The organism is Sphingomonas sp. J344, from assembly GCF_024700005.1.
GTDB lineage: Bacteria > Pseudomonadota > Alphaproteobacteria > Sphingomonadales > Sphingomonadaceae > Sphingomonas.
Map to the genome: position 1 here is coordinate 1302951 of NZ_JAJONB010000001.1, position 56112 is coordinate 1359062.

Sequence of the window (56112 nt, forward strand, 5' to 3'; positions counted from 1 at the left end):
GATCTGCCGCCCCGTCTCGGTACGGATCGGGATATTCTGCAGGTTCGGGTCGGTCGACGACAGCCGCCCGGTCTGCGCCCCGGTCAGCGAATAGCTGGTATGCACCCGCCCCGTCGCCGGGTTGATCTGTGCCTGCAGCGCATCGGTATAGGTGGATTTGAGCTTCGACAGCTGGCGCCAGTCGAGCACTTTCAGCACCATCTCCCGCCCGGGCAGATCCTTGTCCGCCGCGATCCGCTCCAGCTCGTTGACGTCGGTCGAGTACACGCCCGACTTGCCCTTGCGCCCGCCCTTGATCCCCATCTTGTCGAACAATACGTCGCCCAATTGCTTGGGGCTGCCGATGGTGAATTTGAACCCGGCGATCGCGTGGATTTCCGCCTCCAGCGCCGCAATCTGCGTCGTAAACTCGCTGGAGAGTCGCGCCAGCACCCCGGCATCGACCTTGATCCCCGCCAGCTCCATGTCGGCGATCACCCGCACCAGCGGCCGATCGACCATCTCATAGACGCGCGTCGCGCCCTCATAGGCCAATCGCGGCTTCAACCGCCGCCACAGCCGCAGTGTGACATCGGCATCCTCGGCGGCGTAGCGCGTCGCGGCCTTCAGATCGACCTCGGCAAAGCCGATCTGCTTCTTTCCGCTCCCGGTCACATCCTTGTACGCGATGCAGCTGTGCGACAGATGCGTCGCCGCCAGCTCGTCCATGCCATGGCCGTGCAGCCCGGCATCGAGATCGAAGCTCATCACAATCGTGTCGTCATAGGGCGCGATATCGATCCCCAGTTGGCCCAGGATGATCAGGTCATATTTGAGGTTGTGCCCGATCTTGAGCACCGCCGGATCCTCCAGCAGCGGCTTGAGCTGCGCCAGCACCGTCGCGCGGTCGAGCTGCACCGGCTTCTCGGCGAACATGTCGGTCCCGCCATGGCCGATCGGAATATAGCAGGCGAGATTGGGGTGCAGCGCCAGGCTGACCCCGACCAGTTCGGCCCGGGTCGCGTCGGTGCCCGTCGTCTCAGTATCGATCGCGACCCAGCCCTGATGCCGGGCAACGGTAATCCAGCGGTCGAGCGCCGCCTCATCGACCACCGTTTCATAGGCATCGTGATCGCAGGGTGGATCGGGCTCCAGCCCCGGCACCTCATGGGTCTCGACCGGCGCATCCGCGACCGACTCACCACCGCTGCCCAGCCGCGCGAGCAAGGTCTTGAACCCGTGATGCTCGAGGAACGCGCGCAGCGGCGCATCCGGGATTCCGTCAAGGACGAAGCTGTCGAGCGGTTCGGGCAGCGGCACATCCTCGGCCAGCGCGACCAGCTTGCGCGACAGCCGCGCCATATCGGCATGTTCGATCAGGTTGTCGCGCAGCTTGCCCGGCTTCATCGTCGGCGCGGCGGCCAGCACCGCCTCGACATCGCCATGCTCGAGGATCAGCTTGGCCGCGGTCTTCGGCCCCACCCCCGGCACGCCCGGCACATTGTCGACGCTGTCGCCCATCAGCGCCAGAACTTCGCCGAGCTTGTCCGGCCCGACCCCGAACTTCTCGACCACCGCCTCCGGCCCCATGCGCCGGTCCTTCATCGTGTCGAGCATGTCGATGCCCGGTTCGGTCAGCAGCTGCATCAGATCCTTGTCGGAACTGACGATCGTCACCTGCCACCCCTGCGCCAGCGCTGCCTTGGAGTAACTCGCGATCAGATCGTCCGCCTCCCAGCCCAGTTCCTCGATACAGGGCAGGCTGAACGCGCGCGTCGCGTCGCGGATCATCGGGAATTGCGGGCGCAGATCTTCGGGAGCCGGCGGACGGTTCGCCTTGTACTGGTCGTAAAGCTGGTTGCGAAACGTCTCCTCCGCCTTGTCGAGGATCACAGCCAGGTGCGTCGGGCCCTCGGCCTTGTGCAGTTCGCTCGCCAGCTTCCACAGCATCGACACATAGCCATAGACCGCACCCGCAGGTTCGCCATGCTTGTTGGTCAGCTTGGGCAGCACATGATAGGCGCGAAAGATGAAGCTCGAGCCGTCGACAAGATAGAGATGGGGCATTGGCGAGGCTTAGCAGCGCGAAACCGCATGGGCGAGAGCTTAAGCCTCAGCGATGGTTCGCCACTACGCTCGCGACGACCGCTTGCATCAGCTGCTGGCGTTCGCGCACCGGGCGCGGGGTATCGCCGATCATCACCGCGATCGAATAGGCTTTGCCATCCGGCGCGGTCAGGATGCCGATATCGTTGAACCCGGCGGTACGCGCGCCCAGATCCTGCCCGGTCCCGGTCTTGTGCGCCAGAGTCCAGCCCACCGGCACCGCCGCGCGCAGCCGCGCCTTGCCAGTCCGCGTGCCAGACATCACCGTGGTCAGAAAACTCGTCGATGAGGCCGAGAGCAGCTCCCCGGCCTTCAGCCGCGCCAGCGCCAGCGCGATCGCCGAGGGTGCCGCGCCATCGACCGGGTCGGCAACATAGGAATCGAATGCCGCGCGCCGCACGGTCGGCGGCAATGCGGCACGCGCGCGCTGGAACTCACCCGCCATCGAATAGCGTTGGTCCCAGCTCAGCCCGGCAGTGCCCGCCTGCAACAGCCGCTCGCCCGGCCCAAAGCGAATTTCGCCCAATCCGCGATCGGCGATGAAGGCGCGTACCGCCTGCGGTCCGCCGACCAGGGTCAGCAACCGGTCATTGGCGGTATTGTCGCTCGACTGCATCGCGCGCAACAGCAACTCGCGCACAGTGGTGCGATAGACGCCGTCGCGCACCACCAGCGAAGCGATCGGCTGATGGAACAGGGTCAGATGCTCGCGGCGCAGTTCGACCGGATCGTCCAGCGTCAGACGGCCCTTGTCGCGGGCATCGAGCACGGTCATCGCGACCCACAGCTTGCTCACGCTCTGCTGCGGCATGCGGCGGTCGCCATTGGCGTCGACTTGCCACCCCCATTCGAGGCTGCGGACCGAAATGCCGACCACGCCGCCGAAATCGCGCGCAAGCGCATCGACCGTCACGGTCAGAGCGGCGGGGGCGGGAAAGACCGGGAGTGGCTTCGGCGCAGCCGGAATCGGCATCGACACGCGATAGCTGGCCGGGGTCAGATCCTTGGGGAGGTCATCGCGGTGCACGCCGGCACCGATCAACAGGACAGGCGCGAGGCCCGCCAGAGTCATTGCACGCTGAAGAATCGTAAACTCCTGCATCCCCAACACGATACCACGCCCCTTGCCCTAAGCGATCATGCTGCGTCGCGGCGTTCCGGCCAAGAGTCGACGGCAACTTCTGCGACGAACGCGCGGAATATGACGGCAAAGCGTGAAGATTCGGCCAAAATTTCAGGGAACCAATACAGTATCGCGGGCGATTTCGTCGGTCTGCGGGTGATCCAGCGTGTAGTGCAGCCCGCGGCTTTCATGCCGGTGGAGCGCCGATCGTACGATCAGTTCGGCTGACTGGAGCAGGTTGCGCAGTTCGATCAGGTCGGGGGTCACGCGGAAATGGCCGTAATAGTCGGCGACCTCCTCGTTGAGCATCTTGATGCGGTGCGCGGCGCGTTCGAGCCGCTTGGTGGTCCGCACGATCCCGACATAGTTCCACATGAAGCGGCGGATTTCGGTCCAGTTCTGCTTGATCACCACTTCTTCATCCAGATCGGTGACGCGGCTCTCGTCCCATGGGCGGATCGGCGGTGGCGGGGGCAGATCATTCCAGTTCGCCGCGATATGCCGCGCGGCCGCCTCGCCGAACACGAAACATTCGAGCAGCGAGTTGCTCGCCAGCCGGTTCGCGCCGTGGAGCCCGCTCTCGCTACACTCGCCAGCGGCATAGAGCCCGGGCAGATCGGTGCGCCCGTCCAGGTCGATGACGACCCCCCACAGGTGTAGTGCTGCGCCGGCACCACCGGGATCGGCTGGGAAGTCATGTCGATGCCCAGGCCAATCAGCTTGTCATGGATGTTGGGGAAATGCCCCTTTACGAACTCGGCGGGCATATGGCTGATGTCGAGATGGACGAAATCGAGGCCGTCGCGCTTGATTTCGGCGTCGATTGCGCGGGCGACCACATCGCGCGGGGCCAGCTCCATCCGCTCCGGGTCGTAATCCGCCATGAAGCGCTTGCCGGTCTGCGGGTTGAAGAGTCGCCCGCCCTCGCCCCGCACCGCTTCCGTGATCAGGAAATTCTTGACGTCGAGATTGTAGAGGCAGGTCGGGTGGAACTGCATCATCTCCATGTTCGAGATGCGGCACCCCGCGCGCCACGCCATCGCAATGCCGTCACCGGTCGCCCCCTTGGGCGCGGTCGAGAAGAGATAGGTGCGCCCCGCCCCGCCGGTCGCCAGCACCGTGGCGTTCGCTGTGAACAGCTCGACGCCCCCGGTCGCGCGGTTGACGGCATAGACGCCCCACACCTTGCCCGCCCCCGAATAGCGCAGCTCATGGCGGCTGGTGGCAAGATCGATCGCGACCATGTCTGGGACCAGGGTGATGTTGGGATTGGCGCGCGCGGCGCGGATCAGCGCCTCCTGCACCGCCCAACCGGTGGCGTCGTCGACATGGACGATGCGGCGCGCGCTGTGCCCGCCCTCACGCGTCAGGTGCAGTGCGTTGCCGTCCATATTGAATGGCACGCCCAACTCGACCAGCCGTTCGATCGCGGCGGGGGCGTTTTCGACCACCATCTCTACCGTCGCACGGTCGTTGAGGCCCGCGCCGGCGATCATCGTATCCTCGATATGCGCCTCGAACGTGTCGCCCGGCTCGAGCACCGCGGCGATCCCACCCTGCGCCCAGGCGGTCGACCCCTCATCCAGCCCGCCCTTGGCCAGCACCGTCACCCGGAACCGTTGGGCAAGATTGAGCGCGGCGGTCAGCCCGGCGGCGCCCGATCCGATGACAAGCACGTCGCACTGATGGGGGTCGTGGGCCACTCTTATTCCTTCGCGCACTCATGGCGGTGGGCCGCTATGCGACAAAGCGCGGCGATTTCAAACACGCTGCGGTTGCCGCATAACAGCGCAGGTCATAGCGAGCGGATTACAAGGAGATACCGATGCGCCTGATCCTCGCCGCCGCCGCTGCCCTGTTCGTCGCGACTGTGCCAGCACTCGCCGCACCGGGCTGCCCGGTTGTCTCCGGCACCACGGCGCGGGTGACGGTCGGCAATACCGGACGCAGCATGCTGCTCCACGTTCCCGCGAATGCACCGCCGGGTCGCCTTCCGCTCGTCTTCGCCTTGCACGGCAGCGGTGGCGACGGCGCCGCCATCCTGGCGCAGTCGAAGCTGGAGGCGAGCAGCGACCGCCACGGATTCCTTGTCGCCGCGCCGGACGCTGGCATCCCGGTCGAGCGCGGCTTTGTCTGGAACATTCCGGGCGTCCCGACCGTCACCGGCAAGGTGCCGGGGCCGGGCGATGCCGATGACGTCGCCTTCCTCAAGACCGCGATCGACTGGCTGGCGAACAGCGGCTGTGCCGACCGCAAGCGCGTCTATGCCACCGGCCTGTCGGGTGGCGGGCGGATGACGTCATGGCTGGGCTGCGTCGCGTCAGACCGCTTCGCCGTGATCGCCCCGGTCGTGGGCCTTCGCGCCGGCAACCCGCTGGCGAGCGACACGGCCCGCCCGGACCCCACGACCTGCACGCCCAAGCACCCGATGCCGGTGATCGCCTTTGCCGGAGACGCCGACGGCACCAACCCGGTGCAGGGTGGCGGCGCGGGCTATTGGCAATATACGATGGAGGCTGCGGAGGCGCGCTGGGCCGCGCTCAACGGGTGCAAGGCAGGCCCGCTGCGCCGCGACCTCGCCGCGAACCTCTATGAGCGGCTGCATACGCAATGCCGGGCGCGCGCCGAAGTCGCCGCCCATATCCTGCGCGGCGGCGGGCATGTCTGGACTGCGGACAATGACGCGATGTGGCGCTTCTTCGCGCGCTATCGGCGTTAGGCCGCGTTCGCCGCCCGCGTCAGGCTCAGGAACACGTCCTCCAGATCCGCCTCGCGCGTGCTGACGTCAACGATGCCGAACCCCGCCGCCTGCACCGCGCCCAGCACTTCGCCGGCGTTCGCGCGGTCCTTGCGATAGGTGATGACCAAGGTCCGCTCGCCCTTGGCTTCGATCTTCTGGAAACAGGCATTGGCGGGCAGATCGGCGATGTCACGGTCCACGACGACCTCGACCGCCTTTTCCTGCGTCTTGCCGACCAGCTCACGGGTCGGCTCGTTGGCGATCAGCTTGCCGTGGTTGATGATCGCGATGCGATCGCACAGCTCCTCCGCTTCCTCCAGATAGTGTGTGGTCAGCACCACCGTCACGCCGGCGTCGTTGAGCGTGCGGACATAGGCCCAGAGCTGCTGGCGTAGTTCAATATCGACGCCGGCAGTCGGTTCGTCGAGCACCAGCACCGGCGGCGAATGCACCATTGCCTTGGCGACCATGAGCCGCCGCTTCATCCCGCCCGACAAAGTGCGCGAATAGGCGCGCGCCTTGTCCTCCAGATGCACCGCGCGCAGCAACTCCATCGAGCGCCGTTCGCCCTTCGGCACGCCGTACAGCCCGGCCTGAATCTCCAGCGTCTCGACCGGCGTGAAGAAGGGGTCGAACATGATCTCCTGATTGACGATCCCGATCGCGCGCTTGGCGTTGCGCGGACTGGCGTCGATGTCGAATCCCCAGATGCGCGCGGTGCCGCCGGTCTTGTTGACCAGACCCGCCAAGATGTTGATCAGCGTCGACTTGCCCGCACCATTGGGCCCGAGCAGCCCAAAAATCTGTCCGCGCGGGACGGAGAAGCTCACCCCGTCCAGCGCCTGTTTGCCGCCCTTATAGACCTTCGAAAGGCCGTCGATCTCGATCGCCGCGTCGCTCATCGGGCGGAAGTGGGACGGTGCGTCGCGATTGGCAAGCAGATCGGTTGCCAAAACCGGCCGCAGGGCACAGGCTTGGTGACCATCCGGGGAGGAAAAACGATGCTGATCGTCCATGCAATCGCGCTCGCAATTGCCCAGGCCACCCCGACCCCCGCCGATCAGGCCGACGCGAAATGCGTGTTTGCGATGACGATGCTGGGCGAAAGCGCCTCCGCGACCGACAAGCCCGGACTCGAGATGACGATGAGCTTTTTTCCTGGGCAAGATCGTCGGGCGAAGCGGAGCGGCGATGCTCGGCCCCGCTATCGATGCGGTGGCGGAATCGATGCAGGCAGGCGGCATCGACGGCGCGGCGAAGTTGGCCGAGCAATGCGCGAGCGAGTTCGAACGCTCGACCGGATCAATGTAGGCAACCGTGCACGCCGCGATTGCCCGCGCGCGCGCGCTTTGCTAACCGCGTCCCCATGATCGCGCCGCCCGAAGTCACCCGCGTCACCACCGCCTGCGTCGTCTGTGACGGCGCGCACGCCGGTATTCCCGCCGTGTTGGGCCATCCGCGCGTGTTTTTGCAGATCGATGAGCATGGCTATGTCGATTGCGGCTATTGCGACCGCCGCTTCGTGCTGATCGGCGGCCCCGTCGATGGTAGCAATCAGGGCGACCTGCCCGATATCGCGTCTGGCGCGAGCATCTAACTTACCTATATTCGGGGAATGTACCGCGATCCCCGAGGCTTTCTTTACCGCGACGGCTTTGACGCCGATGCCGCCCAGCGCCTGACCGCATCGATCCTCGCCAAGGCCGAGGATGGCGAGCTTTACCTGCAATATCGCAAATCGGAAGCGTTCGGCTTTGACGACGGACGGCTCAAGACCGCGTCGTACAATACCGATTCGGGCTTTGGCCTGCGCGCGGTGAGCGGCGAAACCACCGCCTTCGCGCACGCCAACGAGATCAGCGAAGCCGCGATCCGCCGCGCGGGCGAGACGATGGCGCTGATCGACCCGGCGACCGGGCCCAAGGCCGCTGCCCCGACGCGCACCAATCGCCATCTCTACACCGACGCCGACCCGCTCGACCTGGTTCCCTTCGCCGACAAGGTGAACCTCTGCCAGACGATCGATGCAGCCGCCCGCGCGCGCGACCCGCGCGTGGTGCAGGTGTCGGCGAGCCTGCTGGGGTCATGGAGCGTGGTCGAAATCGTGCGGCCAGACGGCTTTGTCGCGACCGACATCCGCCCGCTGGTCCGCCTCAATGTCAGCATCGTGGTTGAGGCAAATGGGCGGCGCGAGACTGGCAGCTTCGGCACCGGCGGTCGCGCGCTCTATGACCGACTGTTCGAGCCCGTGACGTGGAACCACGCGATCGACGAGGCGCTGGCGCAGGCGTTGGTCAATCTCGACGCGGTCGATGCGCCGGCCGGCGAGATGACCGTGCTACTCGGACCGGGTTGGCCCGGTGTGCTGCTGCACGAGGCGGTCGGCCATGGCCTTGAGGGCGATTTCAACCGCAAAGGGACCAGCGCCTTTTCGGGCCGGATCGGCGAGCGCGTCGCTGCACCCGGCGTCACCGTGGTCGATGATGGGTCAATCATGGGCCGGCGCGGATCGCTGTCGATCGACGATGAGGGCACGCCGACGCGCGAGACGGTGCTGATCGAGGACGGCATCCTCAAGGGCTATATGCAGGATCGCCTCAACGCGCGGCTGATGGGGGGTCGAACCCACCGGAAACGGCCGACGCGAGAGCTTCCAGCACGCGCCGATGCCGCGCATGACCAACACCTTCATGAAGGGGGGGCAAGGACGACCCCGCCGAGCTGTTGAGCCGCGTCAAGAAGGGCATCTTCGCCAAGAGCTTCGGCGGCGGTCAGGTCGACATCGTGTCGGGCAAGTTCGTCTTCTCCTGCACCGAGGCGTACAAGATTGAGAACGGCAAGATCGGCGCCCCGATCAAGGGCGCGACGCTGATCGGTGATGGTCCCACCTGCCTGACCAAGGTAATCGGGATCGGCAATGATTTTGCGCTCGACGAGGGCATCGGCATGTGCGGCAAGGGCGGGCAGTCCGTGCCTGCGGGCGTCGGTCAGCCGAGCCTGCTGGTCGAGCGGCTGACGGTCGGCGGAACGGCGGCGTAAAGCCTGCTCTGTTCAAACAAGCTTTGTTACCCTGCGAAAGCAGGGGGTCCAGAGCAGGCACGGCATCGCTTGCGGCCCTGGACTCCTGCTTTCGCAGGAGGACGGTTCAAGCAACTGACACCCTTTAGGCAAGCAGCCGCGCAACTTCGGTGAAGTCGTGCGCGATGTCGTGAACGCCGATTTCGCGCAGCCGGGTCGCGTGATCCGGCCCGCAATGATTGCCCGCGCAGATGCCGATGACATGTGCGCCCGACGCCACCGCGCCGGTCGCGCCAACGGGTGAATCCTCCAGAATCGCACAGCGTTCGATCGGCACGCCCAGTTGCGCAGCGGCGTGGAGATAGATGTCGGGGGCGGGTTTTCCCCGTGCGACATGCTCGCGCCCGCTGAAGATCCGTCCGTCGAACGCATCGCGGATGCCGAAATGGTCGAGATGCGTCCCGATCCAGCGGCTGTTGCTCGACGAGGCGATGGCACGCGGCAGGTCGGCGGGCAGCGCGCGGACAAAGGCGATTGCGCCCGCAACCTCCGCCACCCCTTCGGTCAGCGCGCGGCGATTTTCGATCTCGCGCGCGGTGTGGAAGTCCTCCGGAAGCGTTCGCCCGATCCAGGTTTCGATCGCGTCGAGAAACTCGCGCCCGGCCAGACCCATGAAGTTCGCCATCGACTCTTCGGGGCTGGTTGGATGGCCGATGCCGGTCAGATATTCGGCGATGTGCCGGTTGCCCTCGAACTCGCTTTCGAGCAGCACTCCGTCGAAATCAAAGATCAGCGCGTCGAAGCGCACCGAGAGGGTCATGCGCGCGCCCCGAACAATGCGGTGCCGACGCGGACATGGGTCGCGTCGATCGTGACCGCGACGTCGAAATCGTCCGACATGCCGATGCTGAGGCCCTCCAGCCCCGCCTCGCGCGCCAGCTTTGCCAGGAGCGCGAAATAGGGGGCCGAATCGACGCCCACCGGCGGAACAGCCATCAGCCCGACGATCGGCAAGTCAGCCGCCATCGCCTCGGCCAGCAGCGCGGGTAGCTCTGCAACCGCGACGCCGCCCTTTTGCGGTTCGTCCCCGATATTGACCTGAATGAAACAATCGGGGCGCTTACCGGACTCGGCCATCGCCTTGGCGAGCGCCGCGATGAGCGAAGAACGATCGACCGAATGAATCGCATCGAACAGCGCGACAGCGTCCGCCGCCTTGTTCGACTGGAGCTGACCAACCAGATGCAGGCGGATATCGGGGTGCGCCGCACGCAGCGCAGGCCATTTCTCGGCCGCTTCCTGCACCCGATTCTCGCCAAACACGCGCTGGCCCGCGTCGAGCAGCGGTCGGATCGCATCGGCATCATGCGTCTTGGAGACCGCGATCAGCGTGACGGCGTCGGGGCGACGGTCGGCCAGTGTGGTGGCGCGTGCGATTCGCGTGCGGATAGCGGCGAGGCGGGAAGAAGCGGTTTCGGCGGACATGCGGCGCGCTATAGGAAAGGCGATGCCGCGCCGCCACCCCTGCCCCGTCACCTTGCCGCGCCGCTGGCTGATGACCGACGAACGGATGGACGAAGCGCTATGGCGTGCGATCGACGCGCTGCCGCGCGGGTCGGGGATCGTGTTTCGCCACTATGCGACGCCGGCGGGCGCACGGCGCGCACTGTTCGATCGGGTGCGCGGCACCGCGCGACGTGGGGGACATTTGCTGCTGGTCGCCGGTCCCCGAGTCGGGCGCGGGCCCCTGCCCCGCCATGGTCGCGAGCGGGGAGCACTCACCGCGCCGGTCCATTCTCGCCGAGAAGCAATCGCCGCGATTCGCGCCAGCGCGGCGCTGTTGTTCGTTTCCCCGTCCACCCGACACGCTCACATGTCGGCGCCCCCACACTCGGGCGTGTGCGACTCGGACTGATGATCCGCGGGCTCAAGCTGCCGGTGATTGCGCTGGGCGGCATGGATGAACGTCGCTGGCGCACACTCCGGCAACTCGGTGTATATGGATGGGCCGGGATCGACGCCTGGGCCTGAACCCAACGTCAGCGATCAGAAGCGGATCGCGGTTCCGACATAGACCGCCTGGCTGTCGCGGCGGTCGTCGTTGAGCTGCGGCAGGCGATCCTTCTCGGTTGTGTAGCGGACGCCCGCCGTCACATCGAGGTTGCGCGTGATCGAATAGGCACCACCGACATCGATCGAGTAATTCGGATCGACCGTCAGCAGGCGCGGCCCGCGCTCAGTGGGCTTCTCGCTGGTTGCCTTGATCCGGCCCGTTGCGCGCTTGCCGGTGTAGGAGACACCCAGATCCATCTTCTCGCTGCTGCCCGGCTGTCCAGCCAGGTCCATCTTGGCAAGGTCGCCCGAGATGGCGAAGCGCTTCCAACCCACCGAGACGCCGAGATTATAGGCGATCGGCTGAAGCGTGACCGAAGCGGGTGCCGCAGCACCACGATCAGCAACCGCCGCCGAAGGACGCGCGGTGCGCGCACGGACGGCAACGGTCACGCTGCGATTGCTGGTCCCGCGGGTATCGGCCGGGGTGAAGCGGAAGCCGGTCCCCGACAGCCCGCTGCGCGCCAGTGCCGCTGCGAGTCGCGGATCGGCGGATGCCGGGGTGAAGGTGCCGATTCCGGCGATCGGAGCGGCGCGCGCAGGCGTAGCGCGCTGTGGTGTCCCGGTCTGCGCGAGGATCGCCGGCGCAGCGACGAGCCCGGCGACGCCCAGCGCCCCCAGTCCCATGCCAGCGATGATCCGACGAAAACGCATGAAGAACCCCTTACTCGCTCATAGCGCTACCATGATTCGGCCCCAATGTTCCACAGGCCGAATCCGATTTCGCCGCAGGTGTTGCACAAGACGCACAGCCCCGCCGCGCCACACCATCGTTCCACGCGGCGGCTTGCGCTTGCGGCGCGCGCGCCAGCATCTATAGATGCACACCGAATAGATGAGACTTCCCATAGGATGATGCCGATGAACCGCCAGTTGCGCACCGCGATCCTGGGCAGCGTTGCCCTCACCCTCGCCGCATGCGGTGGCGGTGGCGATCGCCCGCGCGCCGACCTTGCCGCGTCGAAGGTCACGACGATCGGCGTCAACGCCTATCTGTGGCGCGCCGCGCTCGACACCGTGTCGTTCGCGCCGATCGCCCAGACCGATCGAACGGCGGCGTGATCGTCACCGACTGGCATGTGAACCCCAACCTCACGACCGAGCGGGTAAAGATCACCGTCGCGATCCTGGACCAAGATCTGCGCGCCGATGCGCTGCGCGTCAGCGTCCAGCGTCAGGTCAACCGCGGCGGCCAGTGGGTCGATGCCCCGGTCGAGGCGGCAACGGTCCAGAAGCTGGAGGATATCATCCTCACCAAGGCGCGCGATCTGCGCCGCGCTGCCATCGCCGGGAATTGAGCTGTAGTTTAGTTTAGCGGCACCGGCCTGCTCCTCCACCCGGCGACGGACTCGCGGACCCGGGCAGGGGCGAGCCGACGCCGAGCCTGAGGAAATACCATGTCGCGGTTCAACGCGCTGAACGCCGATTCCGCGTGGCAGAAGGTCTGGGAGGAACGCCGTACCTTCGCCGCGGACGATCACTCGCCCAAGCCCAAATCCTATGTGCTCGAGATGTTTCCCTACCCGTCGGGGCGCATCCATATGGGGCATGTCCGCAACTACACGATGGGCGACGTGCTGACGCGCTATCGGCGGATGAAGGGCATGGAAGTGCTCCACCCGATGGGGTGGGATGCGTTCGGCATGCCCGCCGAAAATGCCGCGATGGAAAAGAAGGTCCATCCCGGCGGCTGGACGCGCGACAATATCGCGACGATGCGCGCGCAGCTGAAGCGGCTGGGCCTGGCGATCGACTGGGGCCGCGAGCTGGCGACGTGTGAGCCGGACTATTACGGCCACGAGCAGGCACTGTTTCTCGATCTGTTCGCTAACGGATTGGTTTATCGCAAGGAATCGACGGTCAACTGGGACCCGGTCGATATGACCGTGCTTGCCAATGAGCAGGTGATCGACGGGCGCGGGTGGCGATCCGGGGCGCTGGTCGAAAAGAAGAAGCTCAGTCAGTGGTTCCTCAAGATCACCGACTTTGCCGACGAGCTGCTCGACGGGCTCGAAAGCCTCGACAAATGGCCCGACAAGGTCCGGCTGATGCAGGAAAACTGGATCGGCAAGTCGCAGGGGGATGCAGTTCCGCTTCAAGCTTTCGTCCAGCGATTTCAATGAAGTAGAGGTGTTCACGACCCGCCCGGACACGATCTTCGGATCGAGCTTCGTCGCGATCGCGGCGGACCATCCGATCGCGCAGGCGCTGGCCACCAGGGACCCGGCAGCGGCAGAGTTCATCGCGCAGTGCAAGCTCGGCGGCACCACCGCGGCGGAGATCGAGACGCAGGAGAAGCTCGGCTTTGACACCGGCATTCGCGCGGTGCATCCTTTTGATTCCGCGTGGGAATTGCCGGTCTATATCGCGAATTTCGTGCTGATGGATTACGGCACCGGCGCGGTGTTCGGCGTGCCGGCGCACGACCAGCGCGATTTCGAATTCGCGACCAAATATGGGCTCCCGATCCGGCGAGTCGTATCTGATGGCGAAAAAACCGAAAGCGAATATGTCGAGGAAGAAAGCTTCACCGGCCCCGGAACGCTCGTCAATTCTCACTTCCTGAATGGCATGGATGTCGCCGATGCGAAGCGCGAGGTGATCCGCCGTGCCGAATCCGAAGGCTGGGGCAAGGGAACGACCGTCTGGCGGCTGCGCGACTGGGGCGTGTCGCGCCAGCGTTACTGGGGCACGCCGATCCCGATCGTGCATTGCGAGATTTGCGGTGCGGTGCCGGTGCCCAAGAAGCAGCTGCCCGTGGTGCTGCCCGAAGATGTCAGTTTCGACATCCCCGGCAACCCGCTCGACCGCCATCCGACGTGGAAGCATGTCGATTGCCCGCAATGCGGCAAACCGGCACGGCGCGAGACCGATACGCTGGATACCTTCGTCGATCCGAGCTGGTATTTCATCCGCTTCGCCAGCCAGCCGGGCGACAAGCCGTTCGACCGCGCGGTGGCCGAACAATGGCTGCCGGTGAACCAATATATCGGCGGGGTCGAGCATGCGATCCTGCACCTGCTCTATGCCCGCTTCTGGACGCGTGCGCTCAAGCGGATCGGGATGATCGACATCGCCGAACCGTTCGAGGGGCTGTTCACCCAGGGGATGGTGACGCACGAGACCTACAAGGCGGCCGATGGCCGCTGGCTGTCCCCGGACGAGATCGAGCGGCGCAACGACGTGCTCGTCGAGCGCGCGAGCGGCGGTCCGGTCACGGTCGGGCGCATCGAGAAGATGTCAAAGTCCAAGAAGAACACGGTCGATCCCGAACCGATCGTCGACCAGTATGGCGCGGACGCGGTGCGGTGGTTCGTGCTGTCGGATTCGCCGCCCGAGCGCGATCTGGAGTGGACCGAAAACGGGATCGAGGGTGCCTGGCGCTTCGTCCAACGGCTGTGGCGGCTGTTCGACCAGTTGGAAGCATGGGAGGGCGAGGACAAGGGCCTCGACCGCGTGCTGCACCAGACGATCGCCGGGGTCGCCGCGGATATAGAAGGGCTGCAGTTCAACAAGGCGGTGGCCAAGCTCTATGCCCTGGTCAATGCGATCGAAAAGGCCGCGCCGAGCGCGTCGCGCGCAACCGCGATCCGCACCGCGATCCTGATCGCCGCACCGATGGTGCCGCATCTGGCCGAGGAAGCCTGGGCCGCGATGGGCAATGACGGCCTGATCGCCGATGCCGAGTGGCCGGCGGTCGATCCCGCCCTGCTGGTCGATGACGAGGTGACAATCGCGATCCAGGTCAACGGCAAGCTGCGCGACACGGTCACGGCGGCCAAGGGGGCGGACAAGGCCGATCTGGAAGCCATGGCCTTGGCAAACGCCAATGTGCAGCGCATTCTGGACGGCGCAACACCCCGAAAGGTGATCGTCGTGCCCGACCGTCTGGTGAATATCGTCGCATGACGCGCCCTGCCCTTCTCCTCGCGCTCGCCGTTGCGGGCATGACCCTGTCGGGCTGCGGGCTGCGACCGCTCTACGGCGGCGGCGTGGGTGGCCCGGTGCAGACGATGCTGTCGGGGGTCGAGGTTGCGCCAATTCAGGGCGAGGCCGGCTGGCTGGTCTCCAATGCGGTGCGCGACCGGATCGAGGCGACGCGCAGCGGCACCCCGGCCTATCGGCTGGAGATCAAGCTGGACGACCGGATCGAGGGTCTGGGCGTGCGCAGCGATGACGTGGTGACGCGCGAGCGGCGGACGCTGCGCGCGCGCTATCAGCTGATCGACCTGACGACCGGACAGACGGTGCTCGATGCGACCGCCGAGTCGGATGCGGGCATCGACGTCGCGGGATCGGAATATGCCACCATCGCGGCGGAGCGGAGCGCGCTGGAGCGGCTGTCGGGCATCGTCGCGGACCAGATCGTCGCGCGGTTGGCCCGGTACGCGCGCAGCTCTAGCCCCAAGTGAAGGCGAGCGAGGCGCAGATTCGGGCGCGGCTGGACAAGCCGGGCCCCGATATTCGCCTGTTCCTGCTCTACGGCCCCGATGAGGCGGGGGGCCAACGACCTCGCCGCGCGGCTGGGTCGGGCGATGGGTCCCGATGCCGAGCGTATCGATATCGAGGGCAATGCGCTGAAGGACGATGCCGGGCTGCTTGCCGGCGAGGCAGCGTCGCTGTCGCTGTTCGGTGGGGCGCGCTACATTCGGGTTTCCGGGATCGACGATGGCGGCACCGATGCGGTGCGGATGCTGATCGAGGCGGAGACGGCCGGGAATCCCGTAGTCGCGGTCGGCGGCGGGCTGAAAGGCACCGGACGACTGCTCAAGCTTGCGCTCGCCGCGCCCAATGTGATGGTCCATGCCTGCTATGTCCCCGATGCGCGCACCGCCGGGCAGCTGGCGACCGGAATCGCGCGCGAACATGGCTTGCGGCTGGTGGGCGGGGCGGCTGATCGGCTGGCGGCCATGTCAGGGGGCGATCGCGCGGTGCTGGCGCGCGAGATCGAGAAATTGTCGCTGTTCCTCGACGCCGCGCCCGATCGGCCGCGTGAGGCGGGGATCGAGGCGCTCGACGCGATTGGCGCCGATCTGGGTGAGGCCGAGATGTCCGGCGCGATCGAGGCGGTTGTGGGCGGTCGCCCGGCCGAGATCGGCGTCGAGCTGGCGCGGCTGGACGCGGCGGGGGTTTCGACGATTCCGCTGCTGCGCGGGCTGGTCCGCCGCCTGATGGCGCTGGCCGAGATGCGCGCCGATATCGATCATGGGCTGAGCCCCGCCGAGGTCGTCAAGAAGCACCGCGTCTTCTTCAAGGAAGAAGCCGCGACGATCCGCGCACTGCAACGGTGGAACAGCCCGATGCTGGCGCGCGCCGTGGAACGTGCGCGCGAAGCGGAACGCGCGATGACGCGCGGCGGGGGGAATGCAGGGCAGGTGCTGGCGGATCATGAGTTGGCGGTGCTGGCGCGGGGGGCGGCGCGGGGGTGAGTGGCGGCCAGTTTAGGGATATTGAATCGGCTCAAGACGACTCAAGACCCGACCGTGGCGTTCGCTGTGCGTTTCCACAAACCCGCGTTCACACAAGAACTTCTGGAGGCGTGGGTTCGGGTTGTCACAGGTGAGTGCGTGGACGTTCCACAAGACGCAATGATAGCCGCGGTCCTTCGCGAACGCAGTGACGAGCTTCCATAGCGATACAAGCACGCCCTCCCCGCCACCGTCGATGTGCGCGAGATTGACGGTGAGGCAATCATCATCCTTGTTGAACTCGGCAAGCACGGTTGCCGATCCGATGCGGAACGTGATGGGTCGCCCGAATGCGAGCAGTGCATTGAGCTCATCGCTCGGTAGAGCCCGCAGGGCTGCCGGAGTAAGGCCTTCTATTTCCACGCTGACTATCTGGCGGCGGATTCCGCAGGCGACAAGTCGACTCTATCTGTTCGTCACCCCGGACTTGTTCCGGGGTCCACTCATCCTCACGTCCGGCGGCTTGAAGTTCAAGCTCCGCGCTTGCCGCCCGGTGGACCCCGGCACAGGGCCGGGGTGACGAGGGGGGCAAGGTTCCACCAGTCCTCCCCCGGAGGGGGAGGTGGCATCGCGTAGCGATGACGGAGGGGTAGTTTCGTCGAGGGACATCGCCCAGCGGAGAGCTACCCCTCCACCGCCTTCGGCGGTCCCCCTCCCCCTCCGGGGGAGGAGTTTTTGAAGAAGAATGAGAAAGAAGAAGACCCTCCCCAACCCCTCCCGCAAGCGGGAGGGGCTTAAGAAGATCGTCATTAGATTCTTGTTTTAACTAGATTTTTTCGCCCGTCAGACGCTGGCAGATCATGTCGAGCTGATCCAGCGTCGAGTAGGCGAGCGTCAGCGCCCCGCCCTTTTCACCAAAGCTGATCTTGACGTTGAGGCCGAGCACGTCGCCCAGCTGGCGCTCCAGCGCGGCGATGTCGGCGTTGCTGCCGCCGCCCGCTTTGTCGCCGCCGCCCTTCCCCGCCGCGCGCGGCTTGGCGTCGCGGGCGAGCTTTTCGGTTTCGCGGACGGAGAGGTCGCGTTCGACGACGATCTTGGCGAGCTTCTCCGGGTCGGGCGCGCCGATCAGCGCGCGAGCGTGGCCCATCGTCAGCCCGCCCTCGACCACGCGCTGGCGCACGCTTTGCGGCAGGTCGAGCAGGCGGATCAGGTTGGCGATATGGCTGCGCGACTTGTGGACGATCCGCGCCAGCGCCTCCTGGCTATGGCCGAAATCGTTGATCAGCTTCGAATAGGCCTCAGCCTCCTCGATCGCGTTCAAATCCTCGCGCTGGATATTCTCGACGATCGCGATTTCGATCGTCTGCGCCTCGTCGAGGTCGCGGACGATGACCGGCACTTCATGCAGCCGCGCGCGCTGGGCGGCGCGCCAGCGGCGCTCACCGGCGACGATCTGATAATCCTTGCCGTGCGGGCGCACGACGATCGGCTGAATCAGCCCGCGCATCGCGATCGACTTGGCGAGCTCTTCCAGCGCATCCTCGTCGAAATGGCGGCGCGGCTGCTCCGGGTGCGGGGCAAGCGAGCTGACCGGCAGCATCCGCACCCCCATCGATGGTTCGGTACCGGGGCGGACGGGCTCTTCGCGCTCGGCATCGCCCAGCAGCGCGCTGAGGCCGCGGCCGAGGCCGGGTCGCGCCTTGCGCGTGCTGAGTGGCGCGGCAGCGGGAGTCGGGGTCTCTTCGGTCATGCGGCCTTCTTCAGCTTGGGCAGGCGATCGATCACTTCGCGCGCAAGGGCGATATAGGCTTCGGATCCGGCGCAGCGATAATCATAGATCAGCGCCGGCAGCCCGTGGCTCGGGGCTTCGGACAGGCGGACGTTGCGTGGGATCACCGTGTCGAACACCACCTTGCCCAGCACGGCGCGGACGTCATCGGCGACCTGATCGGTCAGGCGATTGCGGCGGTCATACATGGTCAGGACGACACCGAGGATCGACAGGCCCGGGTTGAAGCGGCCGCGGATTCGCTCGACCGTGTTGAGCAGCTGACTGAGCCCTTCCAGCGCGAAAAACTCGCACTGCAGCGGAACGAGCAGCGCGTCCGACGCGACCATCGCGTTGATCGTGAGCAGGCCGAGCGAGGGCGGGCAGTCCATCAGCACCACGTCCCAGCGCTTGGCGCTGCGCTCGATCGCTGTGGCGAGGCGGTGGGTGCGTGCCTCGAACTCGATCAGCTCGATCTCTGCGCCCGACAGGTCGACCGTCGCGGGGACGATATCCAGGCCGGGTACACGGGTGGGGACGACCACATCCTCCAGATTGGTCTCACCGATCAGCAGGTCATAGGTCGAGCGCTCGCGATCCGCGCGGCCGATTCCGAGGCCGGTCGAGCAATTTCCTGAGGATCGAGGTCAAGCAATAACACCCGCTGGCCGGTCGCGGCGAGCGCCGTGCCGACATTGATCGCAGTCGTGGTCTTGCCCACCCCACCCTTCTGATTCGCGATGGCGATGCAGATCATCTGGGGCGTACCTCTTTGGCGACAACGATGAGCGAGTCCGGTGCGGTCACGCTCGGTTCCACGTGGAACGAACCTTGCCACCATAGCTTGGCATCTTCCACCTCCGATTGTGCATTTCTCCCCTTTGGGAGCACCCAGATTGTGGATCTGTCGGTGCGATGCCGGGCAATGCGGAAGACGGTGTCGAGAGTGCCGACCGCGCGTGCCGTTACCACCGCCGCGCGCCCCTTGGTCCGCTCGACCTTTGCCGTGTGGATCGTGACATTGGTCAGGCCAAGGGTATCCGCGCAATGCTGAAGAAACGCAGTGCGCAGCTTGCGGGGTTCGACCAATTCGACCGGGCCATCGCGGAGGATCGCGAGGACGATACCGGGCAGGCCGGCGCCGCTGCCGATATCGAGCCAGAGCCCGCCGGCATCGCCATGCTTGAGCAGCTGCGCCGAATCGACGATATGCCGCGCCCAGATCGCATCGAGCGTGGAGGGTGACACGAGATTCTGTCGCGTCGCCTCATCGCGCAACAGATGCACAAATTGCGCGAGCCGTGTTTCACGTGAAACATCATGGCGTGCGCTGATCCAGCGGCGGGCTTCGTCTTCGGTCATGCAGCCCGCTTCACATGGAGCAGGATTGCGGTCAACGCGGCGGGGGTGATGCCACGCACGCGCGCTGCGTCGCCCAGCGTCGCCGGGCGCGCCGCTCCGAGTCGTTCGACCATCTCGTTGGAGAGGCCGGGGACAGCGCAATAGTCGAGCGAATCGGGAATGCGGGTGCCATCTGCACGGATCATGGCCGCAGCCTCCGCCGCCTGGCGTTCGAGATAGGGGGCGTAGCGGGCGTCCTCGATCAGTTCGCCGAGGACCGCCGGGTCACTGTCTGCGGTGTCGATGCCGAGATGGTCGAGCGTCACTGCGGGAAAGCGCAGCCATTCGAACGCGGTGCGCCGCGCGCCGTCCTGCGCAACAAGCGACCCCGCCTGCCCCATCGCATGGGCGGTGATGCTGTGCGAGAAGCGCTGGTCGAGCGCTTGCCGGGCGGCGGCGCGGGCGCTGATGAATGCCTGACGCTCCGGGCCAAGACAGCCGGCTGCGTCACCCAATGCGGCGAGGCGGGTCTGGGCGTTGTCGGCGCGCAAGTACAGCCGATGTTCGGCACGCGCGGTCAGCATGCGGTAGGGCTCGGTCACGCCCTGAAGCGTGAGATCGTCGATCATTACCCCGATATAGCTGATCTGACGCGGGAACAGCGTGGGCGCGCGACCGAGAGCCGCAGCGGCGGCGTTAATGCCCGCTACCAGACCCTGCGCGGCGGCTTCCTCATAGCCGGTCGTGCCGTTGATCTGCCCGGCGCAGTACAGGCCAGGAAGATCCCGGCACTCCAGTTGGTGCGTCAGCGAGCGGGGGTCGACATGGTCATACTCAACGGCATAGCCCGGGGTAACGATGCGCGCGTGTTCAAGCCCCCGCATCGACGCGATCATCGCCGCCTGAATGTCGGTCGGCAGCGAGGTCGACAGGCCGTTGGGATAGACGAGGTGGGTCGCGAGCCCTTCGGGTTCCAGGAAGACCTGATGCCCGTCGCGGTCGCCGAAGCGAAAGATCTTGTCCTCGATCGATGGGCAATAACGCGGACCCCCGGCCTCGATCGCCCCGCTGAACAGGGGTGAACGATCTAATCCAGTACGAATGATCGCATGCGTCTCGAGCGTGGTACGGGTGATTGCGCAGGCAAGTTGGGGCAGACGCGGTCCGCGCGTCATCGGCGACATGCGCCAGTCGTCGGCGTCGCTCGGCTGTTCCTCGAGCGCCGCCCAGTCGATCGTGCGGCCGTCGAGCCGAGGCGGCGTGCCGGTTTTGAGTCGGGTGATCGGCAGGCCGCAGTCGCGCAGCTGGATACCGAGTGCGGTCGCAGCGCGCTCCCCTACCCTGCCACCCGTCTCACGCTCCTCCCCGCGGAAGATGCGGCCACCCAGGAAGGTGCCGCTGGCGAGGATGACGGCGTGGGCGTGCAGCTTGGTGTCATCTGCAAGGCGGATACCGGCGATGCGTCCGCCTTCAAGGAGCAGCGCGACCGCTTCTCCCGCGACGATCCCCAGTCCCTGCTGGGCGGCGAGCATCGTCTGGATCGCGGCGGAATAGCGTATGCGGTCGGCTTGGACGCGGGGGCCCTGCACCGCTGGGCCCTTGGAGCGGTTCAGCAGGCGATAATGGATTGCGGCGGCATCGGCGGCGCGGGCGATCAGGCCGTCGAGCGCGTCGACTTCACGGACGAGATGGCCCTTACCCAGACCACCGATCGCCGGGTTGCACGACATTGCGCCGATCATCGCGGGATCGAAGGTAACAAGCGCTGTCCGTGCACCGCAGCGCGCAGCCGCAGCTGCCGCTTCGGTACCGGCATGGCCGCCGCCGATCACGATCACGTCATATGTGTGCATGGGTGCCGCATAGCGATGTGCGGGGATCACGTCAAAAACGTTCCACGTGGAACACTCACTTGCCGATGCAGAATCGCCCGAACAAGGTGTCGAGCATCGCTTCGACATCGGCGGCACCCGTCACGCGATGAAATGCGCGAAGCGCCGTACGAAGCTCCTCCGCCACCAGCAGCGCGTCCCGCTCCCGCGCTGCGCGACGCAGCGCCGAGGCAGCTTGCCCCGCGAGCCCCCGCTGACGCGCGTTCAGCGCGACGGCGTCTGATGGCGGCAGCAACGTTGCGGCAACTCCGCCAATCATGGTCCACAGGGCTTCGATGCCCTGCCCGGTCGCCGCCGATACGCTATGGCGCGCATCGACCGGACGTCCACGACCGGGTTCGTCAATACGGGGACGAATCAGCAGATGGTTGACCGCCGCCACCTCGACTGACGGCGGTCCGTCGTCGAGCCACAGCACGAGGTCCGCAGTCTCGATTGCCGACCGCGCGCGGGCGATCCCGATTTCCTCGACCATATCCGCGGGGGTTTCGTTCAGACCTGCGGTATCGGTGAGCAGATACGCGACCCCGTCGCGCATCACCGGCACTTCGATCCGGTCACGTGTGGTTCCCGCGAGTGGTGAGACGATGGCTGCTTCGCGACCCGCCAAAGCGTTGAGCAAGGTCGATTTGCCCGCATTGGGCGATCCGGCGAGCACGATACGGATGCCGTCGCGAACCCGTTCGACCGGCGGCTGGGCGATCGCCGCCTCGATCGCAACCGCAAGCAGGTCGGCGTCGCGAGCCACCGCGTCGAGCACATCGCCCTCCGCGGCCACATCTTCTTCGTCGCCATGATCGAGCATTGCCTCGATCAACGCAGAGAGCCGAAGCGCGCTGGTGGCCCAGCCTTCGATCTGAGCGCGCACTCCGCCTTCTGCCGCACGCAGTGCAGTGCGGCGCTGCATCTCGGTCTCGGCGGCGAGCAAGTCACCCAATCCTTCGGCTTCGGTCAGGTCGATCCGACCGTGAGCGAGCGCGCGGCGGGTAAACTCGCCTGGTTCGGCACCGCGCAGCCCCGGAAGCGCGGCAAGCGCAGCCTCGACCGCGCGCACCACCGCGCGGCCGCCGTGGAGGTGAAGTTCGGCAAGATCCTCACCGGTCGCGGTCGCGGGGCCGGGAAAGACCAGCACCAGCGCGCGGTCGAGCGGTTCGCCATCGCGCCGCAAGGTCCGCAGCGATGCGCGACGCGGCGGGGGCAACTCGCCCACCAGCGTGGCGACGGCGGCGAACGCCCGAGGACCGGAAATTCGGATGACCGCGATGCCGGCGGGCAATGCCCCGCTCGACAGCGCGTAGATCGTCTCGCTCACTCGCTGCCGCTGCGCTTGCCCATATCGAACATGCCGCGCCAGAAATTCATCCCGGCCTCACCCATCGGGGTCCAGCTCTTCATCATCGACTCGATCATCTCGGGATTGATCCCGCCCTTCTCGATCGATCGAGCATCATCTGGATGTAGCGGTCGTGCACCGGGGTGAAATCGGGCAGGCCCATCGCGCGACGCGCCTCTTCGGGGGTGCAGTCGACCTCGACATTGATCTTCATGTGTCTTCTCCACTTGAGCCCGAAGCATCCCCTGCCCTACGCTCGCCCCATGTATGCGCGCGACCATGCCCTGATCGCAACGCCCATCGGCCCGATCCGGATCGAAGGCGACGAAGAAACGGTACTGCGCGTGACGCTGGGTGTCGCGGAACCGGTTGCGGACGGGAGATATGCAGCTGTCCGTGCCGCGGCCGAACAGCTGCGCGCCTATTTTGCGGGCGAACTCAAGAGCTTCGACCTCCCCCTTCCCATGATCGCTTCGGCGCGCGGCCAGGTGCTTCGCGACGGCTTGGTCGCCCTTCCCTATGGCGAGACCGCGAGCTACGGCGAGCTGGCCCGGCGACTCGATTCCGGGCCGCGTGCGATCGGGCAACTGTGCGCGCGCAATTCCCTGCCCGTCATCATCCCGTGCCACAGGGTGACCGCCGCGGGCGGCGCGCTGGGGAGCTATTCGGCGGGCGACGGCCCCGCGACCAAGAAATGGCTGCTCGACCACGAGCAGCGCCACGCCTGACCCGAAGGAGAGTTTCATGGCGAGCACCGACATCCAGGCAATCGACGGCAGCGGAAGCTTTGCCGCTTATCGCGCCGACCCCGAAGGCGCACCGCGCGGCGCAATCGTGGTGATTCAGGAAATCTTTGGCGTCAACGAAGGCATCCGGCGCAAGTGCGATCATTTTGCGTCACTCGGCTATATGGCGTTCGCGCCCGACCTGTTCTGGCGGCTGAGGCCCGGCATCCAGCTCGACCCCGATATCGAGTCGGAATTTCAGGAAGCGCTCGGCTGGATGGGCAAGTTCGACCAGGACAAGGGCGTCGCGGATATCGAGGCGACAATCCGCGCAGCGCGCGCCGCAAGCGGCGGCAAGGTCGGGGTTACTGGCTATTGCCTGGGCGGACGCCTCGCCTTCATGGCCGCGGCGCGCACCGATAGCGATGCCAGCGTCGGCTATTATGCGGTGGGCGTGGACGGGCTGCTCGGCGAAAAACATGCCATCGCCAATCCGCTGATGCTGCACATCGCCGGCGAGGACGGATTCGTCCCCGCCCCGGTGCAGAAGGCGATGCATGACGGGCTGGACGGCCACCCCAAGGTGACTCTGCACGACTATCCGGGCGAGGACCACGGCTTTGCCACCGAGATGGGCAACAGGCGGTCGGATACGGCGGCGCGGCTGGCCGACAGCCGGACCGAAGCGTTCTTCGCCGAGCATATCGGCTGACACGAAAAAGGGGCGGCGTCGTAACGGACACCGCCCCTTTTCTGTTGTGGGATCAGACCCTTAGCGGAACAGCTGAAGGATGCCGACATCCTGGTCGGTGATCCCGGTGTAGATCATCGACCCGGCGACATAGACGATCACCAGCAGACCGACCCAAGCGATCCAGCGATAGCGTTCGATGTACTTGGCGATGACGTTCGCCGCGACGCCCATCAGTGCCACCGCGATAACCAGGCCGACCATCAGGATACCGGGATGGTCGCGCGCCGCGCCGGCAACGGCCAGCACGTTGTCGAGGCTCATCGACACGTCGGCGACTGCGACAGCCCAGGCGGCACCCGCAAAGCTCTTCGCCGGCTTCAGGCCCGAATGCTCGTCACCCGCAATTTCGGGCGAGCCGGCGCTTTCACCGGCACCATGGCCGATTTCGCGGTACATCTTCCACGCCACCCACAGCAGCAGCACGCCGCCAGCGAAGATCAGTCCGATGATCGCCATCAGCTGAGTCACGACCAGCGCGAACGCGATGCGCAGCACCAATGCCGCGATGATGCCGATCAGGATCACCTTCTTGCGCTGATCCGCGGGAAGACCCGCCGCAAGCGCGCCGATGACGATCGCATTGTCGCCCGCCAGCACGATGTCGATCAGGATTACCTGCCCGAACGCCAGCCAGGCTGACCCGCTGCCTGAGAACAGGCCGGCAAAGTCGTTGACGATATGACCCCAGATTTCGGTCATGGGTTCCCCTTCTTATTGGTCTGCACAGCGCAACGCATAATCAAACATCGCGGGTCCGTCATGGGCAAAGCCCATGACGTCGAACGAGCCGTTCGGACGCTTCGACGAGTCCTGATCTAGCAGCGCTAAATCAGGCCGCCTTGGTCACTGATTCATGCTGTCGAAGAAGTCTTCGTTGGTCTTCGAATCCTTCATCTTGTCGAGCAGGAACTCCATCGCATCGGTGGTGCCCATCTGCATGAGGATGCGGCGCAGCACCCACATCTTCGACAGCGTCGGCTTGTCGAGCAGCAGCTCTTCCTTGCGCGTGCCGCTCTTGCCGACGTCGAGCGCCGGGAAGATGCGCTTGTCCGCGACCTTGCGGTCGAGCACGATTTCGGAGTTGCCGGTGCCCTTGAACTCTTCGAAGATCACCTCGTCCATGCGGCTGCCGGTGTCGATCAGCGCGGTCGCGATGATCGAAAGCGACCCGCCCTCCTCGATGTTGCGCGCGGCGCCGAAGAAGCGCTTGGGCCGCTGGAGCGCATTGGCGTCGACACCGCCGGTCAGCACCTTGCCCGAGCTGGGCACGACGGTGTTGTAGGCGCGGCCGAGGCGGGTGATCGAATCGAGCAGGATGACGACATCCTTCTTGTGTTCGACCAAGCGCTTGGCCTTTTCGATCACCATTTCGGCGACCTGGACATGGCGCGTGGCGGGTTCATCGAAGGTCGAGCTGACCACCTCGCCCTTCACGCTGCGCTGCATGTCGGTGACTTCCTCGGGTCGCTCGTCGATCAGCAGGACGAGCAGGAACACCTCGGGATGGTTGTCGGTGATCGCCTTGGCGATGTTCTGCAGCATCACCGTCTTGCCGACGCGCGGCGGTGCGACGATCAGCGTGCGCTGGCCCTTGCCCTGGGGCGACACGATGTCGATGACCCGCGCCGACTTATCCTTCTGGGTCGGATCGGCGGGGTCGAGCGTGAGCTTCTGATCCGGGTAAAGCGGGGTCAGGTTGTCGAAATTGACGCGGTGGCGGACGGCGTCGGGATCGTCGAAATTGACACTGACCAGCTTGGTCAGCGCAAAATAGCGCTCGCCATCCTTGGGGGCGCGAATTTCACCTTCGACGGTGTCGCCCGTGCGCAGGCCGAATTTGCGGACCTGATTGGGCGAGACATAGATGTCGTCGGGACCAGCGAGATAGTTGGACTGGGGGCTGCGCAGAAAGCCGAAGCCGTCCTGAAGCACCTCGATCGTGCCCTCGCCCATGATCAGTTCGCCATTCTCGGCCTGGGCCTTGAGGATCGCGAACATCAAATCCTGCTTGCGCAGCGTCGACGCGCTTTCGACACCAAGTTCCTCGGCCATCGACACCAGTTCGGCGGGCGCGGTTTTCTTCAAATCTTTCAAGTGCATGGGAGAAGTCCGTCTGGCGATCGCTATGGGTTTTCGGGCGTTTGGACGCGCAGGTCGCGATGGCTTGAGGAAAAAAGGAGGGACGCCGGGCCGCCGCCAGGACGGCGACGCGACCCCAGCGGATTAGGATTCGCCCTGTGGCAAGTCAAGCGATCAGGCTGACATCAGCCTGACAGACTGACAGAAACACACGGGTTTGCGGCGAACGGGACGGGTTTGCGACCGGTTCGGGTCGGGAAAGCAACCGCGACGCGACACCGGCGCGACACGTGCGGGACTTCGAGTCACCACATGCGCGCGCCTGATGCGACAGAAACAGGCCGCACCGCGACAGCTATCGACCGCCGCGCGACAATGACGCAGCGGGATCGCGCCTACAGATAACAGGTTCAATCGGTCAAAGAGCGGCATCCGGGGATGCGCGCCGAGGAGAACAAAGAAAATCCAACATTACAAGCATATTGGACGCGCGATCAGAACGGGCGGACCACCGCCAGGATGACGATCAGCGCGACGAAGATCGCGGGCATTTCGTTGGCGAGGCGCAGCTGTTTGGAGGTCAGCGACCCCTGCCCCGTCGCGAGCTTCTTCGAATAGCCGACCGCCCAGCCATGATAGCCCGAGAGCAGCAGGACGAGCAGCAGCTTGGCATGGAGCCAGCCCAGACCCGCGCCGCCTTCGAACAGGCCGAGATTGATCGCGAGGGCGATGCCGAGCAGCCAGACGATGACCAGCGACGGGGTGAGGATCACGCGGCGCAGCTTTGCCTCACGCTCTTTCCACGCCTTGGCCTGGACCGGGTCGGCCAGCGCCTCCTGATGATGGACCAGATAGCGCGGGAGGATGAACAAGCCGGCCATCCAGAAGATCACGAAGATGACGTGCGCGGCCTTGGCCCACAGCCAGGCATTGCCGAGAAATCCGGTCATCAACGCGTCCCCCTGACGATGCCGATCAGCTGTTCGACATGGGCAATCGGCGTATCCTGTTGAATGCCGTGGCCCAGATTGAAGATATGGGGGCGGTCGCGCAGGGCATCAACCACGCGGGTGGCGGCGGCCCGCAATTCCTCACCGCCGGCGATCAGCGCGAGCGGATCGAGATTGCCCTGAACCGGCATTCCCGCGGGGAGTTCGCGATGCGCCCAGACCGGATCGACCGTCTCGTCGAGGCCAATCGCGTCCACGCCGGTTTCGCGGGCGTAAGCGGCGAGCTTGCCGCCCGCACCCTTGGGGAATCCGATGATCTGGGCATCCGGGCAACGCGCGCGCAGGCCCGCGACGATCGCGGCGTTGGGGGCGATCACCCAGCGTTCGAATTGCGCGGGGCTGAGCGACCCGGCCCAGCTGTCGAACAGCTGCACCGCCTCGACCCCAGCCTCGATCTGCTTCGCCAGATAGTCGATCGACATTGCGACGATCGCGTCGATGATCGCCTGGAATGCACCGGGATCGGCATAGGCCATGCGGCGCGTCTCGCTCTGGTCGCGACTGCCTTGTCCTGCGACCATGTAGGTCGCGTTGGTCCACGGACTTCCTGCAAAGCCCAGAAACGTCACCTCAGGCGGCAAGGCGGCGGCGACGCGGCGCACAGTGCCATAGACCGGGTCGAGCCGCTGTGGGGCCGCTGTGAGGCTTTCCAGCGCATGATCGACCAGCCTGGGGGGCAAGGCGCGGCCCCTCCCCCGCCTCGAACCACAGATCCTGGCCGAGCGCATGCGGTACGACGAGAATGTCGGAAAACAGGATCGCGCCGTCGAAGCCGAAGCGGCGGATCGGCTGGAGCGTGATCTCCGCCGCGGCGTCGCTGTCGTTGACCAGTTCGAGAAACCCGCCCTTTTCGGCCCGGAGCGCGCGATACTCGGGAAGGTATCGGCCCGCCTGACGCATGAGCCACATCGGCGGTGCATCGACGCGCTCGCCTGACAGCACTCGGAGCAGTTTCTTCGGAGTCACAGGACCGTCCGTCTCTCTCAACAAAAATAAGAAGAAGAATCTAAGTAGGATGTAGTTGTACGTTGGTGCGTGGATGCCGGGGCTTAGGCGTTCGTCCCCATTCTGCCAACAGATTGACCGGGCGGACTCCCGCGATTCCGCCGCGATTCGATTCAGTCGTCCCCGTTATCCACAGCCTGTGTGGCGGATCGCCTGGCTGTGGGCGCGGTTGTGGACGAATGATCCGGAGCGTGGACCGACTCCCACGCTTGGCGGGTGTTGCGCGTTGCGCTAGCGATTTCCCCATGTTTTCCACAGATCCGTCCAGACTAGGCGTTTTCCTCCCCTCCCGCTTGCGGGAGGGGTCGGGGAGGGCCTGTTTTTGGATGTTTCCGGAGTGGACACGCCCTCCCCTAGCCCCCTCCCGCAAGCGGGAGGGGGAATCTTTGAAACTCCACCTGCACCTTCTCTCCGATTCCACCGGCGAGACGCTGGAGAATATCGCCAAGGCGGCGCTGGCGCAGTTCGACGATGTCGAGGTGTTGCGCCATTTCTGGCCGATGGTGCGCAGCGAAACGCATCTCGAGCGCATCCTCGCCGAAATCGCGCAGAATCCGGGGCTGGTGATCTTCACGCTGGTCAATCCGGAGATCCGCCGCCAGCTCGAGACGCGGTGCCGCGCGATCGGCTTGCCAGCGGTCGCACCGCTCGATCCGGTCAATCATGCGTTGTCCAACCTGCTGGGACAGGAGATGAAGGCGCGGCCGGGGCGGCAGCATATGCTGGACGCCGCCTATTTCGCGCGCGTGGACGCGATCCAGTTCACCATCGCGCATGACGATGGGGTGAATTGGGAGAATTGGGAGGAGGCGGACATCGTGCTGGCGGGCGTGTCGCGCACGTCGAAGACGCCGACGTCGATCTACCTCGCCAATCGCGGGTTCAAGGTCGCAAACATCCCGATCGTGCCGCAATCGCCGCCGCCCGACCTGCTCTATCGATTGAAGAACCCGATGGTGGTCGGGCTGACCACCAGCCCCGAGCGGCTGATCCAGGTGCGGCGCAACCGGCTGCTCGCGCTCAACCAGCAGGATGAGACCAGCTATATCGAGCAGGAAGCGGTGCAGAAGGAGGTCGCCTATGCCCGGCGCATGTTCGCCGACAATGGCTGGCCGGTGATCGACGTGACGCGCCGGTCGATCGAGGAGACAGCGGCGGCGATCATTACCATGGCCAATGAGCGCGTCAACGCGGAGGCGCGGCCATGATCGTGCTGGCTTCGACCAGCGCGTCGCGGCGCGCGATGCTTGCGGCGGCGGGCGTGGCGCACGAGGCGCTGCCAGCGCATGTCGATGAGGATGCGGTCAAGGCGAGCCTTGGAAAAGTCGCGCCGCGCGACTTGGCCGATGCGCTGGCCGAGATGAAGGCGCTCAAGGTCAGCCAGCGTGTGCCGGGGACATTGGTGCTGGGCGGGGGATTCGGTGGTGGCGATCGAGGACGGGACGTTGGTCGACAAGCCGGTCGATCGCGCCGATGCCGAGCGGCACCTCAAGATGCTGTCGGGCAAGCGCCACGATCTCTACAGCGCGGCGGTGATCGCGGAGAATGGCCAAGCGCTGTGGCGGCATGTCGATCGCGCGCGGCTGTGGGTCAGGCCGCTGTCGGATCGGTTCATCGCCGAGTATCTCGATGCCGAGTGGCCCGCGATTTCGGGCTGTGTCGGCTGTTACCGGGTCGAAGGTCCGGGGGTTCAGCTGTTCAGCCGGATCGAGGGCAGCCACTACACCATCCTGGGGATGCCGCTGCTCAACATCCTCGATTTTCTGCGGACCAGAGGCAAGTTGACGTCATGACCACCCCTTTTGCCCCCCATATGCTGAGGTGATCGGCGACCCCATTGCACAGTCCAAGTCGCCGCTGATCCATGGCTTCTGGATCGACAAGCTTGGGCTCGACGCCCGCTATGCCAAGACGCTGGTAACGCCCGAGGGGCTGGGCGATTTCTTCGCCTCGCGGCGTGACGACCCCGACTGGCGCGGGTGCAACATCACCGCCCCGCACAAGGTGGCGGCGCTCGACCATGTGCCCGATCCGGGCGGGGTGCGCGACAGCATAGGCGCGATCAATACGGTGTTTCGCGGGGCGAATGGCGCGTTGATCGGGACCAATACCGATGCAGCCGGCTTCTATGCGCCGATTGCCGAGTTCGATCTGGAGGGCGCGCCGGTCGCGGTGGTCGGTGCGGGCGGCGCGGCGCGCGCGATCCTGTTCGCGCTGGCGCGGGCGGGGGTGGAGCGGGTCACCATCCTCAACCGATCGCCGTTGAAGGCGATGGGGCTGCTTGCGACCTTCGGGTTGAAGGGCGATGCGGTGCCGCTCGACGCGCCGCTGCCGCCGGTGGCGCTGCTGGTCAATGCCAGTTCGCTGGGAATGGTGGGGCATCCGCCGCTCGACCTCGACTTGTCGAACCTGCCCGAAGATGCGCTGGTCTATGACGCGGTCTATGCGCCACTCGAGACCGGGCTGCTCGCGGCGGCGCGGGCGCGCGATCTGGAGACGGTCGACGGGCTGGAGATGCTGATCGGCCAGGCGGCGCTGGCGTTCGAGCTGTTCTTTGGCGAACCGGCACCGCGCGAACATGATGCCGAGTTGCGAGCGCTGCTGCTGGCATGACCCTGATTCTCGGTCTCACCGGGTCGATCGGCATGGGCAAATCGACCGTCGCGGCGATGTTTGCCGAGGCAGGGGTGCCGGTATTCGACGCCGATGCTGAGGTGCACCGGCTGCAGGGGCCGGGCGGTGCTTTGGTCGCGCAGATCGAAGCCGAGTTTCCCGATACGACGACCGAGCTGGGGGTGGATCGCACGCTGCTGGGCGAGGCGGTGTTCGGCAACCCGGAAGCATTCAAGCGGCTGGAAGGGATTGTGCATCCCGCCGTTGCGCATGCGCGCAATGAATTTCTCAAGGCCAATGCCGACAAGCCGCTGGTGCTGCTCGACGTGCCACTGCTGTTCGAAGCGGGTGGCTGGCGGCAGGTGGACAAGATCGTCGTCGTCTCCGCGCCGGCCGAAATTCAGCGTGAACGAGTGCTGTCGCGGCCCGGCATGACGGTCGAACGCTTCGAGTCGATCCTTGCCAGGCAACTGCCCGATGCGGAGAAGCGCGCGCGCGCAGATTTCGTGATTTCGACCGGCGGGTCCAAGGATGAGACAAGGGCCGAAGTTGCCGCGCTGATCGCTTGCCTCGCGCGCGAAACAGGCGGATAAGCAGGGCATGCGCGAAATCGTGTTCGACACCGAAACGACCGGCCTGAGCTACAGCGCCGGGCACCGGCTGGTGGAAATCGGGTGCGTCGAGCTGATCAACCGCGTGCCGACCGGTCGTCATTTCCACCGCTACCTCAATCCCGATCGCGACATGCCGATCGAGGCGTTCGCGGTGCATGGCCTGTCGGAGGCGTTCCTGGCCGACAAGCCGCGGTTCCACGAGATTTGCGACGATCTGATCGAATTTCTGGGCGATTGCCCGCTGATCGCGCACAATGCGATGTTCGACCTGGGATTCATGAATGGCGAGCTGAAGGCGTGCGGGCGCGCACTGCTGCCGGTCGATCGCATCGTCGATACGCTGCAGATCGCGCGCGCCAAGCATCCCGGGGCCAAGCATACGCTCGACGCGCTGTGCGTGCGCTATGGCGTCGACCTGTCGGCGCGCGAGCTGCACGGCGCGCTGCTCGACGCGCAGTTGCTGGCGCAGGTGTTCATCGAATTGACCGGCGGACGCCAGATTGCGCTTGGGCTCGCGGTGGAACAGGCGGCCGGACCCGAGCGGATCGAGTTCGGCGCCGCGAAGACGCATGTGCGACCGGCACGCATTTTTGTGCCGAGCGATGCGGAACTGGCCCGCCATTCGGCGTTTATGGCCGGGTTCGAGGACCCAGTGTGGGGAACGGAGGCGTCCGGTTGACGCTGTCGGCCCCCATTCCTAGGTGCTCCTCTTGTTAGGACGGAGGAAAATATGGATATCCGGGTTTCTGGTCACCAGGTGGACACGGGCACTGCGCTGAGGCAGCACGTGGACGACCGGCTCCAGGGTATCGCCGAGAAATATTTCGCCCGCGCGATCTCGGCCCAGGTCACGTTCGGCAAGGGGCCGCATGATTACGGCTTCACCTGCGACATCGTCGCGCACGTGATGCAGGGGCTGGTGCTCAAGGGATCGCATGCCGCGCAGGAGGCGCACCTTGCGTTCGACGGTGCCGCCGACAAGATCGAAAAGCAGCTGCGCCGGTACATGCGCCGCCTGAAGGACCGCAACAACGGCCAGCAGCAGGCGATGATGGATGCCGCCTATGACGCGGGCTACACCGTTTTCCAGATCGAGACCGATGAGGAAGAGGCCGCCGACGCGCCGCCGATCATCGCCGAAACGCGGGTGGACGTGCCCGATGCGAGCGTGTCGGACGCGGTGATGATGCTCGACCTGCGCAACACCAATGCACTGCTGTTCAAGAATACCGGAACCGGCACCTACAACATGGTCTATCGCCGCACCGACGGCACGATCGGCTGGGTCGAACCCAACCGGGCGGCCTGACGCGGGACGATGCACGATCTCCATGATCTGCTGACGCCCGAGGCGGTGGCTTCGGGCGTGACGGCGGGCAGCAAGAAGAAGCTCTTCGCGCTGCTCGCCGACGTCGCGGCGCGGGCCTATGGGCTCGACGCCGCGACCGTCGCTGCCGCGCTTGCGGCGCGCGAGCGGCTGGGCACGACTGGCTTTGGCGGCGGAATCGCGATTCCGCACGGGCGGATCGAGGGGCTGGAGAGCGTGCGCGGGGTGATGATGCGGCTCGACCGGCCGATCGATTTCGCCGCAGTGGACGACAGTCCGGTGGATCTGGTGTTCATGCTGCTGTCGCCGGTGAATGCCGGGGCCGAGCATCTGAAGGCGCTGGCCCGGGTGTCGCGGCGGCTGCGCGATCGCGGCTTTACCGCCAAATTGCGCGGCGCCGGGTCGGCCGATGCCATCTATGCGCTGCTCGCGGGGACCGAAGCGCGTGACGCCGCAGCCTGACGCGATCGCGGCGGTCGGGGCAGAGGCGCATCATCGCGCGCTCGAATCGCTCTATGCCGCCGCGCCCATCAACCAGCTGTTCGAATCGCGGCTGGAGATCGCGCGCGCCGGCGTGGCGCATATCCGCTTCACCATCGACGAACGTCATTTCCACGCGGGCGGCGCGGCGCATGGGACGAGCTATTTCAAGATGCTCGACGATGCCGCCTTCTATGCGGCGAACAGCCTGGTGACCGACCGGTTCCTGCTCACCACGGCGTTCAACCTGCTGTTCACAAAGCCGCTGGGTCCGGGACCCGTGACCGCCGAGGGGCGCTGGGTCAGCGGGCAAAGGCGGGTGTTCGTCGCCGAGGCGCGGTTGATCGACGCGAGCGGCGAAGAGGCGGCGCGCGGGACCGGCACCTTCATGAAGTCGCGGATCGCGCTGGCCGGGCTGCCCGGTTATCGCACTGCGCGATGAGCGCCCGGCTCGCCAGCGGGCTGATCGTCAATGCGCTGATCCGCCGGGTCAATGCCGAAGGCGGGAGCGCGATGGTGCTTGCCAGGGGGCATGAAGAGGCGGGCGCGATCCTGGTCCTGACGCTGGAGCGCGGCATGAATCCCGGCTTTTTCGAGCGCGGAATCGGGGCGGATGGCGAGCCAGCGCTGGTGCGCAGCGGCCCATCGGCGTTCGAAGATCCGTTCGGGGTGAGCGACTACTGGCAGCGTCGCCGCAGCCGCGACCCCGACCTGTGGGTGGTCGAACTGGATATCGCAGCGGCAGAACGGTTCGCCGCTGAAACGATTATCGGCGCTTGACGCACCGCAACATCGGCGGCAGAGGCGCGCGACGTTATAAATAGCGTTGTGCCGTCGGGGTCAGAGGCCGGTGGTTACGCAGTCGGGGGCAAGCCCGATCGGTCCGTGCAAAAGCACCCCGTGGGACCGAATCGCGCACCAACCGCACAGTATCGATGTTGAATGTCTTTCTCGTTCCGGGCTGCGATGATCGCGGCCACGACCCTGACCATTGCCGCAGGCATTGGCGCAACGGCCCCGGGTATCGCCGGAGAAGCCGAAAAGACCCCGGTCCAGGCGATTAACGAAGCCGCGACCGAACAGGTTCCCACGATGGGCGAATCGCTTGCCGCGCTCGACGCCGACGATGCCGCCCTCCCCCAGGACTCAGATTCCGAATCCGCCACCTACGCGACGCTGGCCGCTGCGGTCGCCGCGCAGGACGCGGTCGCCGACGATGCCGAGCTCAACTGCCTCGCGATCGGCGTCTATTACGAATCCAAGGGCGAGCCGCTCGAGGGCCAGCTCGCGGTCGCCGAGGTGATCCTCAACCGCGCCAAGTCGGGCCGCTTCCCGGCATCGGTGTGCGGCGTGCTCACCCAGCGCGGCCAGTTCTCCTTCGTCCGCGGCGGTCGTCTCGTCCAGCCACCGGCGGGTGCGCGTGCGTGGAAGACCGCGCTCGCGGTGGCACAGGTCGCACGCGACGATGCCTGGGACAGCAGCGTATCGAACGCGCTGTTCTTCCATGCCCGTTATGTCTCGCCCGGTTGGCGCCGCGCGCGGGTCGGCAGCGTCGGCAACCATATCTTCTATCGTTGATCCTGCCGGACGGGCTTTCGTTCGTTCGTCAAATGTTCTAAGGGCCGGGGATGGTTTCGATGCCTTCCCCGGCCTTTCCCGTTGATCCAGAGCTCGACGCTGCGGCTGCGCCACTCATCGCCGCCGATGTGACGCGCGGCGTTTGCCGCATGCTGCTGCGGCACGAGACGATTGCGATGGCGGAAGTGCCGCTGGGCGATGGACGACGCGCCGACCTGATGGCGCTCAACCTGCGCGGCGAGATCGTGATCGTCGAGGTCAAGGTGTCGCGCGCCGACCTGATCGGCGACGGCAAGTGGACCGACTATCTCGCCCATTGCGACCGTTATTTCTGGGCCGTGCCGGCTGGATTCGATCTGGCGCCGTTCGACCGTCCCGATTTCCTGCCCGAGCGCGCCGGGGTGATCGTCGCCGACCGCTACGACGCGGCGATCGTGCGCGAGGCGCGGACCGTGCCGCTGGCGAGCGCGACACGGCGCAAATGCACATTGGCCTTTGCCCGCCGCGCGGCGCGGCGGGTGATCACGCTGACCGACCCCGAAGCGGATGGACTGGGTTGGGGTAGTTAGAAACTCGGGCCGGAGACCGCGCGCTTCTGGACCTTGGGGGCATTTTTGAGCGCTTCGGCGACGGCCGGCGCGCGGGTATCGCGGGCGGCATAGTCGCGAGCGCTCAGGCCCGCAAGCCGATCGACCATGTCGGGGTCGGCACCGCTGGTGAGGAGCAGCTGGACCAGTTCGAGATCGCGGCGCTGGACGGCGCGCATCAGCGGAGTCTCGCCCCCATTATTGGCCAGATTGACATTGCCCTTGCGGGTGAGGATTTCCCGGATCCCCTCGGGCCAGTTGGCCTCGACGGCAAGCATCAGCGGACTGTTGCCCTGCCCGTCCTGCAGATTCACATTGCCCCCGCGCGCGAGGATGAAGCGCAGATAGGTCATGTCGCGGCGCTTGGCGACGATATGGATCGCCGCGTCGCCATCGTCGCCCTTGACGTTGACGATCGTCTGGCCGGGCGCGCTCAGATATTCGGTGACCTTGTTGCCATCCTGCTCGCGCACAGCCTTGAGGAACAGATAGCTTTCGGAAAAGCGCTGGGCACCAGCGGGAAGCGCAACGCACAGCAGTACCGCGGCGAATACGAGCCGGGACGAAACGGTCAACATGGTCGGAACAAACCCCCGATAGGATGCAAGCCTTGCCTAACCCTCCCTATCAGATCATGGGTCGCCTTGTCATGAACAGGATATCCTTCTTCGCGCTTCCATTGGCTTTGGCGCTCGCCGCCTGCGGCGGAGGTGCGCCGCAACCCAAGTCGCTCGCCGACGCCCCGCTCGCCGGAGCGTCGATCGGCGGGCCGTTCACGCTGGTCAATGGCGACGGCAAGACCGTCACCGAGAAGGCGTTCGCCGGCAAGTACCGGATCATGTATTTCGGCTACACCTTCTGCCCCGATGTCTGCCCGGTCGATGTCCAGAATATCGGCGGCGCGATGAAGCGGCTCGATCAGCAGAATCCCGAGCTGGCGGCGAAGATCGTGCCGGTCTTCGTGTCGATCGACCCGGCGCGCGACACGCCGGCGGTGGTCAAGGAGTTCACGGCCGCGTTCCACCCGCGCATGGTCGGGCTGACCGGGAGCGCGGCGCAGGTCGATGCGGCAGCCAAGGTCTATCGCGTCCCCTATGCCAAGCGCGAGACGCCGACCGGCTATCTGATGGACCATGGGCGTCAGGCCTATCTGATGGGCCCCAATGGCGAACCGATCGCGCTGCTGCCGCAGGAACAGAGCCCTGACGCGATCGTCGCGGAAATCACGCGGTGGATCGGCTGACCCGCTTCTGGGAAATGCCGCTCGCCCGGCTCGACCGCGCGCAGTGGGAGGCGCTGTGCGACGGGTGCGGCAAATGCTGTCTGCACAAGATCGAGGACGCCGATACCGGTGACCTCTATGCGACCAATGTCGCATGCCGCCTGCTTGATCGCGATCAGGGGCGGTGCAGCGATTATCGCCATCGCCACGCCTATGTCGCCGAATGCGTGCGGCTGAATGCGGGGAATGTCGACGACATTCCGTGGCTGCCGGTGACCTGTGCCTATCGGCTGCGCGCGGCGGGCGAACCGCTGCCCGACTGGCATTATCTGATCTCTGGCAGCCGCGAGAGCGTGCATGAGGCGGGTGAATCGACCCGTGGCTGGACGATTTCGGAGGATGTCGCCGGCGACCTCGAGCATCATATGGTCGACCGTATCCTGTGAGCGTGCCGATCCAGGTCGTGCGCCATCCGCGAGCGCGGACGATGCGGTTGTCGGTCGATCAGGCGACCGGTGCGGTGCGGCTGACGATTCCGCCGCGCGCGCCCGCCGGGCCGGCGCTGCGCTGGGCCGAGGGGCAGGGGGAGTGGATTGCGAAGGCACTCGCCAACCGCGCCGCGCCGACGCCATTCGAACCGGGGGCGACGATCCTGTATCTGGGCGAAGAGGTTGCGCTGGGCTGGGACAGCGGGTTTCCGCGCACCCCGGTGCTCGACGATGGGCAGATCATCGTGGGCGGGCCGCGGGAGGGCTGTGAGCGACGGATCGAACGCTGGTTGCGTAGACAGGCGCTCGACACGCTGAGCGCCGAGACCGCCGAATATGCGACCCTATCCGGGGTTACGGTCAGCAAGGTTGCAATCGGCGATCCCAAGGGGCGCTGGGGCAGCTGCGCGTCGTCGGGGGTGATCCGCTATAACTGGCGGCTGATCCTCGCCCCGCCTGCCGTGCGCCGCGCGACGGTGGCGCATGAGGTGGCACATCGCACGCACATGAACCACAGCCCGGCGTTCCATGACTTGGTCCGCACGCTCTATGGCCGCGACCCTGTGCCGGAACGGGCGTGGCTGCGCAGCAACGCGATGCGGCTTCATTCGTTCGGGCGGTCGTCCTGAGGCGCGCGTAGCGGCTCGCGCGGCGGCTGTTGCTGCTGCTGCGGCGGGCGGTCGGCGGGGTCGCGGCGCGGTGCCGGTTGCGGGTCGCGCGGGGCGTCGCGGCCGGTCATGCGGTCGAGCCAGTCCTGGCTGATGCCGCCCTCATCGCTCGCTGCGGGCTCGCCTTCGATCGCCTCGCCACCCTCGCCGCCGTCGCGCGCGACCGGATTGCCGTCTTCATCGACGAACACGCCATTATCGGCTTCACCCCACGCCTCTTCATCAGGCTCAAGCTGCCATTCGGGCAGCGTCACCTCGGTCTCGAAATTCTCGACCGGGCGATTGGCGACGGCGACGCGCATGAAATTGGCGAAGGCACGTGCGGGCGCGGTGCCGCCCTGAAGCCCGCCGACGCGCTTGGCATCGTCGCGGCCCATCCATACGCCGGTGGTGAGGCCGGAGGAGAAGCCGAGGAACCAGCCATCCTTGTTCGAGGACGTCGTGCCGGTCTTGCCCGCGACGGGGCGGCCGATCTGCGCCGCGCGACCGGTGCCGGTGTTGACCGCGGTCTGGAGCAGATCGGTCATCTGCGCCGCGACATAGGGCGCGACCAGCACGCGCGAGGTATCGACTTCATGCTGGTAGATCACCGCGCCGTTCGCGGTAACGCGGGTGATGGCATAGGGGGTGACCGCCACGCCCTTTTGCCCGACCGATGCGAACGCGCGGGCCATGTCGATCAGGCGGACGTTGGAAGTGCCGAGCACCATCGCCGGCTGAGTATTGATCGGCGTCGTGACGCCAAAGCGCCGCGCCATGTCGGCGACGGTCCCGAAGCCGGTCTCCTGTCCCAGCTTTGCCGCGACGGTGTTGATCGAATAGGCGAAGGCAGAGCGCAGCGTCATCTCGCCGCTGAATCGTCCGCTATTGTTGCGCGGGCTCCAGCCGTTGATCGTCACCGGTTCATCGACCACGCGGTCCTCGACCTTGCGCCCCGATTCCAGCGCGGCGAGATAGACGAACAGCTTGAACGCCGATCCCGGCTGGCGGGTCGCCTGGGTCGCGCGGTTGTAGATCGACGAGACATAGTCGCGCCCGCCGACCATCGCGCGTACCGCCCCGTCACGATCGAGGCTGACCAATGCACCCTGCGCCCCTGCCGGCGTGTTCGCCTGAATCGCCTGGGTCGCGGCATTCTGCATCTTGAGGTCGATCGTCGTCCACACGTCGAGCGGGGCAACGGTCTCGTCGATCAGCACTTCGAGCTGGGGCAGCGCCCAGTCGGTGAAGTAACGGACGCTGTTCTGCTTGGGCGCGGCGGCGAGCTTGACCTTGGCGGGGCTTGCGGTCGCGGCCTCTTCTGCGGTCAGCGCACCGGTTTCGACCATCACGTCGAGCACCACGCTGGCGCGCCCGACCGCTGCCTGCGCATCGGCGGTCGGCGAGTAGCGTGACGGTGCCTTGACCAGACCCGCGATCACCGCCGCTTCCGACAGGGTCAGATTGGTCGCCGGATGGCCGAAAAAGGTGCGCGACGCGGCGTCGATGCCATAGGCACCACCGCCGAAATAGACCTTGTTGAGGTAGAGTTCGAGGATCTGGTCCTTGGTGAACTTGCGCTCCAGGGCGAGCGCCAGGATCATCTCCCGGAACTTGCGCCCGACATCGTATTTGTTCGACAGGAAGATGGTGCGCGCGACCTGTTGCGTGATCGTCGACGCGCCCTGAAGCCGGCGGCCGGTGCCGCGATTGTCGATCGCGAATTTGGTGATGCGCATCAGCGCGACCGGATCGACGCCCCAGTGCGAGCGGAATCGGCGATCCTCGATCGCCACCATCGCGTCGCGCATTGGCTCCGGAATCTTGTCATATTCGATCCACTCGCCATAGCTCGGCCCGAGCGACACGATCACCGTGCCGTCGGCGGCATGAACGCGGATCATCTGGCCGTTGGGCGAGGATTTGAGCTCCTCATAGCTCGGCAGCGACGCCTTGGCCGTATAGACCGCGATCAGCAGCGCGATGAACGCCGCGAGCGCCGTGAGCGCGGCTCCGCCAGCCACCCAGATAAGGATGCGGCGCGCCTTGGGCGAGAGCGTTGGTTTGCGGATGGCCATTGGACGCTGTGTGACGATTTACGAGTGAACCGATGCTGTCACAAGCGTTTCGATCGCGTGAATCATTCGTCCGATAACGCTGCTCGGGCGCGGAACTCCAACGCGACCGAGTTGATGCAGTAGCGCAGGCCGGTGGGCGGCGGGCCGTCGGGGAAGACATGGCCCTGATGTCCGTCGCATCGGGCGCAACGGACCTCGACCCGGGTCATGCCGTGGCTGACATCGCGATGCTCGCTGACATGATCGGTCGCGACCGGTCGGGTGAAGCTGGGCCAGCCCGATCCCGAATCATATTTGTCGTCGCTGTCGAACAGTTCGAGCTGACACCCGGCGCAGCGATAGATGCCGTCGGCCTTGTTGTCCGAATAATGGCCCGAAAAGGCGCGCTCGGTCCCGGCTTCGCGCAGCACATGATATTGTTCGGGAGTAAGGCGCTGGCGCCACTCCGACTCAGGCAGGTTGAGCTGATCCATGCGCGCAGATGTGTGGTGCGCCGTGGCTCCCGTCAATCGGCGGGTGCATCCTTCCACGCCCACCACAGTTGTGCCGGGGGCATGTTCCACCATTCCATCGCATGATCGATGCGCGGGAAATGCGGGGTCAGGAAATTGCGCACGTTCGGATTGAACTGATAGACCAAGAACTGACCGCCAGGGCGCAGGACGCGATGCGTTGCCTCGGCGATTTCCTCGCCCACTCCGGCGGGCAGGGTCGAGAAGGGCAGGCCCGACAGGACATAGTCGGCATGCGTCTCGCCATGGTCGGCGACGATCGCGTTCACGTCAGCCGCCGATCCGTGAATCGCCGAAAAGCGCGGGTCGACGATCGTCGCACGCAGATAGGCGACGAAATCCGGGTTGGTGTCGATGACGATATATTTGGCGTTCGGGCCGAGCCGGTCAAGGATATGGCGGCAGAAGGTGCCGACGCCCGGGCCATATTCGACGAACAGGTTGCACCGGTCCCAATCCACCGGGCCGAGCATCTTGCGGATCAGCTTGCCCGAAGAAGGAATGATCGAACCGACCATCACCGGATGCTTGAAAAATCCCTGGAGAAACAGCGCCTGGGGCGAAAGCGGGCGCGAAGTCTTGCGCTTCGTGCGGGCAATCGTGGTCGAACCGGTCATCAACAATCCTCAAGTCGGTGTCGCGTAGCTGTAGGACAGTTGCAACGGTCCTGTCATCATCGACGTGGCGCATTAACGTTGTTCTCGCCGCGCCGGTTGCGCGGAAGGGAGAAACGTTTCATCCTGAAACGCATGGAGCACCCACGCACAGGCCAGGTCGCGGTGATCTTCGTGTCCGAATCCACCGGCGCGGATGAACCGGGTTACGCCGCCGCCGCAGAGGCGATGGCGATCCTAGTCGCAGAGCAGCCGGGCTTTCGCGGAGTCGACTGGGTCGGCAGCGCCGAGGGGGCGAGATCACGATCAGCTATTGGGCCGACGATGCCAGCGCCGTCGCCTGGCGCGAACACCCCGAACATGCCCGCATCCAGCACGAGGGGCGCGGCAAATGGCTCCAGCGCTATGACCTGATGGTTGTCGATATCCGGCGCGGGCATCAGTGGGCGCGGTGAGCGCCGCGCGAATGGATCGCACATTTGTGATCCTGTTCGCGGTGATGTTCGTGATCGCGGCGGGCAATACCGCGCTGCAATCGGTGCTGCCCGCGCTGGGGCGGTCGCTGGGCGTCCCCGACAGCGCGGTGGCGGCGGCATTTTCGGTGTCGGCATTGCTGTGGACGCTGGTTGCCCCCTTCTGGGCCAACCGGTCCGACCGGCACGGGCGGCGCAACATGGTGCTGCTGGGGCAGGTTGGGCTGACCGCGTCCTTGTTCTTTTGCGGGCTGTTCCTCGCCGCCGGCATCAATGGCTGGATCGCGCCGGTCACCGCCTTCGCCTTCTTCGTCGCTGCGCGGATGCTCTATGGCGGGTTCGGATCGGCGGCACCGCCCGCGATCCAGGCGATCGTCGCGTCGCGCACCAGCCGGGATGAGCGGACCAAGGCGCTGACCCTGCTCGGTTCGGCATTCGGACTGGGCACGATCCTGGGTCCCGCCATCGCGCCCTATCTGGTGCTCGGCGATCTGTGGCGCGGCGGACCGACGATCGGACTGGCGGGGCCGGCGCTGATCTTCAGCATCGTCGCGCTGGCGATGCTGTTCGCGGTCGCCCGGCTGCTTCCGCGCGATGTCGACGAATCGGTCAGCCATGGTGCGGCGTCGAGCTATCCCTCGATCGGGGGCAGGCGAGCGGGGCGAGCGTCACCGCGGCGACTGCGGACAAGGTCGAGCCGATCGGCTTTCTCGATCCGCGCGTGCGCGCCTGGATGATCTGTGGCCTGGTGCTCGGCCATGCACAGGCGATGGCGGGGCAGGTGATCGGATTCCTGATCATCGACCGGCTGGGCGTTGCGCCGCTGGAGGCGATCGAGGCGACGGGACTCGTGCTGATGATGGGCGCGGGGTCGGCGCTGCTGGTGCAATGGGGGATCATTCCGCTGCTGGGGCTCAACCCGCGTCAGTTGATGCTGATCGGGCTGAGTTTGAGTGCGGTCGGGTGCCTGGCGACGGGCACCGCGACGTCGCTCTACGGCATCGCCACGGCTTACGCTCTGACGACGATGGGCTTCGGCTTTTCGCGCCCGGGGTTCACCGCCGGGTCGTCACTGGCGGTGGGGCAGGGGGCGCAGGGATCGGTGGCGGGGAAGGTGACGTCGATCAACGGCGCCGCCTTCATCCTCGGCCCGTCGATCGGCGTCGCGCTCTATGGTGGGTGGCGGCCGCTCCCCTATCTGGTCGCGGCCGCCGCCCTCGCGATCCTCGTCGCCTATGGCTGGTTCAGTCTTCGGACAAGCGAGTCCGGCCCTGAAGCATCCCCGGAGCGATAAAGCCGATCGGGTTGAGCGCCACCGCATCCTGCTTCATCTTGGCGACGATCTGCTCATATTCGCGCTCCATCTCCGGTGTGACGGTGGCGCGCGAATCGGCGAGTGCCGCTTCGAAATGCGCCATCGTCACCTGGCTTGCCGGCGGGCGTTCGCGCAGCGCGGCAAGGCCCGCGCGACGGGTGACGTCCTCCAGGTCCGCGCCGGTGAACCGCTCGGTGCGCGCGGCAACCTCGGCGAGATCGACATCGTCGGCGAGCGGCATCCTTTGCGTCTGGATCTTGAGGATGCGCTCGCGCCCCTCGGCATCGGGGACGCCGACATAAATCAGCTCGTCGAGTCGGCCCGGACGCATCAGCGCGGGGTCGATCAGGTTCGGCCGGTTGGTTGCGCCGATCACGACGACCGACTGAAGCTCCTCCAGCCCGTCCATCTCGGCGAGGATGGTGTTGACCACGCGCTCGGTCACCTGCGGCTCACCCATCCCCGACCCGCGTGCGGGAACAAGGCTGTCGAGCTCGTCGATGAAGATTACGCAGGGCGCGACCTGGCGTGCGCGGGCGAAGAGGCGGGCGATCTGCTGCTCGCTCTCGCCATACCATTTGGACAAGAGGTCGCTCGACTTGGTGGCGATGAAGTTCGCCTCCGCCTCACGCGCCACCGCCTTGGCCAGCAGGGTCTTGCCGGTGCCGGGGGGACCATAGAGCAGAAAGCCCTTGGCCGGGCGGATGCCGAGGCGGCGGAACGCGTCGGGATCGCGCATCGGCAGCTCGACGCCTTCCTTCAGCCGCATCTGGGCGTCATCGAGGCCGCCGACATCCTCCCATTTGATGTTCGGCTTTTGCACCATCACCTCGCGCATCGCGCTCGGCTGCACGCGCTTCAGTGCTTCGACGAAATCCTCGCGCGTGACCGCGAGCGTCTCGAGCACATCGGAAGGGACGGTCTTCTCGCTGAGGTTGAGCCGCGGCATGATTCGCCGCACCGCCTCGATCGCGGCCTCGCGCGCCAGCGCTGCGATGTCTGCACCGACAAAGCCGAAGGTGGTGCGGGCGAGCTCGTCGAGATCGACGCGTTCCTCGATCGGCATGCCGCGGGTGTGGATGCCGAGGATCTCGCGACGACCGCGTTCGTCGGGGACGCCGACGATGATCTCGCGGTCGAAGCGGCCGGGACGGCGCAGGGCTTCGTCGATCGCTTCGGGCCGGTTGGTCGCGGCGATGACGACGATGTTGGCGCGCGCCTCCAACCCGTCCATCAGCGTCAGCAGCTGGGCGACGAGGCGCTTTTCGGCCTCGCCCGACACCTGGCCGCGCTTGGGCGCGATCGAATCGATCTCGTCGATGAACACGATCGAGGGGGCGTTCTTCGCCGCCTCCTCGAACACGTCGCGCAGCCGCTTCTCCGATTCGCCATAGGCCGACCCCATGATCTCGGGACCGTTGATCAGGAAGAATTGCGCGTCGGATTCGTTGGCGACCGCGCGGGCGAGGCGGGTCTTGCCGGTGCCGGGCGGTCCATGGAGCAGCACGCCCTTGGGCGGATCGACGCCGAGCCGCTGGAACAGTTCGGGATAGCGCAACGGCAGCTCGACCATCTCGCGCAGCTGATCGATGGTCGCAGCCATGCCGCCGATGTCGTCATAGGTCACATCGGCGCGGCGCAACTCGCGCGCTTCCTCGAACTCGTTGCGCAGCTCGATCTCGGTCTCCGCGTCGATATGGACGATGCCGCGCGGGACGGCGGAGACGACGGCCAGGCGGATCTCCTGCAGCGCGTAGGCGGGCGCGCGCAGATGCTGGAGCACATTAGGGGGCATGTCCGACACGCGCTGTTGCCCGACGGTGGAGATGGTGTCGCCCTGACACAGCGGGCGGCCGAGGAAGGTGCGGCGGAGAGCGTCGCCCGATCCTTCGAGTCGCAGGTCGCGGCGGGCGGGGGGCGAAGACGACGCGGGTCGCAGGTCGCGATTCGGCCTTGCGCACTTCGACGAAATCGCCCGAGCCGACGCCGGCATTGGCGCGCTGAAGCCCGTCGATGCGGAGAATCTCCAGCCCCTCATCCTCGGGATAGGGGAAGACGACGCGCGCGGGCGTGGTGCGTTTGCCGATGATTTCGACCACGTCGCCCTGTTGCAGGCCGAGTGACTCCATCATCGCGCGCGGGAGGTGCGCGAGGCCACGACCGCTATCCTCGGGCCGCGCATTGGCGACCTGAAGCTTGCGCGTGTCTGATTCCGTGTCGGCCATCGGCTCTCCTTCCCTTCGCCCGTCCGGGGGGTGACGCGCCAGATAGGCACGTAGTTCCGGATCAGCTAGGTCAGGGACCGTTTCGCACACGATCCAGGCAAAAAAAATGGGCCGGTCCGAAGACCAGCCCTTTGAAAGGTTTAGGAGAGGATGCCTGAAAGGCACGTCCTATGTGCAGTGCGGCGTGTTTTTGTGCAAGTGCGAAGAACTACCTATGCGATTGCAGATTCTGCAATCTGTAACATTCCCTGATTATAGCCGATGACAGGGGTGTCATCGTGATCGCCTCACCCGGAATGGGTTGCAATATGCTACGCTGCACCACAGAAATGTAACCGATGCGCAGGTTGCCGCCCCTTACCGCCATCGAGGCGTTCGTCCAGGTCGCGCGGCTGGGATCGGTCAAGGCCGCGTCGGAGGAACTGGCGCTGTCGTCGCCCGCGTTGAGTCGGCGGGTCCAGGCGCTGGAACGCTTCATCGGCAAGCAATTGTTCGAGCGGCGGCATCAGGCGATGAAGCTGAATGCGGAGGGCGAGCGGTTGCTGGGCCTGATCGCGCCGGCGCTCGACACGATGAGCGACGCGATCGAGAGCATGAACAGCGGGACCGAGGTGCTGCGGCTACGCCTGGGCACGCCGTCGCTGTTCGCGAGCCAGCGGCTCCTGCCCTATCTTACCGCGTTGCGCGCAGTGCATCCGCAGCTTCACCTGGACATCGATACCGGCGGGCACGGCATGTCGCGGCTGGGCGACGGGCTGGACGCCGCGATCGTGCTGGCGCGCGATATCGAACCAACGCTCTACGGTCGGCGACTCGACCGCAACCGCATCCGCCCGGTGGCGGCGCGGCGGCTGGTCTATGGCCCCGAAGCGATCGGGCGGCCCGAGGAGCTGGCCGGCTACTCGATCCTCGCGCATCGCGACATGGCTGACAGTTTCGAGATCTGGCGTTCGGCGCTGGGTCTGCCCGATCTGGAGCCGGTGTCGATCGATCTGTTCGATTCGGGATCGCTGCTGCTGGAGGCGGCGGCGCAGGGAGTCGGAATCGCGTTCATGCTCGATTCGCACCGCATCGACCCCGACGACCCGCGCATCGGCACGCTGTTCGGGGAGCCGAGCGTCAAGAGCCCGTACAGCTACTGGTTCGTGTGCCGCCCCCGCGCGTTGGAGCAGCGGCCGGTGAAGCTGTTCCACGACTGGCTGATCGGGTTGTTCGATATCGAGGGGTGAGAGGGGCAAGCGATCAGCGGCCGCTGAGCGGCGCGAGATGCTTGCCCGTTCCGGCCCGGATCTAGAGCGGCCGCCCGTCCTGATCCATCAGCACTTCGCGCCGGCCGACATGGTCGGGGCGGGAGACGAGGCCGTCCTTTTCCATCCGTTCGACGAGGCGCGCCGCGCTGTTGTAGCCGACGCGCAGCTGGCGTTGCAGCCATGACGTCGACGCCTTCTGGCTTTCCGCGACAAGCTGCACCGCGCGGCGGTAGAGTTGTTCCTCCGGAGAATCCTCTCCGGTCGGGGCACCGTCGAGTGCGAACTCGCCGCCCTCCGGCTCCTCGGTGACGGCGGAGATATAGTCCGGCGCGCCTTGCGAGCGCCAGTGATCGGCGACCGCCATCACCTCCTCATCCGACACGAACGGGCCGTGGACGCGGGCGATCTGCTTGCCGCCGGGCATGTAGAGCATGTCGCCCTTGCCCAGCAGCTGTTCGGCACCCTGTTCGCCCAGGATCGTGCGCGAATCGATCTTCGACGTGACGTGGAAGCTGATTCGGGTGGGCAAATTCGCCTTGATCACGCCGGTGATGACGTCGACCGAGGGGCGCTGCGTTGCCATGATCAGGTGGATGCCCGCCGCGCGCGCCTTCTGTGCGAGGCGCTGGATCAGGAATTCGACTTCCTTGCCCGCGGTCATCATCAGATCGGCGAGTTCGTCGACGATGATCACGATCTGCGGCAGCGGGGTGAGGTCGAGCGTTTCCTCTTCGTACAGCGGCTTGCGCGTTTCGGGGTCGTAGCCGACCTGGACCTTGCGGCCGAGCTTCTGTCCCTTGGCGAGCGCCTGACGCACCTTGTCGTTGAAGCTGCCGAGGCTGCGGACGTTGACCGACGCCATCATGCGATAGCGTTCCTCCATCTGCTCCACCGCCCATTTGAGCGCGCGCACCGCCTTGGGCGGATCGGTGACCACATCCGCCAGCAGATGGGGGATGTCCTTGTACATGCTGAGTTCCAGCATCTTGGGATCGATCATGATCATGCGGCACTGGTCCGGGGTCAGCCGGTAGAGCAGCGACAGGATCATGCAGTTGAGCCCGACCGACTTGCCCGAGCCGGTGGTGCCCGCGACGAGCAGATGCGGCATCGGCGCGAGATCGGCGATGACCGGATCGCCCGCGATATTCTTGCCCAGAACGATCGGGAGCTGTGCGCCCATATCCTCGAACGTCGCGCTGCCGATCAGTTCGTGGAGCGACACCGTCTCGCGCTTCACATTGGGCAGTTCGATGCCGATCACGCTGCGTCCGGGGATGGTCGCGACGCGGGCCGAGACGGCGGACATGTTGCGCGCGATATCGTCGGCGAGCTGGACCACGCGGCTCGCCTTGATGCCCGAGGCGGGTTCCAGCTCGTACATCGTCACCACCGGGCCGGGGCGGACTTCGACGATCTGGCCCTTCACATGGAAGTCGTCGAGGACGGATTCGAGCAGCCGGGCGTTGCGCTCCAGTGCCGCCTTGTCGATCGCCGTGCTGCCGCTCTTCGCCGGTTCCTTGAGCAGTTTGAGCGGGGGAAGCTGGTAGGTCCCCTTGAAGTCGAGGGTCGCCTGGACCGGCTTGGCCTTGGGCGGCTGGGGCGCGGGGGTGCGGTCGGCGATGACCGGGCCGGGACGGGCATCGGGCAGCGCCACCTTGCGCGGGCGCGGCGCGGCGGGGGTGAACACCTCGTCGGCGTCGTCGACATCGAACGGAAGCGCCGCGGCCGCGTCGCGCTGGGGCATCTTCGGAAGGCGGAGATGCTGGCGGAAATCGAACTGCACGCTGCGCGCCCACAGGATCACGCCGCCGATTCCGACGATCAGGCCGAGCACGCGGGTGCCCCACAGCGTCACCATCGGGTCGCCGATCAGGCCGAGCAGTCCGCGTATCGCCCCAGCGACGGCGAGACCGACAACGCCGCCCCAGCCGCCCGGAAGTTCCATCACCGCGCTGTTCGAGATCGAGGCGAGCGCCGCGCCCATCAGCGCAATGCCGCCGAGCGCGCCGAGCAGCATCCGCCGCCAGCGTCCCGCGCCCTCGCCCCGCCAGAGGCGCAGGCCGAGGATGATCCCGACGGGCGCGAGCAGCACGACCGGTAGCCCGCCGATCGCGAGCAGCAGGTCGGCAAGCCACGCCCCCGGTTCGCCGAGCAGATTGCGCGCGGGGCCGCCCGCGGCGGTATTCAGCGAGGGATCTTCGCCATTGTATGTCCCGACGGCGAGCACGGCGGCGAGGGTGAACAGGAACAAAGCGATCGCGCCGATCAGCGCCCCGCTTCGCCTTGCACCCGCCTTCATCGTGTCACGCCACAGCATCGGCTGCACCCGGCTCGCCATCGTCCCCACCCGTGTTCGATAATCGTTCCAATCATCCCCCCTGCGGAGTCTGGCGTCAAGGCGGGGGGTGGGATAACGGGATGGCATGAGTAATGCGGACCTCTTGATCCTTGGCGGCGGACTGGTCGGGAGCGCGCTTGCCGTGGCGCTCGACGCGCATGGCATCTCCAGCATCGTGATCGACCCGGCGGACCCGGACGCGATCCTGTCCGCCGGACATGACGGCCGCGCATCGGCCATCGCCGCCGCGCCGCTGCGGATGCTGGAGGCAATCGGGCTGGCCGAGGATCTGGCGGGCAAGGGCTGTCCGATCGAGAGCATCCGCGTGTCGGATGGGCTGAAGCCGGGCAAGCTCGACTTCGATCCGCAGGAGGGTGAGGGCGCGCTCGGCACGATGTTCGAGAATCGCGACCTGCGCCGCGCGTTGATGACGGCGGCGGCGCGCGCGAAGCTGGCCGATGTGCGGATGAACACGCGCGCGCTGTCGGTCGAACGCGACGCGCATGGCGTCACCGCGACGCTGAGCAGCGGCGAGAGCGTGCGCGCGCAATTGCTGATCGGGGCGGAGGGCCGCGCCTCGCCGACGCGGGATGCGGCGCTGTTGCGGGTGGCGCGCTGGACCTATGACCATGCGGCGATCGTGACCTCGCTCCATCACGAGCACAGCCACGAGAATACCGCGTTCGAGATCTTCTACCCGCAGGGGCCCTTCGCGATCCTGCCGCTGCGTGACGATGATCGCGGGCATCGCTCGGCGATCGTGTGGTCGGTGAAGCGGCACGAGGAAGCGGGGATGATGAAGCTGTCCGAACGCGGCTTCCTGGCCGAGGCGGACAAGAAGATGGGCGGGTTTCTGGGGAAGCTGGGGCCGCTCGGCCCGCGTTTCAGCCACCCGCTCGGCTTTCACCATGCCGCGAAGATCACCGCCGACCGGCTGGCGCTGGTCGGCGACGCGGCGCACGGCATCCACCCCATTGCGGGGCAGGGGGTCAATGTCGGATTCCGCGATGTCGCGGCTTTGGCCGAGGTGCTGGTCGAGGGGAAGCGGCTGGGGCTCGACATGGGCGATCCTGCGTTGCTGACCCGATACGAACGCTGGCGCAGCCTCGACACGATGATGGTCAGCATCGCCACCGACGCGCTGACGCATCTGTTCGGGATTCCGGGCGGTGCGGCGAATGCGGCGCGGCGGTTCGGCCTGTCGGCCGTGGACAAGGTGCCTAGCCTAAAGAACTGGTTCATGGCCGAAGCGCGCGGCAGAATCGGGCAAGGTGCCGCGATTGCTGCATGGGGAGATGGTTTGAGCCGAGCGATCTGCCAGCCCTGCAAATCCGAGACCATGCTCAGCAAAAGCTCATGACACGCTCATGATCTGGAACAGATGTCCGGATACCCCCGGCTAATTGAAAAGGGGGGAACATGGATATCAATTTGAGAAAGGTCGGTTGCGCGGTCGGCTGTCTGGGCATGGCCGGGCTTCTCATTTTGAGTCCCGGCCTTCTATTTGGCTTGGCGCTATGGGCTGCCGGCGAACGCACCGTTTATGCTCGCGCATTGTCGCCCGACGGGTCCAATGAGGCCCGCGTCCAGTTCGATGATTGCGGCGCGCCTTGTGGCTGGAGCAAAGCTGTCTTCATCAAGAAGGCGTGGTTCCCGCCCGACACGCCGGGCTGGAGCTGCCGCGCGTTTCTGGGTGATGGAACAGACCGCGTCCGGCTGGAATGGGACGGGCCATCAAATCTGATCGTCCACCACGGTTTTTTCGCGAACAATGTGGTGGATGCGGCCACGACTTGCGGCGCGGTGTCGATCGGAACCAAGTTTGATCCGCAATTGAAATCAGACGTGCTGTGAACGCCGCCTACTGCAACGTCCCCTCTTCCCCCTCGTGCCGACCGAAAAACTGCATCAGCTGGGTGATCAGCTCGGCACGGTCGCTGAGCGAGTCCGCTTCCAGCAGCGCCTGTTTGGCGGCGGGGTCGAAGGGGGCGATCTGGGCTATGCCGTTGACCAGATTCTGGTCGTCGAGCCGCGTCACCGCTTCCCAATCGACCGCATAGCCCTGCAACTCGGCGAAGCGGCGCGATTCGAGTTCGAGCGCGGCGCGTGCGCCCAGCGACAGTGTCTCGTCTGCCGGATCGGCGATCAGCTCGGCCTCGACCTGGCGGAACAATGTCGTCACCTCCAGCTCGCGCAGGATGCGGAAGCGCGACAGGCCCTCCAGCACCAGGTTGAAGCGGCCATCCTCCAGCGCCTCGACATCGGCGATGCGACCGACACAGCCGATCTCGAACAGCGGCGGCTTGTCGCCTCCGCCCTTGGGCTGAATCATGGCGATGCGCCGGTCGCGGGCAAGGCTGTCGTTGACCATCGCTCGGTAGCGCGGCTCGAAGATATGCAGCGGCAAATGCATGCCGGGGAACAGCAGCGCCCCGGGCAGCGGAAAGATCGAGAGCCGCGTCGCGCTCATCCGAACAGGATGGCGGAGAGCTTGCGGCGCTGTGCCGAGACCCAGGGGTCTTCCAGGCCGACCGCTTCGAACAGCTTGAGCAGGCGTGCGCGGGCGGCGCCCTCGTTCCACTCCTTGTCCTCCGCGATCATCGCCAGCAGCGTTTCCGCCGCGCCCTCGCGGTCGCTCGCCATCAGCGCGCCGGCGAGTTCGTAGCGGGCGTCCATGTCGCCGCCCGCGGCCTTGGCGCGCAGCGCGCCCAGTTCGCTGTCGTCTGACGTAGCGGGGGCCTCCTGCGCTATGCTCAGCGCGGCGCGGGCGCGCTCGACCTCCTGCGCCTTGGCGGGATCGGCGGGCAGCGCATCGAGCACGGCGGCGGCTTCATCGAGGCGCCCCAGCGCGGTCAGCGCGCGGGCGCGACCGGCGGCGGCCTGAGCGTTGTCGGGGGCGATTTCGGCGATCTGTTCGAAGATCGACAGCGCGCGCTCGGTTTCGCCGCCCGCCAGTACCTCCTCACCCATCGCCAGCAACGGTTCGAGCTCGGCGGCCTGCGCCGCGGCATCGCTCTGGATCGGCAGCTGGCCCAGAATCTGGTCGAGCATCGACTTCAATTGCGATTCGGTGCGCGCGTTGGTCAGGTCGGCAACGAGCTGGCCCTGGAACATCGCATAGACGGTGGGGATCGAGCGCACCTGGAACTGCGCGGCGATGAACTGATTGGCGTCGACGTCGATCTTGGCGAGCATCACGCCCTTGTCGGCATAGTCGGCGGCGACCTTGTCGAGCACCGGCCCCAGCGCCTTGCACGGCCCGCACCATTCCGCCCAGAAATCGAGGATGACGAGCTTCGTCATCGACGGTTCGGCGATGTCGCGGCGGAAAGCCTCGACGGCATCCTTGTCGGCGGCGGAAAGTCCAAGCGTGGCCACGGCGAATCCCTTGTCGTTCGAACGAGAATTAAAGCCCTATTTGGGCGCTCGCATCCTCAGGGCCAACCCCCTGCGCGCGAATCGCGAATCCCGCAACTTCCCCCTTGCAGACCCAGAAACCCGCTGCTAGAGGCCGCCACCTTGCCCCGCCCCCTCGGCGTTCCGAGTGGGCACATATGGCGCCAGAGAGCGGGCGTAGCTCAGGGGTAGAGCACAACCTTGCCAAGGTTGGGGTCGAGGGTTCGAATCCCTTCGCCCGCTCCAGTCGCCGCGCGATGATCGCGCACTCTCACCACATCTGGCGTGTAACGTTTTCGCGAACACGCCGTTTGGCAAATTGCCCCCCTTCCCGCCCTTTTCGTGCCGGGTCTCGTACCTAATTATCTGTTCAAACAGGGTTTCGGTCGCGCGAAGCGTGGCCGTGAACAGATGACAGGAGATTCAACCATGATGATCGAAGGACCGGTGCGGCGCACGGCGCGTCCGCGCGCATGGATGATGGCGCTGGCAGGTCTGGCGATGCTGACCGCCCCGCTTGCGGCGTCGGCCGGGAGCAAGGGGTGCGGCGTTGCCGGTGGCGAGCGTGTGGCGCAATCCAAAGAACACGGTGCATGTCCGGATCGCGCCCTGTGGCGAGGGTCAGGTTTGCGGCACCGTGATCTGGGCGAGCGAGAAGGCCAAGGCGGACGCGCGCAAGGGCGGGACCGAGAAGCTGATCGGTGCGAACCTCTTCCGCGAATTCCGTCAGGTGGGGCCGGGCGAATATAAGGGGCGCGTGTTCGTGCCCGACATGAACCGCACGTTCAGCGGGCAGATGCGGATCGAGGGCGATTCGATGATCGGGAAGGGCTGCGTGCTGGGGTTCATCTGCAAGTCGCAGACCTGGAAGCGTATTTCGTGATGCGCGGGGGTGCCGCGGCGCGCTAAGCACGCGGCATGACGCACGCACCCATTCGCACCGGCATCGGCGGCTGGACCTTCGAGCCCTGGCGCGGCACCTTCTACCCGGAGGGTCTGGCGCAGAAGAAGGAGCTGGAGTTCGCCAGTCGCCAGCTGAACGCGATCGAGATCAACGGCACTTACTATTCCGGCTTCAAGCCCGCGACCTTTTCCGGGTGGGCGGCGAGCGTGCCCGACGGGTTCGTTTTCGCGGTGAAGGCGTCGCGCTTCTGCACCAACCGCAAGGTGCTGGCGGAAGCGGGCGAATCGGTTGCGAAATTCGTGGGACAGGGGATTGTCGAGCTGGGCGACAAGCTTGGCCCGATCCTGTGGCAATTCATGGCGACCAAGAAGTTCGACGCGGCCGATTTCGGCGCGTTCCTGAAACTGCTCCCTGCCAGCCATGACGGAGTCACGCTACGTCATGCGGTGCAGGTACGGCATGAGAGCTTCGCGGTGCCCGAGTTCGTGGCGCTTTGCCGCGATGCGGGGGTGGCGATCGTCTATGCGCATTCGCCCGACTATCCCGCCATCGCCGATGTGACCGGCGACTTCGTCTATGCGCGGTTGGAGTCGGGTGCGGACGACAATCCGCTCTGTTATCCCGAGGGCGAGCTGGACCGCTGGGCCGATGTGGCAAAATGCTGGGCGTCGGGCGGTCGGCCTGCCGGATTGCCCTATGTCGAGGAGCGTGATCCGCCGGCAGTGCCGCGCGAGACGTTCGTATTCCTGATCCATGGCGGCAAGGTGCGCGCACCCGCCGGGGCACGCGCGCTGGCCAACCTCACGCGCTGAGTCCGAGGCGAGCGAGCGGGTGACCCACCGCACCACTGACCAATGCCGCCTGTGCTGCGGTAAACGGCCATAGCTTTGACACCGGACCCATCACCCGATCGCGCAGCCATGGGATCGCCGTACCGTCGGATTGATAGACCGGTGTCAACACGCGGCTGAGCAACTGATACAGGGCGATCTGGTCGCGCCGCAGCCGCACCGTTTCTGCGAGTGCGTCGGGCAGCGCGCGGCTCCGGCGCAGACCAAGCGCAAGGGCATAGGCGTCGAGCAACGCCATGTTCGCCCCCTGCCCCAGCTGCGGGCTGGTCGAATGCCACGCATCGCCGATATGGATCAGTCGGTCGGCGACCGGTTGGCGCAAGGTGCGGTGGGCGTAGCTGGCGAAGGTCAGTTGCTGCGGGTCGGCGATCTGGTCGAGCAACGGCGCGGTGGCGGGCCATAGTTCCAGCACCTGTTCTTTCCACATCGCGAGACCCGCTGCGCGCCAGTCCGCCAGCCGGTCGGCGCGCAGCGACCAGAACAAGGCCGCGCGGGGTCCGCTCGCGTGGCGCGGGGTGCCGATCGGCAGCACTCCGGCCATCACGCTGGCGCGGCGATAGTGTTGCTGGAGCGCATCGGGGATGAAGTCGCCCGCCCAGTCGAGATCGGCCCAGAGCGCGCCGAACGCAAGCGGCGGCGCCGCGGGGATGAGCGGCGAGCGGCTGCCCATCGCGTCGACGATCAGATCGAATGGCCCTGCGCTTGCGCGGACCGCGAACTGTAGTCGTCCATCGGCGCAACCCGTGATCGCTTGCCCTGCCTCGATCGCGATACCTTCTTCGAAAACGGCATCGTGGAGGATCGCGAAGAGTGTCGCACGGTGGACGCCGATCCCGATCCCGCCTCGCTTCAACGCGGCGTATCGCACGTCGAGAACGCAGCGATCGTCGGCATGGCCGATCAGCCGCTGGACGCGCGCTCCGCGCGCGAGCAGCTCGGCTTCGAGGCCCAACGCACGCAGGACGGCCTGCCCGGTTGGCTGGATCAGCAGGCCCGAGCCGAGCGGGCGCGGCGAATCAAATCGCTCGAACAAGGTGACGCGATGGCCGTCTCGATGGAGCAGCAGCGCAGCGGCAAGTCCGGCGGTGCCGCATCCTGCCACCGCGATGTCGAGCGGGGGCAGCTCAGTCCTCCACAGGGCGTGCGGGGCTGGCGCGGTCGCTGACCATGCGCTGGTCGTCGATCACGATCGGGCTGGCGACTCCCGGGAGCCCCTGCGCCATGATCGCCATGCCGCGCGCGATCACCTGCGGGTCGGCGAACACCTCGTCCACGGTGTTGATCGGCCCGGCGGGCACCCCCTGTGCCTCGAGCGCGTCGGACAGTGCCTGTTTGGTCCAGCCTGCCACCGCCGCCTGAAGCGGCGCGATCAGGCGGGCGCGGTTGCGCACGCGTGCCGGGTTGGTCGCGAAATCGGGGTCTTCGGCGAGGGTGAGGCCGAGAACGCTGCACAGCTTTCGGAATTGCCCGTCATTGCCGACCGCGATGATCAGGTCGCCGTCGCTGGCGGTGAACGCCTGATAGGGGGCGAGGTTGGCGTGGCCGTTGCCCATGCGGTGCGGCACCTTTGCCGGGTTGGCCATCCAGTTGAGCGCCTGATTGGCGAGCACCGCGACCTGGGTGTCGAGCAGCGCCATGTCGATATGCGCGCCAACTCCCGTCGCATCGCGCTGGCGCAAAGCAGCGAGGATCGCGACGGCGGAATAGACGCCGGTGAAGATGTCGGCATAGGCGATCCCCGCCTTTTGCGGTGCGCCGTCGGGCTCGCCGGTCAGCGACATGATCCCGCCCATTCCCTGAATGATGAAGTCATATCCGGCGCGGTGCGCATAGGGGCCGGTTTGGCCGAAGCCGGTAATCGAGCAGGTGATCAGGCGCGGGTTGATCGTGCTGAGGCTGGCATGATCGAGGCCGTATTTGACGAGGCCGCCGACCTTGTAGTTTTCGATCACGACATCGGATTCGGCCACTAGCGCGCGGACTTCAGCCTGACCTTCGGGCGTCGCGATGTCGATGAAGCGCGCGGTCTTTCCGCGATTGGCCGCGTGATAATAGGCGGCGTCGCGGCTGACCCCATCGGCGTCATGCAGGAAGGGCGGGCCCCAGTGGCGGGTGTCGTCGCCAGCACCCGGACGCTCGACCTTGATCACCTCAGCGCCGAGATCGGCGAGCAGCTGTCCGCACCACGGTCCGGCGAGAATCCG

The 56112-nt window shown here is 66.1% G+C and carries 50 protein-coding genes, 1 tRNA gene and 10 pseudogenes (2 of these 61 running past the window's edge); 32 read left to right on the forward strand and 29 right to left on the reverse strand.

The genetic code is table 11. The features are described from left to right. From polA to nadB, 3 genes and pseudogenes are all read right to left on the reverse strand, one after another. A protein-coding gene (polA, locus tag LRS12_RS06590) for a DNA polymerase I (protein WP_257843864.1) crosses the window boundary here: on the reverse strand, positions 1-2046 show its 5' portion. Its footprint begins 723 nt before the window's first position; only the first 2046 of its 2769 coding nucleotides appear in the window; it begins with the start codon at positions 2044-2046; the stop codon falls past the left edge of the window. Between the two features lie 46 nt (positions 2047-2092). After that, positions 2093-3187 carry a serine hydrolase gene (locus LRS12_RS06595; protein ID WP_257843865.1) on the reverse strand — a complete coding sequence of 365 codons (1095 nt, stop codon included), beginning with the start codon at positions 3185-3187 and terminating at the stop codon, positions 2093-2095. A gap of 132 nt (positions 3188-3319) precedes the next feature. Next, a pseudogene (nadB, locus tag LRS12_RS06600) lies at positions 3320-4911 on the reverse strand (L-aspartate oxidase). 122 nt (positions 4912-5033) lie between these two features. Here nadB and LRS12_RS06605 point away from each other — a divergent pair. Next, the gene (locus LRS12_RS06605) at positions 5034-5927 is read left to right on the forward strand and encodes a PHB depolymerase family esterase (protein ID WP_257843866.1); all 894 of its coding nucleotides are present in this window, start codon (positions 5034-5036) and stop codon (positions 5925-5927) included. On the opposite strand, the gene LRS12_RS06610 is transcribed toward LRS12_RS06605, so the two are convergent. After that, the gene (locus LRS12_RS06610; protein ID WP_257843867.1) at positions 5924-6850 is read right to left on the reverse strand and encodes an ABC transporter ATP-binding protein; all 927 of its coding nucleotides are present in this window, start codon (positions 6848-6850) and stop codon (positions 5924-5926) included. The genes LRS12_RS06605 and LRS12_RS06610 overlap by 4 nt on opposite strands. Before the next feature lie 464 nt (positions 6851-7314). Between LRS12_RS06610 and LRS12_RS06615 the strand changes: the two genes are divergently transcribed. Together LRS12_RS06615 and tldD are read left to right on the forward strand one after the other, a co-directional pair. After that, positions 7315-7545 (forward strand): zinc-finger domain-containing protein, encoded by a 231-nt coding sequence (locus tag LRS12_RS06615; RefSeq protein WP_257843868.1) that lies wholly within the window; start codon positions 7315-7317, stop codon positions 7543-7545. A gap of 18 nt (positions 7546-7563) precedes the next feature. Continuing rightward, positions 7564-8987, forward strand: a pseudogene (tldD, locus tag LRS12_RS06620) (metalloprotease TldD). A gap of 124 nt (positions 8988-9111) precedes the next feature. On the opposite strand, the gene LRS12_RS06625 reads toward tldD, so the two are convergent. Continuing rightward, positions 9112-9786, reverse strand: a complete 675-nt coding sequence (locus LRS12_RS06625) for an HAD family phosphatase (protein ID WP_257843869.1) — start codon at positions 9784-9786, stop codon at positions 9112-9114. Continuing rightward, positions 9783-10451 carry a YggS family pyridoxal phosphate-dependent enzyme gene (locus LRS12_RS06630; RefSeq protein WP_257843870.1) on the reverse strand — a complete coding sequence of 223 codons (669 nt, stop codon included), beginning with the start codon at positions 10449-10451 and terminating at the stop codon, positions 9783-9785. The genes LRS12_RS06625 and LRS12_RS06630 overlap by 4 nt, the downstream gene beginning before the upstream one ends. A 70-nt stretch (positions 10452-10521) precedes the next feature. Here LRS12_RS06630 and LRS12_RS06635 point away from each other — a divergent pair, with 70 nt between their 5' ends. Further along, the gene (locus LRS12_RS06635) at positions 10522-10881 is read left to right on the forward strand and encodes a hypothetical protein (RefSeq protein WP_308222980.1); all 360 of its coding nucleotides are present in this window, start codon (positions 10522-10524) and stop codon (positions 10879-10881) included. 131 nt (positions 10882-11012) lie between these two features. On the opposite strand, the gene LRS12_RS06640 is transcribed toward LRS12_RS06635, so the two are convergent. Further along, positions 11013-11732: a hypothetical protein gene (locus LRS12_RS06640; protein WP_257843871.1), complete on the reverse strand. Its 720-nt coding sequence runs from the start codon at positions 11730-11732 to the stop codon at positions 11013-11015. Between the two features lie 207 nt (positions 11733-11939). Between LRS12_RS06640 and LRS12_RS06645 the strand changes: the two are divergent. The 4 genes and pseudogenes from LRS12_RS06645 (at position 11940) to holA (ending at position 16507) form a co-directional block, all read left to right on the forward strand. Beyond that, positions 11940-12376, forward strand: a pseudogene (locus LRS12_RS06645) (DUF3576 domain-containing protein). 99 nt (positions 12377-12475) lie between these two features. Further along, positions 12476-14987 (forward strand): annotated as a pseudogene (leuS, locus tag LRS12_RS06650) (leucine--tRNA ligase). Beyond that, positions 14984-15490 carry an LPS assembly lipoprotein LptE gene (gene lptE / locus LRS12_RS06655; RefSeq protein ID WP_257843872.1) on the forward strand — a complete coding sequence of 169 codons (507 nt, stop codon included), beginning with the start codon at positions 14984-14986 and terminating at the stop codon, positions 15488-15490. The pseudogene leuS and the gene lptE overlap by 4 nt, the downstream one beginning before the upstream one ends. A 78-nt stretch (positions 15491-15568) precedes the next feature. Next, on the forward strand, positions 15569-16507 hold the full coding sequence (gene holA / locus LRS12_RS06660; protein WP_257843873.1) for a DNA polymerase III subunit delta: 939 nt from the start codon (positions 15569-15571) through the stop codon (positions 16505-16507). 12 nt (positions 16508-16519) lie between these two features. Here the strand turns inward: holA and LRS12_RS06665 are convergent, their stop codons facing one another. From LRS12_RS06665 to LRS12_RS06695, 7 genes and pseudogenes are all read right to left on the reverse strand, one after another. Further along, positions 16520-16909 carry a hypothetical protein gene (locus LRS12_RS06665; protein WP_257843874.1) on the reverse strand — a complete coding sequence of 130 codons (390 nt, stop codon included), beginning with the start codon at positions 16907-16909 and terminating at the stop codon, positions 16520-16522. 403 nt (positions 16910-17312) lie between these two features. After that, positions 17313-18236 (reverse strand): ParB/RepB/Spo0J family partition protein, encoded by a 924-nt coding sequence (locus tag LRS12_RS06670; protein ID WP_257843875.1) that lies wholly within the window; start codon positions 18234-18236, stop codon positions 17313-17315. Then, positions 18233-19011 (reverse strand): annotated as a pseudogene (locus LRS12_RS06675) (ParA family protein). The gene LRS12_RS06670 and the pseudogene LRS12_RS06675 overlap by 4 nt, the downstream one beginning before the upstream one ends. Further along, on the reverse strand, positions 19008-19616 hold the full coding sequence (gene rsmG, locus LRS12_RS06680; RefSeq protein WP_257843876.1) for a 16S rRNA (guanine(527)-N(7))-methyltransferase RsmG: 609 nt from the start codon (positions 19614-19616) through the stop codon (positions 19008-19010). Before rsmG ends, LRS12_RS06675 begins: the two are co-directional and overlap by 4 nt. Next, positions 19613-21448: a tRNA uridine-5-carboxymethylaminomethyl(34) synthesis enzyme MnmG gene (gene mnmG / locus LRS12_RS06685; RefSeq protein WP_257843877.1), complete on the reverse strand. Its 1836-nt coding sequence runs from the start codon at positions 21446-21448 to the stop codon at positions 19613-19615. The genes rsmG and mnmG overlap by 4 nt, the downstream gene beginning before the upstream one ends. Positions 21449-21503: 55 nt before the next feature. Further along, positions 21504-22799, reverse strand: coding sequence for a tRNA uridine-5-carboxymethylaminomethyl(34) synthesis GTPase MnmE (gene mnmE / locus LRS12_RS06690; RefSeq protein ID WP_257843878.1), 1296 nt, complete (start codon positions 22797-22799; stop codon positions 21504-21506). Next, positions 22796-23034 (reverse strand): annotated as a pseudogene (locus tag LRS12_RS06695) (DUF6489 family protein). The gene mnmE and the pseudogene LRS12_RS06695 overlap by 4 nt, the downstream one beginning before the upstream one ends. Before the next feature lie 49 nt (positions 23035-23083). Between LRS12_RS06695 and LRS12_RS06700 the strand changes: the two are divergent. Both LRS12_RS06700 and LRS12_RS06705 read left to right on the forward strand, forming a co-directional pair. Next, on the forward strand, positions 23084-23548 hold the full coding sequence (locus tag LRS12_RS06700; RefSeq protein ID WP_257843879.1) for a methylated-DNA--[protein]-cysteine S-methyltransferase: 465 nt from the start codon (positions 23084-23086) through the stop codon (positions 23546-23548). A gap of 16 nt (positions 23549-23564) precedes the next feature. Further along, positions 23565-24257, forward strand: coding sequence for a dienelactone hydrolase family protein (locus tag LRS12_RS06705; RefSeq protein ID WP_257843880.1), 693 nt, complete (start codon positions 23565-23567; stop codon positions 24255-24257). 60 nt (positions 24258-24317) lie between these two features. Here LRS12_RS06705 and LRS12_RS06710 read toward each other — a convergent pair whose 3' ends face one another. The 4 genes and pseudogenes from LRS12_RS06710 to hemE form a co-directional block, all read right to left on the reverse strand. Continuing rightward, a complete protein-coding gene (locus LRS12_RS06710; RefSeq protein WP_257843881.1) occupies positions 24318-24998 on the reverse strand; it encodes a YjbE family putative metal transport protein in 681 nt (226 codons plus the stop codon). A 144-nt stretch (positions 24999-25142) separates the two neighbouring features. Then, on the reverse strand, positions 25143-26399 hold the full coding sequence (gene rho, locus LRS12_RS06715) for a transcription termination factor Rho (RefSeq protein ID WP_257843882.1): 1257 nt from the start codon (positions 26397-26399) through the stop codon (positions 25143-25145). Positions 26400-26872: 473 nt separating this feature from the next. Then, positions 26873-27328, reverse strand: coding sequence for a CopD family protein (locus tag LRS12_RS06720; protein ID WP_257843883.1), 456 nt, complete (start codon positions 27326-27328; stop codon positions 26873-26875). After that, positions 27328-28297: pseudogene (hemE, locus tag LRS12_RS06725) on the reverse strand (uroporphyrinogen decarboxylase). Before hemE ends, LRS12_RS06720 begins: the two are co-directional and overlap by 1 nt. A 482-nt stretch (positions 28298-28779) precedes the next feature. Here hemE and LRS12_RS06730 point away from each other — a divergent pair. From LRS12_RS06730 to LRS12_RS06780, 11 genes and pseudogenes are all read left to right on the forward strand, one after another. After that, a complete protein-coding gene (locus tag LRS12_RS06730; protein WP_257843884.1) occupies positions 28780-29601 on the forward strand; it encodes a pyruvate, water dikinase regulatory protein in 822 nt (273 codons plus the stop codon). Continuing rightward, a pseudogene (locus LRS12_RS06735) lies at positions 29598-30186 on the forward strand (nucleoside triphosphate pyrophosphatase). The gene LRS12_RS06730 and the pseudogene LRS12_RS06735 overlap by 4 nt, the downstream one beginning before the upstream one ends. A gap of 28 nt (positions 30187-30214) precedes the next feature. Beyond that, positions 30215-31006 (forward strand): shikimate dehydrogenase, encoded by a 792-nt coding sequence (locus LRS12_RS06740; protein ID WP_257843885.1) that lies wholly within the window; start codon positions 30215-30217, stop codon positions 31004-31006. Further along, on the forward strand, positions 31003-31599 hold the full coding sequence (gene coaE, locus LRS12_RS06745) for a dephospho-CoA kinase (protein WP_257843886.1): 597 nt from the start codon (positions 31003-31005) through the stop codon (positions 31597-31599). Before LRS12_RS06740 ends, coaE begins: the two co-directional genes overlap by 4 nt. A gap of 7 nt (positions 31600-31606) precedes the next feature. Next, positions 31607-32299, forward strand: coding sequence for a DNA polymerase III subunit epsilon (gene dnaQ / locus LRS12_RS06750; protein WP_257843887.1), 693 nt, complete (start codon positions 31607-31609; stop codon positions 32297-32299). A gap of 51 nt (positions 32300-32350) precedes the next feature. Continuing rightward, positions 32351-32929: a ribosome hibernation-promoting factor, HPF/YfiA family gene (hpf, locus tag LRS12_RS06755; RefSeq protein ID WP_257843888.1), complete on the forward strand. Its 579-nt coding sequence runs from the start codon at positions 32351-32353 to the stop codon at positions 32927-32929. A 9-nt stretch (positions 32930-32938) separates the two neighbouring features. Next, the gene (locus LRS12_RS06760) at positions 32939-33409 is read left to right on the forward strand and encodes a PTS sugar transporter subunit IIA (RefSeq protein WP_257843889.1); all 471 of its coding nucleotides are present in this window, start codon (positions 32939-32941) and stop codon (positions 33407-33409) included. Continuing rightward, positions 33366-33869: a PaaI family thioesterase gene (locus LRS12_RS06765; RefSeq protein ID WP_257843890.1), complete on the forward strand. Its 504-nt coding sequence runs from the start codon at positions 33366-33368 to the stop codon at positions 33867-33869. The genes LRS12_RS06760 and LRS12_RS06765 overlap by 44 nt, the downstream gene beginning before the upstream one ends. After that, positions 33866-34207 carry a DUF1491 family protein gene (locus LRS12_RS06770; RefSeq protein ID WP_257843891.1) on the forward strand — a complete coding sequence of 114 codons (342 nt, stop codon included), beginning with the start codon at positions 33866-33868 and terminating at the stop codon, positions 34205-34207. Before LRS12_RS06765 ends, LRS12_RS06770 begins: the two co-directional genes overlap by 4 nt. A gap of 186 nt (positions 34208-34393) precedes the next feature. Then, the gene (locus LRS12_RS06775) at positions 34394-35005 is read left to right on the forward strand and encodes a cell wall hydrolase (RefSeq protein ID WP_308222981.1); all 612 of its coding nucleotides are present in this window, start codon (positions 34394-34396) and stop codon (positions 35003-35005) included. Positions 35006-35064: 59 nt separating this feature from the next. Continuing rightward, on the forward strand, positions 35065-35574 hold the full coding sequence (locus LRS12_RS06780; protein WP_257843893.1) for an MmcB family DNA repair protein: 510 nt from the start codon (positions 35065-35067) through the stop codon (positions 35572-35574). On the opposite strand, the gene LRS12_RS06785 is transcribed toward LRS12_RS06780, so the two are convergent. Continuing rightward, positions 35571-36170 carry an ankyrin repeat domain-containing protein gene (locus LRS12_RS06785; RefSeq protein WP_257843894.1) on the reverse strand — a complete coding sequence of 200 codons (600 nt, stop codon included), beginning with the start codon at positions 36168-36170 and terminating at the stop codon, positions 35571-35573. The genes LRS12_RS06780 and LRS12_RS06785 overlap by 4 nt on opposite strands. Positions 36171-36271: 101 nt before the next feature. On the opposite strand from LRS12_RS06785, the gene LRS12_RS06790 reads away from it, so the two are divergent. The 3 genes from LRS12_RS06790 to LRS12_RS06800 are packed head-to-tail and all read left to right on the forward strand — an operon-like array spanning position 36272 to position 37931. Next, positions 36272-36835, forward strand: coding sequence for an SCO family protein (locus tag LRS12_RS06790; RefSeq protein ID WP_308222982.1), 564 nt, complete (start codon positions 36272-36274; stop codon positions 36833-36835). After that, positions 36832-37260: a YcgN family cysteine cluster protein gene (locus LRS12_RS06795; RefSeq protein WP_374581263.1), complete on the forward strand. Its 429-nt coding sequence runs from the start codon at positions 36832-36834 to the stop codon at positions 37258-37260. Before LRS12_RS06790 ends, LRS12_RS06795 begins: the two co-directional genes overlap by 4 nt. Continuing rightward, positions 37257-37931 (forward strand): M48 family metallopeptidase, encoded by a 675-nt coding sequence (locus LRS12_RS06800; RefSeq protein WP_257843896.1) that lies wholly within the window; start codon positions 37257-37259, stop codon positions 37929-37931. The genes LRS12_RS06795 and LRS12_RS06800 overlap by 4 nt, the downstream gene beginning before the upstream one ends. Here the strand turns inward: LRS12_RS06800 and LRS12_RS06805 are convergent. The 4 genes from LRS12_RS06805 to LRS12_RS06820 form a co-directional block, all read right to left on the reverse strand. Beyond that, complete coding sequence (locus LRS12_RS06805) at positions 37907-40027, reverse strand: transglycosylase domain-containing protein (protein ID WP_257843897.1); 2121 nt, start codon at positions 40025-40027, stop codon at positions 37907-37909. The two genes, LRS12_RS06800 and LRS12_RS06805, sit on opposite strands and share 25 nt — an antisense overlap. 62 nt (positions 40028-40089) lie before the next feature. Then, positions 40090-40500 (reverse strand): peptide-methionine (R)-S-oxide reductase MsrB, encoded by a 411-nt coding sequence (gene msrB / locus LRS12_RS06810; RefSeq protein WP_257843898.1) that lies wholly within the window; start codon positions 40498-40500, stop codon positions 40090-40092. 32 nt (positions 40501-40532) lie between these two features. Further along, a complete protein-coding gene (locus tag LRS12_RS06815) occupies positions 40533-41156 on the reverse strand; it encodes a class I SAM-dependent methyltransferase (RefSeq protein ID WP_257843899.1) in 624 nt (207 codons plus the stop codon). A gap of 203 nt (positions 41157-41359) precedes the next feature. Next, positions 41360-41632, reverse strand: a complete 273-nt coding sequence (locus LRS12_RS06820; RefSeq protein ID WP_257843900.1) for a hypothetical protein — start codon at positions 41630-41632, stop codon at positions 41360-41362. On the opposite strand from LRS12_RS06820, the gene LRS12_RS20270 reads away from it, so the two are divergent. Next, positions 41620-42363, forward strand: coding sequence for an MFS transporter (locus LRS12_RS20270; RefSeq protein WP_374580475.1), 744 nt, complete (start codon positions 41620-41622; stop codon positions 42361-42363). The two genes, LRS12_RS06820 and LRS12_RS20270, sit on opposite strands and share 13 nt — an antisense overlap. Then, positions 42348-42920, forward strand: coding sequence for a hypothetical protein (locus LRS12_RS20275; RefSeq protein WP_374580477.1), 573 nt, complete (start codon positions 42348-42350; stop codon positions 42918-42920). Before LRS12_RS20270 ends, LRS12_RS20275 begins: the two co-directional genes overlap by 16 nt. Here the strand turns inward: LRS12_RS20275 and LRS12_RS06830 are convergent. Beyond that, positions 42871-45166, reverse strand: a pseudogene (locus LRS12_RS06830) (CDC48 family AAA ATPase). The gene LRS12_RS20275 and the pseudogene LRS12_RS06830 overlap by 50 nt on opposite strands. A 338-nt stretch (positions 45167-45504) precedes the next feature. Here LRS12_RS06830 and LRS12_RS06835 point away from each other — a divergent pair. Next, entirely contained in the window at positions 45505-46395 is an 891-nt protein-coding gene (locus LRS12_RS06835; RefSeq protein WP_257843901.1) for a LysR substrate-binding domain-containing protein, read from the forward strand. Between the two features lie 61 nt (positions 46396-46456). On the opposite strand, the gene LRS12_RS06840 is transcribed toward LRS12_RS06835, so the two are convergent. After that, positions 46457-48757, reverse strand: a complete 2301-nt coding sequence (locus tag LRS12_RS06840) for a DNA translocase FtsK (RefSeq protein ID WP_257843902.1) — start codon at positions 48755-48757, stop codon at positions 46457-46459. An 85-nt stretch (positions 48758-48842) separates the two neighbouring features. Here LRS12_RS06840 and LRS12_RS06845 point away from each other — a divergent pair. Next, positions 48843-50061, forward strand: a pseudogene (locus LRS12_RS06845) (FAD-dependent monooxygenase). A 115-nt stretch (positions 50062-50176) separates the two neighbouring features. Beyond that, a complete protein-coding gene (locus LRS12_RS06850) occupies positions 50177-50611 on the forward strand; it encodes a hypothetical protein (RefSeq protein WP_257843903.1) in 435 nt (144 codons plus the stop codon). Between the two features lie 7 nt (positions 50612-50618). On the opposite strand, the gene LRS12_RS06855 is transcribed toward LRS12_RS06850, so the two are convergent. Next, positions 50619-51227: an LON peptidase substrate-binding domain-containing protein gene (locus tag LRS12_RS06855; protein ID WP_257843904.1), complete on the reverse strand. Its 609-nt coding sequence runs from the start codon at positions 51225-51227 to the stop codon at positions 50619-50621. After that, complete coding sequence (locus LRS12_RS06860; RefSeq protein WP_257843905.1) at positions 51224-52135, reverse strand: tetratricopeptide repeat protein; 912 nt, start codon at positions 52133-52135, stop codon at positions 51224-51226. Before LRS12_RS06860 ends, LRS12_RS06855 begins: the two co-directional genes overlap by 4 nt. A 189-nt stretch (positions 52136-52324) precedes the next feature. On the opposite strand from LRS12_RS06860, the gene LRS12_RS06865 reads away from it, so the two are divergent. The 3 genes from LRS12_RS06865 to LRS12_RS06875 all read left to right on the forward strand — a co-directional run bounded on the left by LRS12_RS06865 (position 52325) and on the right by LRS12_RS06875 (position 53869). Then, positions 52325-52399, forward strand: a tRNA-Gly gene (locus LRS12_RS06865). A gap of 310 nt (positions 52400-52709) precedes the next feature. Continuing rightward, positions 52710-53036: a DUF2147 domain-containing protein gene (locus LRS12_RS06870; RefSeq protein ID WP_257845449.1), complete on the forward strand. Its 327-nt coding sequence runs from the start codon at positions 52710-52712 to the stop codon at positions 53034-53036. A gap of 35 nt (positions 53037-53071) precedes the next feature. Further along, complete coding sequence (locus tag LRS12_RS06875; RefSeq protein WP_257843906.1) at positions 53072-53869, forward strand: DUF72 domain-containing protein; 798 nt, start codon at positions 53072-53074, stop codon at positions 53867-53869. Here LRS12_RS06875 and LRS12_RS06880 read toward each other — a convergent pair. Both LRS12_RS06880 and LRS12_RS06885 read right to left on the reverse strand, forming a co-directional pair. Next, positions 53859-55010: an NAD(P)/FAD-dependent oxidoreductase gene (locus LRS12_RS06880; RefSeq protein WP_308222983.1), complete on the reverse strand. Its 1152-nt coding sequence runs from the start codon at positions 55008-55010 to the stop codon at positions 53859-53861. The two genes, LRS12_RS06875 and LRS12_RS06880, sit on opposite strands and share 11 nt — an antisense overlap. Before the next feature lie 22 nt (positions 55011-55032). Continuing rightward, positions 55033-56112: the 3' portion of a CaiB/BaiF CoA-transferase family protein gene (locus LRS12_RS06885; RefSeq protein ID WP_257843907.1), read on the reverse strand. The gene runs 39 nt beyond the window's last position; 1080 of the gene's 1119 nt are visible here — the last part of the coding sequence; its start codon lies off the right edge, out of view; the stop codon is at positions 55033-55035.

Bases quoted from the DNA above. Each gene is read 5' to 3' on its own strand.
- LRS12_RS06595 (WP_257843865.1), bottom strand. From the start codon at position 3,187: ATGCAGGAGTTTACGATTCTTCAGCGTGCAATGACTCTGGCGGGCCTC.
- LRS12_RS06605 (WP_257843866.1), top strand. From the start codon at position 5,034: ATGCGCCTGATCCTCGCCGCCGCCGCTGCCCTGTTCGTCGCGACTGTG.
- LRS12_RS06610 (WP_257843867.1), bottom strand. From the start codon at position 6,850: ATGAGCGACGCGGCGATCGAGATCGACGGCCTTTCGAAGGTCTATAAG.
- LRS12_RS06615 (WP_257843868.1), top strand. From the start codon at position 7,315: ATGATCGCGCCGCCCGAAGTCACCCGCGTCACCACCGCCTGCGTCGTC.
- LRS12_RS06625 (WP_257843869.1), bottom strand. From the start codon at position 9,786: ATGACCCTCTCGGTGCGCTTCGACGCGCTGATCTTTGATTTCGACGGA.
- LRS12_RS06630 (WP_257843870.1), bottom strand. From the start codon at position 10,451: ATGTCCGCCGAAACCGCTTCTTCCCGCCTCGCCGCTATCCGCACGCGA.
- LRS12_RS06635 (WP_308222980.1), top strand. From the start codon at position 10,522: ATGACCGACGAACGGATGGACGAAGCGCTATGGCGTGCGATCGACGCG.
- LRS12_RS06640 (WP_257843871.1), bottom strand. From the start codon at position 11,732: ATGCGTTTTCGTCGGATCATCGCTGGCATGGGACTGGGGGCGCTGGGC.
- lptE (WP_257843872.1), top strand. From the start codon at position 14,984: ATGACGCGCCCTGCCCTTCTCCTCGCGCTCGCCGTTGCGGGCATGACC.
- holA (WP_257843873.1), top strand. From the start codon at position 15,569: ATGAGGCGGGGGGCCAACGACCTCGCCGCGCGGCTGGGTCGGGCGATG.
- LRS12_RS06670 (WP_257843875.1), bottom strand. From the start codon at position 18,236: ATGACCGAAGAGACCCCGACTCCCGCTGCCGCGCCACTCAGCACGCGC.
- rsmG (WP_257843876.1), bottom strand. From the start codon at position 19,616: ATGACCGAAGACGAAGCCCGCCGCTGGATCAGCGCACGCCATGATGTT.
- mnmG (WP_257843877.1), bottom strand. From the start codon at position 21,448: ATGCACACATATGACGTGATCGTGATCGGCGGCGGCCATGCCGGTACC.
- LRS12_RS06700 (WP_257843879.1), top strand. From the start codon at position 23,084: ATGTATGCGCGCGACCATGCCCTGATCGCAACGCCCATCGGCCCGATC.
- LRS12_RS06705 (WP_257843880.1), top strand. From the start codon at position 23,565: ATGGCGAGCACCGACATCCAGGCAATCGACGGCAGCGGAAGCTTTGCC.
- LRS12_RS06710 (WP_257843881.1), bottom strand. From the start codon at position 24,998: ATGACCGAAATCTGGGGTCATATCGTCAACGACTTTGCCGGCCTGTTC.
- rho (WP_257843882.1), bottom strand. From the start codon at position 26,399: ATGCACTTGAAAGATTTGAAGAAAACCGCGCCCGCCGAACTGGTGTCG.
- LRS12_RS06720 (WP_257843883.1), bottom strand. From the start codon at position 27,328: ATGACCGGATTTCTCGGCAATGCCTGGCTGTGGGCCAAGGCCGCGCAC.
- coaE (WP_257843886.1), top strand. From the start codon at position 31,003: ATGACCCTGATTCTCGGTCTCACCGGGTCGATCGGCATGGGCAAATCG.
- dnaQ (WP_257843887.1), top strand. From the start codon at position 31,607: ATGCGCGAAATCGTGTTCGACACCGAAACGACCGGCCTGAGCTACAGC.
- hpf (WP_257843888.1), top strand. From the start codon at position 32,351: ATGGATATCCGGGTTTCTGGTCACCAGGTGGACACGGGCACTGCGCTG.
- LRS12_RS06760 (WP_257843889.1), top strand. From the start codon at position 32,939: ATGCACGATCTCCATGATCTGCTGACGCCCGAGGCGGTGGCTTCGGGC.
- LRS12_RS06765 (WP_257843890.1), top strand. From the start codon at position 33,366: ATGCGCTGCTCGCGGGGACCGAAGCGCGTGACGCCGCAGCCTGACGCG.
- LRS12_RS06770 (WP_257843891.1), top strand. From the start codon at position 33,866: ATGAGCGCCCGGCTCGCCAGCGGGCTGATCGTCAATGCGCTGATCCGC.
- LRS12_RS06775 (WP_308222981.1), top strand. From the start codon at position 34,394: ATGATCGCGGCCACGACCCTGACCATTGCCGCAGGCATTGGCGCAACG.
- LRS12_RS06780 (WP_257843893.1), top strand. From the start codon at position 35,065: ATGCCTTCCCCGGCCTTTCCCGTTGATCCAGAGCTCGACGCTGCGGCT.
- LRS12_RS06785 (WP_257843894.1), bottom strand. From the start codon at position 36,170: ATGTTGACCGTTTCGTCCCGGCTCGTATTCGCCGCGGTACTGCTGTGC.
- LRS12_RS06805 (WP_257843897.1), bottom strand. From the start codon at position 40,027: ATGGCCATCCGCAAACCAACGCTCTCGCCCAAGGCGCGCCGCATCCTT.
- msrB (WP_257843898.1), bottom strand. From the start codon at position 40,500: ATGGATCAGCTCAACCTGCCTGAGTCGGAGTGGCGCCAGCGCCTTACT.
- LRS12_RS06815 (WP_257843899.1), bottom strand. From the start codon at position 41,156: ATGACCGGTTCGACCACGATTGCCCGCACGAAGCGCAAGACTTCGCGC.
- LRS12_RS20270 (WP_374580475.1), top strand. From the start codon at position 41,620: ATGGATCGCACATTTGTGATCCTGTTCGCGGTGATGTTCGTGATCGCG.
- LRS12_RS06820 (WP_257843900.1), bottom strand. From the start codon at position 41,632: ATGTGCGATCCATTCGCGCGGCGCTCACCGCGCCCACTGATGCCCGCG.
- LRS12_RS06835 (WP_257843901.1), top strand. From the start codon at position 45,505: ATGCGCAGGTTGCCGCCCCTTACCGCCATCGAGGCGTTCGTCCAGGTC.
- LRS12_RS06840 (WP_257843902.1), bottom strand. From the start codon at position 48,757: ATGGCGAGCCGGGTGCAGCCGATGCTGTGGCGTGACACGATGAAGGCG.
- LRS12_RS06850 (WP_257843903.1), top strand. From the start codon at position 50,177: ATGGATATCAATTTGAGAAAGGTCGGTTGCGCGGTCGGCTGTCTGGGC.
- LRS12_RS06855 (WP_257843904.1), bottom strand. From the start codon at position 51,227: ATGAGCGCGACGCGGCTCTCGATCTTTCCGCTGCCCGGGGCGCTGCTG.
- LRS12_RS06875 (WP_257843906.1), top strand. From the start codon at position 53,072: ATGACGCACGCACCCATTCGCACCGGCATCGGCGGCTGGACCTTCGAG.